The following is a 50,922-nucleotide window of genomic DNA, read 5'->3' on the forward strand; positions in this document are numbered from 1 at the left end:
ACCCCCTCCGGTCGTCGAGCGAGGCCGCGCAGCGGCCGAGACGAAACGCCGCTCGGAACCGCGTTTCGACTCGCCTACGGCTCGCTCAACGACCGGGAAGCGACGGCTCGCTCAACGACCGGGGAAGGGAAAGCTCGCTCAACGACCGGGAAGGGAGGGCTCGCTCAACGACCGGGAGCCGGCGGCTCGACCGCCGCGAGGGTCTGACCCCGCGCGACCTGGTCTCCGATCGAGACCCGCAGCGACACGGTGCCGGCGACGGTCGCCCGCACCACATGCTCCATCTTCATCGCCTCGACGACGACCACCGCATCGCCCGGCTCGACCGCAGCGCCGTCCGCGACCGGCACGAGCACGACGGTTCCGGGCATCGGCGAGTCCAGGTGCGGCGCCGCGTCGCCCTGGTCGCCGGTACCGGACTGGACGCGCGCGTACCGCACGGGGAACACAGCACCGTCGTGGGCGATGTCAACTCCGTCTTCGCGCACGAGCACCGGGAACCGCCGGGCCTCCCCGCCCACGGTGACGTCGGCGACGAGCCCGTCGACGGCGATCACCGCACCGGCGACGGGCTCGCCGGCATCCACCCGGACCTCGCCCGCACCGACGGCGACCGTACGCACGGGTCCGCCGTCGACCGTGAGGCGGTGCCGGCTGGGCGCGCGGCCGCCCAGCCGCCACCCCGTCGCCCTCCCCCACACGGTGCCGGGCGCGCGTTCCTCGTCGCGGCGGGTCAGCAGCAGTCCTGCCTCCGCGAAGATGCGGTCCGAGGCATCGGCGAACCGCAGCCCCTCCAGCTCACGCGCGATCAGCCCGGTGTCGAGGTCGCCGGCGACGACCGCCGGCAGCTCGAGCAGCAGCCGCAGGAATTCGACGTTCGTGGTGAAGCCGAAGACCGCCGTCTCGTCGAGCGCGGCGACCAGGCGCCGCCGGGCCTCGTCGCGGTCGGTGCCCGTCGCGATGATCTTCGCGAGCATCGGGTCGTAGTCGATCGACACGTCGAGGCCGTCCTCGAGCGAGGTGTCGACGCGGATGCCATCGCCGGCCGGGTGGTGCACGGCATCCACCCGCCCGCCGGTCGGAAGGAAGCCTGCACGCGGGTCTTCGGCGTACACGCGCGCTTCGATGCTGTGACCGCGCAGCACGATGTCGTCCTGCACGAGGGCGAGCGGCTGGCCCGCCGCGATGCGCAGCTGCTGCTCGACGAGGTCGATGCCGGTGATCTCTTCGGTGACGGGGTGCTCGACCTGCAGCCGCGTGTTCATCTCCATGAAGAAGAACTCGTCGGGCCGGTCGGCGGCCACGATGAACTCGACGGTGCCGGCGCCGCGGTAGGCGACGCTGCGCGCGGTCTCGCACGCCGCCTCCCCGATGCGCGCCCGCGTCTGCTCGTCCAGGAGCGGCGAGGGCGCCTCCTCGATGACCTTCTGGTGCCGACGCTGCAGCGAGCACTCACGCTCGCCCAGATGGATCACGTTCCCGTGCGCATCGGCGAGGATCTGCACCTCGATGTGCCGCGGGTTCTGCACGTACCGCTCGAGGAACAGAGTGTCGTCGCCGAAGCTCGCCGCCGCCTCGCGACGGGCGGCGGATAGCGCCGCGGGAAGATCGGATGCCTCGGCCACCACGTGCATGCCCTTGCCCCCGCCGCCGGCCGATGGCTTGATCAGCAGCGGATACCCGATGCCGGGTGCGGCGGCGATGAGGTCGTCGTCGGTGAGGCCGGCCCGGGCGATGCCGGGGACCGTCGGAACGCCGCGCTCGGCGACGGCGAGCTTGGCGGTGATCTTGTCGCCCATCGTCTCGATGGCGGCGGCGGTCGGACCGAGGAAGACGATGCCGGCCTCCTCGCAGGCACGTGCGAAGGCGGCGTTCTCGGCGAGGAACCCGTAGCCGGGATGGATCGCCTGCGCGCCGGCGGCGCGGGCGGCGGCGAGGACGCGCTCGATGTCGAGGTAGCTCTGCGCGGCGGGGGCGGGGCCGAGCCGCACGGCGGTGTCGGCCAGGCGCACGTGACGGGCGCCGGCATCCGCGTCGCTGTACACCGCGACCGAGCGGATGCCGAGGCGGCGCAGCGTCTGGATGACGCGGCAGGCGATCTCGCCGCGGTTGGCGATGAGGACGGTGTCGAATCCCTCGACGGGTGCAGGAGGCATGCGCATCACATCCGGAAGACGCCGTAGCCGGGCTCGCCGTGCGGCGCCCGCAGCACCACGTCGAGGGCGAGACCGAGCACGTCGCGGGTCTGGGCGGGCTCGATGATGCCGTCGTCCCACAGCCGGGCGGTCGAGTAGTACGGGCTGCCCTGCACCTCGTACTGCTCGCGGATCGGCGCCTCGAAGGCATCCTGCTCCTGGGCCGACCATTCGCCGCCGCGGGCCTCGATCTGGTCGCGGCGCACCGTCGAGAGCACCGACGCGGCCTGCGGGCCGCCCATGACGGACACGCGTGCCCCCGGCCACAGCCACAGGAACCGCGGCGAGTAGGCGCGCCCGCACATCGAGTACGTGCCGGCGCCGAACGAGCCGCCGACCACGACGGTGAGCTTGGGCACCGAGGCGGTCGCGACGGCGTTGACCATCTTGGCGCCGTGCTTGGCGATGCCGCCGGATTCGTACTCCCGGCCGACCATGAAGCCGGCGATGTTCTGCAGGAACACGAGCGGGATGCCGCGCTGGTCGCACAGCTGGATGAAGTGCGCGCCCTTGAGCGCCGACTCGCTGAACAGCACCCCGTTGTTGGCGAGGATGCCCACGCGGTGCCCGTGGATGCGGGCGAAGCCGGTGATCAGGGTGTCGCCGTAGTCGCGCTTGAAGTCGTGGAACGAGCCGCCGTCGACGAGCCGCGCGATGATCTCATGCGCGTCGTACGGCACGTTCAGCTCGACCGGGACGACGTCGGTGAGGGTGGCGGGGTCGGCGACCGGCGCGGAGGCCGGTTCCGGCTCCTCGCGAAAGGTCGCGGGTGCGGGAAGGGTCGCCACGATGTCGCGCACGATCTGCAGGGCGTGCTCGTCGTTCTCGGCGAGGTGGTCGGCGACTCCGGAGACCTGCGTGTGCACGACGCCGCCGCCCAGGTCTTCGGCCGAGACGACCTCGCCGGTCGCGGCTTTGACCAGGGGTGGGCCGCCGAGGAAGATCGTGCCCTGGTTGCGTACGATCACCGTCTCGTCGCTCATGGCCGGGACGTACGCGCCCCCGGCGGTGCTCGAGCCGAGGACGGCGGCGATCTGAGGGATGCCGTCGCGCGACATCCGCGCCTGGTTGTAGAAGATGCGGCCGAAGTGCTCCTTGTCGGGGAAGACCTCGTCCTGCATGGGCAGGAACGCTCCGCCCGAGTCCACGAGATAGATGCACGGCAGCCGGTTCTCGGCGGCGACCTCCTGTGCGCGCAGATGCTTCTTGACGGTGATCGGGTAATACGTGCCGCCCTTCACCGTGGCGTCGTTGGCGACCACCATCACGTGGCGGCCGTGCACGAGGCCGATGCCGGTCACGATGCCCCCCGCCGGGCAGTCGCCGTCGTACATGCCCTCGGCGGCCAGGGGCGAGAGCTCGAGGAACGGGCTGCCGCGGTCGAGCAGGGCGTCGACGCGGTCGCGGGCGAGCATCTTGCCGCGGGCGGTGTGTCGCTCGCGCGAGCGCTCGGGCCCGCCGAGGGCCGCCGCGGCGGTGCGTTCGCGCAGCTCGTCGACGAGCTCGGCGTATGAGGTCGCAGCCATTGGAACGCTCCCGGATCGGTGACCCGTTTAGGTTACTGATCATTAACTGAAATGTCGAGAGTCGCGTGGAGATGCGCCGATGTGCCGGCACCCGCGCGTCTCGGGCCGCGAGGGATCGCCTACCGTGGAGGTATGAGAGTGGTCGCCGCATCCGACTGGCGCGACGGCATCGCGTTCGAGACGCCGTACATCCTCGCCGAGGTGCTTCCGGGCGACCCGGCGCGCTGTGCCGGGTGCGGCCCGGACGCGCAGCCGCTGCCGCGCACCGAGCTGTGGGCGTACAAGCACCGGCATCCGAAGAACCACGACGGGTTCGTGCGCTTCTACTGCGCCGCCCACGTGCCCGCGGCCAAGCGCCCGAGCGCGGCCCCGGCCGCGAAGCCGGTCCGTCACTCTGCGCCGCGCCGCGCCGCGGTGCCGGAGAAGGCGCCGGTGCTGTGCCCGGAGTGCTTCGTCGAGGTCCCCGCCACTGGTGTCTGCGGCATCTGCGGCGCCACGGTCGGCCCGCGGTCCTGAGCGCGCCTCGACACAGCGCTCGCCGTGCGCGCCTGCTGAGGCGGGCCTGGTCCACTCCGCGCCCTCGCGCAAGGGGGTGTACCGCGCCGGAGCCCGCCGCCTAGCGTCATGATCATGGACGAGGTGATGATCTTCGCGCCGGCGCCGACCCTCACCGTCACGGTCGAGGACCACCCGGACGGCAGCGACGTGCACGTGCATGCGGGCGGGCAGGGCGTGTGGCAGGCGCGCATGCTGCGCCGGCTCGGCACGAAGGTCACGATGTGCTCGGTGCTCACCGGCGAGACGGGGCGCATCCTGCTTCACCTGCTGCGGGACGAGGGGCTCGACGTCGTCGCGATCGAGCGGGAGGGCCGCGGATCGGCCTACGTGCACGACCGCCGCGAGGGGCACCGCGTCGCCGTCGTGGAGGAGGAGGGCGACCCGATCGGACGCCACGAGCTCGACGAGCTCTACGGCGCCGCGCTGGATGCGGGTCTCGCCGCACAGCTGGCGATCCTGAGCGGACCCTCCGGCGAGCGTGCGCTGCCCCCCGACACCTACCGGCGCCTCGCGGCCGATCTGCGCGAAGGCGGCGCCCGGGTCGTGGTCGATCTCGCCGGCGATCGGCTCGACGCCGCCCTCGCCGGCGGGCTCGACGTGCTCAAGGTCAGCGACGAGGAGCTGCGCGCCGACGGGCGGGTGGCGGAGGCATCCGTTCCCGCGATCATGAGAGCGATGCGCGAGCTGCACGCGGCCGGCGCGCAGACGGTCATCGTGTCGCGCTCGGCGCGGCCGCTGATCCTCCTCGACGACGAGGGGTTCCTCGAGGTGACGCCGCCCGAGCTTCAGGTGGCCGACACCCGCGGAGCCGGCGATTCGCTGACGGCCGGGGTGGCCGCGGCGATGGCGCGGGGCGAGACGCCGCGGGAGGCGGTGACCCTCGGGGTGGCAGCCGGCGCCCTCAACGTCACGCGGCACGGGCTCGGGACCGGGGATGCCGGCGCGATCGCCCGGCTGCGCGAGGCCGTCGTGGTCCGGCCCCTTTCCGACGCGTTGACCGCCGAGGTCGAGCAGCCGAACACCGGCCGGGTCAGTCCGGACGGTCTCGCGGCGCTCGCCGAGCCGGAGGAGCGCCCCGAGGAGGAGTCATGACCCGTGTGCTCGTCACCAACGACGACGGGATCGCGGCACCCGGGCTGCATGCACTGGCCCGCGCCGCGCTGGAGGCCGGGTTCGAGGTGACCGTCGCCGCGCCCGCGGCGCAGTCCAGCGGCTCGAGCGCTTCGATCATGGCCGAGGAGCAGGACGGCCGCATCGCCGTCGAGCGGCGGCCCCTCGAAGGGCTCGACGGGGTCGCGTCGTTCGCGGTCCACGCCGGCCCCGGGCTCATCGCGCTCATCGCGGCGCACGGCGCGTTCGGCGAGCCCGCCCAGGTGGTGCTCTCCGGCGTGAACCACGGCGCGAACGTGGGCCGCGCGATCCTGCACTCCGGCACGGTGGGTGCGGCCCTCACCGGCGGGCTCAACGGCGCGTGGGGTATCGCGGTGTCACTGGATGTGGGGATGCGCCCCGAGGTGTTCCACTGGGATGCGGCGGCGGCCGCCGCGATCGGGCTGCTCCCGCGCGTCATGGAGCGCCCGGCGGGGACGGTGGTGAACCTGAATGTGCCCAACACCGCGTCCAGCCGCGGCATCCGCGAGGCGACCCTCGCTCCGTTCGGCATCGTGCAGACGACCCTCACCGAGCGCGAGGAGCAGCACATCCGGCTCGCCGTGGAGGACCTGCCGAACACGCCCGAGCCGGGAACCGACGCCTTCTTCCTCGCCGAAGGCTGGACGACCGTCAGCGGCCTCGACCCGGTCTCGCACCTGCCGCTGGGCCTCGCCGACGGTCAGTCGGACTCCTGAGCCGACACCGAGTGCGGCAGTCCCACCGGCTTGGACTCGCTCGAGCCGCGCTGGCGCAGGTAGATCGCGAAGGCGACCATCGCACCCACGGCCAGGAACTCGGACTGCCAGTTCTGCAGCGTCCGGTTCCAGAACTCCGGCGAGGCGACGTACTCGATCCAGCTGAGCTGCGGCATCCCGTGCTGGGCGTTCTGCTCGTTGGCGACGACCATTCCGCCCAGCGACTGGGCGAGCCAGGAGAAGAAGAAGATCGCGCCCATGACGATCAGGAGCGAGTTGGAGTAGACCCAGAGCCGGATGCCGCGGGCCCGCGCCCAGGCCGGCGAATCGTCGCGCGCGTGAGCGCCGACCAGCTGCTCCTCGTCGGTGCCGACGCCCTGGTCGCCGGGGATCTTCGACTCGGGCGACCCGCGCTGGATCAGCCAGATGGTCGCGAGGATGAAGAGGAAGAACTGCAGGAACTCGGACTGCCAGTTCTCGGCGACATCGACCAGGAACTCCGAGGATGTCACGAAGTCGCCCCACCCGATCGGGGCCTGCCCGTGCATCTGGAGCTCTTCGTTGTTGTTCGCCCAGCCGGCGAAGGACTGGCCGACGATGGCGACGACGAAGATCGCGAAGAACCCCAGGCTCAGCGCGTTGTCGTGGATGAGCCGGCGCATGTCAGCGCCCTGCGAGCGGCAGGACGATCATCACCGCCAGCCCGACGACGATGATCGTCGTCCACATCCAGAACACGACCCGCATCCCGATCTGGTCGTCCGTGCGTTCATTGCTCATGGCCCCGACGCTAGGCGGGCGGCTGAACCTCCGGCAGAGGCTTGACGCGGGGCGTGCTTTGGGCAAGGCGCCGCACGGACGAGGGCCCGCGCAGCGCGACCAGGGCGGCGAGGATCGTGGCGAGGTCGACGAGCTCCTGCGTGAGGGCGCCCGCCACGGCGGGGATCGCCCCCGTCATGGCGATCAGCATGAGCCCGATGCTCAGGGCGATGCCGATCCAGATCGCCACGAGCGCGACGCGCCGCGTGAAGCGCGCGATCGCGATGCCGTCGACCAGCGGGCGCAGCGAGTCCTTGAGGATCACGGCGTCGGCCGCTTCGCCGGCCGCGGTGGCGCCGCGGGCGCCCATAGCGACGCCGACGTCGGCCGCCGCGAGCACCGGGGCGTCGTTGACTCCGTCGCCGACCATCATCACCGGCCGCGGCTGCATGTCGCGGGCGATCGCGACCTTCTCGGCCGGCAGCAGTTCGGCGTGCACCTCGTCGATGCCGACCGCCGCGGCGATCGGCTCTGCGGTCGCGGCGACGTCGCCGGTGAGGATCGCGATGCGCTGGGCGCCCTCGGCGCGCAGCAGACGCACGACCTCGGCCGACTCGTCGCGCGGATCGTCGGCGAGCACGATCGTTCCCGCGAAGCGCCCGTCGACGGCGACGTAGGCGGCGGCCTGCCCGGCCGCCAGCGGGGTGCGCGCGACATCGCCGGCGATGGCGGCCACGAAGGCGGGCTTGCCGACCACGACGGTGTGCCCGTCGGCATCCGCCCGCACGCCGCTGGTCGCGATCTCCTCACCGCCGGCGATCGGTGCCAGCACGAGGTCGCGCTCGGCCGCGGCCGCGCGGATGCCGGCGGCCAGCACATGCGTCGAGGACTGCTCCGCCGACGCCGCCAGCCGCAGCAGCTCGTCGGCGTCGAACCCGCCTGCAGGGCGCACCTCGACGACGCTCGGCCGCCCCGCGGTGAGCGTGCCGGTCTTGTCGAAGGCGATCGAGCGCACCCGGGCGAGCTGCTCGATGACCGCGCCGCCCTTGACGATGACGCCCGACTTCGCCGAGCGCGACAGGCCGCCGAGGAACGCGACAGGCGCGGCGATCAGCAGCGGGCACGGCGTGGCCAGCACCAGCACCTCGGCGAAGCGCACCGGATCTCCGGAGGCGATCCATGCGATCGCCGCCAGGGCGAGCGAGACGATGGTGAACGGCACGGCGAAGCGGTCGGCGAGGCGCACGATCGGGGCGCGCGACTCCTGCGCCTGCCGCACGAGGGCGACGATCTGCTGGTACTGGCTGCGGTCGGCGGGCCGCAGGGCGCGGATGCGCACGGCATGCGTGCCGTTCACCGAACCGGACAGCACCTCGTCGCCCGCCAGCAGCGGCACCGGCAGGCTCTCGCCGGTGAGCGAGGACTGGTCGAAGGATGCCGCGGGGGTGAGCAGCTCGCCGTCCACCGGGACGATCTCGGCGGGCCGGACGAGCAGGATGTCGCCGACGGCGACCTCGGTCACGTCGATGTCGGTCGCGTTCTCGCCCTGCGCGCCCGGCTCGGCCAGCACGTGCGCCTGCTGCGGAGTGCGCTCGAGCAGGGCGGTCAGCTCGTGCTTGGCGCGGCGCGACGCGTAGTCTTCGAGCGCCTCGCCGCCCGAGAGCATCAGCACGATGATGAGCGCCGCCAGGTACTCGCCGACCAGCAGGGTCGCCACCATCGCGACGACCGCGAGGATGTCGAGCCCGAAGTGCCCGCGCAGCAGCGACCGGATCATGTCGATCGCGGTCCACAGGATCACTGCGGCGACATATGCCGTCGCCAGAATCTGTCCGGCCGGTTGCAGTCCGGCCAGATCGAGCGCGATGACCACGACGCCCACGACCAGCGTGGCGACGATGATCGGGTAGCGGCGCGTCAGGCGGAGCACGACGTCAGTGTCTCATCGCACGACAGCGGTCACGGTGGCCAGCCGCTGCAGCACCTCGTGGCTGATCGAGCCGAGGAGGAACCGGCGCACCGCGCCCCGCCCGCGCGACCCGACGACGGCCAGACGGGCCTCCGAGGCCAGATGGTTGATGATCGTCGACGGGTACCCCTCGGCGACGCGCTCATCGATCTCGAGGTTCGGGTACTGCTCGCGCACGCTCTCCAGCGCGACGGCGAGCGTCTCGCGCGAGAGCTCGTTCATGCTCGCGCGGTACTGCTCGGGGAAGACCATGGGCGAGTGGCGCGGTGAGGCGACAGGGGTCCAGACGCACACCGCGATCAGCGGCTCACCCAGGCGATCGGCCTCCGCCGCGGCGAACGCGATCGCCGCGTCCGAGACCGGCGATCCATCGACGCCCACGACCACGCTGTGGCGGTCGCCGAGATCCATGTCGGGCACGACCGCGACCGGGCACGACGACGCGGCGACGATGCGGATGCCGTGGCTTCCGCGCGCGGGACCCGACCCCTCGCCGCGGTAGTCGCTGCCGAGCACGAGCAGCGCGGCATCCTTGGATGCGCCGATCAGCGCGGCCACGGGGTCGCCGACGGCCACCCGGGTGGAGATCGAGACACCGGAGCCGGCGTGGCGGGCGGCCTCGGCATCCAGGAGCTCCTGGGTCGCCGCCATCGCGGACTCGATGATCGGCCCCTCACCGACGGCGCCGATGGCTCCGCCGACGACGCCGAGCAGCTGCACCGACTGACCTGTCACGACGGCGCGGGCCACCGCCCAGTCGGCGGCACGACTGGTCGCCGATCCACCCGTCACTCCGACCACGATGGTGCTGCTCACGTCGCTTCCTCTCCGACGGCCGATGCGGATCCCCAGGCATGAGTCCTGTCTCGAGCCTACCCACCGCGCCCCGCCGGAAGCACTCGTGCGACCAGTAGCCTGGCGCTCATGGGCTGGCGTTTCGACCCGCGGCTGCTCGCGACCCTCGAGGCCGTCGTGAGGCTCGGATCGCCGGAGGCGGCAGCGGCCGAGCTGGGCGTGGCGCCGACCGACATCGCGCAGGACCTCGGCGAGCTGGAACGCCGCGCGGGCACCCGCGTCGTGACCCGCGAGCCGGTGCGCGCCACCCAGGCGGGACGCGCCCTGCTGGATGCCGAAGCGGCGGTCACCGCCGCGATGAGCCGAGCGGGCGCCGAACTCGCCGCACTCTCGGAGGGGACCGGCGGCGCATTGCGCGTGGGCGCGTTCGCCGCCGCGGCGGCATCGATCGTGCCGCGATCGCTCGGCCACGTGCACGCCGTCCATCCGGACGTCGAGCTGGTGCTGCGGGTGCTCCCGCCCGCGCAGTGCCACGCGGGGCTGCTGCGCGGGGAGCTCGACCTCGCGGTCACCTTCGGGGCGGGTGACCGTCACGACACGGTGCCGGCCGGCATCCTGCGTCTGCATCTGACCGCCGACCCTGTGATGGCCGCGCTGCCCGCCGCGCACCCGCTGGCGCGGGAAGAGGCGGTCGATGGCGGCGAGCTGCGCGACCGGGTCGAGGCGCCCGACGGCGACGACGCCGCGGCGCTGTCTCTCGTCCGCTCCGGACTCGGCGTCGCGCTGCTGCGCCGCATCGCCCTGCTCGATCCGCCGCCCGGCGTCGTCGTCCGGCCGCTGCGTGACCCCGAGCCGCCCCGGCACCTCTACACGTGCCGGCTGCTCACCACGACGACGCTCGCAGCCGTGCGCACCCTCACCGACCGTCTCGCCGACGCGGTGGCCGAACTCGAGCCGCCTCAGCGGGCCAGCGGCGAGTAGAACACGAGCCCGTTGCCCTGGCTGTCATAGCCGACGGCGCGACGCTCGTGCGCGTCGTTGTAGGCCGCGCGCGCGATCGCGCCGCCGCTCGCGTCGACCGCGGCGGCATCGGCATCCACGTCTGCGGTCTTGATCCCGACGACGACCTGCCCGGGGATGGGGTGGTCGAGCGGGGTCGCCAGCGCGAGCGTGATGGTGCCGCCGTCCAGGGCGGCGAAGTGGTCGCCGTCACGGAACTTCAGCGGGAAGCCGAGAGTCTCGGTGTAGAACCGGATCGACTCGTCGAGGTCGTCGGTGGACAGCACGATCATCTTCACTTCGCGGGTGCTCATCGCTCTTCCTCCCGGGTGGTGTCCGGCCTGCGGGCCGTCGAGCGGCGCACCAGCACCACGCTGTCGTCGACCTGCGCCGGTGCCCCGTCGGGCCCCATGGTCTCGCGCTCGCGGCGCTCGCAGGCGAGGACCTCCCAGTCATCGAGGTCGAGGTCGAGCGCTGCGAGGTCGGACTCCGGCGTCGGAAACGTGTAGCCGTGGTTCAGGTGCTGCTCCGCCCAGGGCGGCGGAGCGGCGTGCGCCGTGATCAGCAGCGCGCCGCCGTGGTCGACGAAACCCGCCGCGCGGCGCAGGATCGCTTCGCGCGGGATCTCGATCGGCCAGGAGTGCAGGTATGAGCAGGTCACAAGGTCGAAGCGCTCGTCGGTGTCCCAGGCCGCGAGGTCGGCAGCCACCAGGTGCAGGCGGTCCCCGTCGATCCCCCGCGCTGCGGCCGCCGCCCGGGCGCGATCGATCGCCGTCGGCGACAGGTCCACCGCCGTGACATCCCAGCCCTGCGTCGCGAGCCACACGGCATCGCCGCCCTCGCCGCAGCCGAGGTCGAGCGCGCGTGCCGGTTCGAGCGTGGACGCGACGTCGGCGAGCACGCCGTTGACCCGTCCCGACCACACCCGGTCGGAGTCGGCGTAGCGTGCCTCCCAGAATTCGGCGGCGGAGGTTTCGTCGTCCATGGTGCCGAGAGTAACAGAACTGAACATGTTCAGAACTGCGCTACGGTCGACTCATGGACAGCGATCGGTGGCCGGTGGCGGTGATCGGCGGCGCCGGCGGGTTCGTCGGATCGACCGTCGCCGAGACCCTGACGGCCGAGGGCTGGAGTGTGCGCCGGATCGGTCGCACCGGCGCCGTCCGGTGGGGTGACACTGCCGCCATCGCGCAGGCGGTGGACGGCGCAGACCTCATCGTCAACTTCGCCGGCAGGTCGGTGAACTGCCGCTACACCGACAGCAACCGCCGCGAGATCCTCGCCTCACGGGTGACGACGACACGCGCGCTGCGCGAGGCCGTCGCCCGCGCCGCGCGACCGCCCCGGGTCTGGCTGAACGCCTCCACGGCGACCATCTATCAGCACTCCATGGACCAGCCGAACACGGAGTCGGGCGGGCGGATCGGATCCGGCTTCTCGGTGGACGTCGCGACATCCTGGGAGCGCGAGCTGTTCGCCGGTGACCTTCCGGGCACCCGGCGCGTGGCCCTGCGGATGGCGATCGTGATCGGCGACGGTCCCGCCACCCGCACCCTGCTGCGGCTGGCGCGCAGCGGGCTGGGCGGCACCCAGTTCGACGGCTGGGGCCCGCCGCACCGCCGCTACCGCGGGATCGGCGAGCAGCCGACCGGGCCCGAACGCGCGCCCTGGCATCGCACGGGTGGCCGGCAGCGGTTCAGCTGGGTGCACATCGACGACGTCGTCGCGGCGATCCGGTTCCTCCGCGACGACGACCGGCTCTCGGGCCCGGTCAACATTGCGTCGCCTGAGGCATCCGACAATCGCACGCTCATGCGGGCCTTGCGCCAGGCGGTCGGGGCGCGGGTGGGACTGCCTGCGCAGCGGTGGATGCTCGAGCTCGGCATGTGGGCGCTGCGCACCGAGCCCGAGCTGGTGCTCAAGAGCCGATGGGTCGTGCCCGAGAAGCTCACCGAGGCGGGGTTCAGGTTCACGCACACGGATCTGCGAACCGTGCTGGCCGATGTCGCCGCAGTGAGGAGGACGAGTCATGCGCACTGACGAGCCCACCGCGAAGGGAGATCGCACGCGGCAGCGCATCCGCGCCGCCGCGTTGCGATCGTTCCGCGAGAACGGGTACGACGCGACGACGATCCGCAAGGTCGCGGCAGAGGTCGGCGTGTCGGTCGGGGTCACGAACTATCACTTCCCATCCAAGAACCACCTTGTGCAGGAGCTGTACCTCGACGTGCAGGAAGCGCATCGCGCAGCAGCCGCGCCGCTGCTCGCAGCCGAGAGGGGACTGGTCGACCGGCTGAGGGTCGTGTTCACCACCGGGCTCGACCAGCTCGAGCCGTATCACCCGCACGCGGGCGAGTTCCTCTCGGCGGCGGTCTCACCGCGCTCCCCCGTCAACCCGCTCGCTCCCGAATCGGCCGACTCCCTCGCGATCGTGCAGGGGCTGTTCGGCCAGGCGCTGGACGGCGCGTCGGCGAGCGCGGTCTCCGACGACATCCGAGCACTGCTCCCCCGCGCCCTCGTCCTCGCGCACCTGCTGCTCGCGCTGTTCTGGGTGTACGACACGTCCGAAGGCAGGCGCCGCACGCGCCGGCTGGTCGACCGAGGGCTGAAGGTCCTCGCAACGGCCCTGCCCCTGACCCGCGTTCCCGGCATCCGCCGCGGTGTCAAGGACCTGCTCGCACTGGCGACCGAAGTGCGTCCGCGGTGACCGGGTAGGTGCCTGGAGGGACTCGAAGCGCGAAGGACACCGTCTCTCCCGCGCCACCGGTCGCCGCGCTGACGAGGCCTGGGAACTCGCCCCGAACCAGGGCCGCGACCGGTGGGCCGAGGGTACACTGAGCCCACGGATGTCCCGCCCCCCGACATCCCAGGTCTGCGATCTTCGCGACCGGATCGGGGGACCGAGACATGACCGACCGACTGGCGGCGAGGCCGCGGCAGACCGCGCGGCGCGACCGCGGGACCAAGGATTACACCGAGCTGTCGCGCATCATCACGGCGAGCGGCCTGATGCGGCGCCGGTACGGCTACTACTGGTCGAAGCTGGTGGGAGCCGCGGTCGTGCTCGGCGGGGCAATCACCGTCTTCGTGATCATCGGCGACAGCTGGTGGCAGATCTTCATGGGGGCGGCGCTGGCGATCGTCTTCGCCCAGATCGCGATGCTCGGCCACGACGCGGCCCATCGCCAGATCTTCGCGTCAGGACGGTGGAACGACTGGACCTCTCTCGTGCTCGGCAACCTGCTGGTGGGAATGAGTTACGGGTGGTGGCAGCACAAGCACACCCGGCACCACGCGAATCCGAACAAGATCGGGGCCGACCCCGACATCGAGCTGCCGGTCATCGCGTTCACCGCGGAACAGGTCGACGAGCGTGCGCGACACCGCAGTGGCGCGGTCGCGTGGCTGATGGCCCATCAGGGCATCCTCTTCTTCCCGATCCTGCTGCTGGAGGGGCTCTCGCTGCACGCGTCCAGCGTGCGCCGCGTGGTCTCGCCCGCACCCCTTCGTCACCGCACAGTTGAGATCGCCTTCCTTGCGATCCGCATCGGCGGGTACCTGGCGCTTGTGTTCCTGGTGCTCTCGCCAGGCATCGCCGCGGTGTTCCTGGCGGTGCAGCTCGGCCTGTTCGGCCTGTATCTGGGCATGACCTTCGCCCCGAATCACAAGGGGATGCCGCTGGTCCCCGCCGATGCGAAGCTCGACTTCCTGCGGCGACAGGTGCTGATGAGCCGGAACGTCCGCGGAAGCCGCCTGCTCGATGTCGCCATGGGCGGGCTGAACTACCAGATCGAGCATCACCTGTTCCCCTCGATGCCGCGCCCGCACCTGCGTCAGGCGTCCCGCACGATCCGGGCGTACTGCGAGCGGCTCGGGGTCCGCTACACCGAGACGTCGCTGTGGGCCTCGTACGGCATCGTCTCCCGCTACATCAACCGCGTCGGCCTCGGCGAGCGCGACCCGTTCGAGTGCCCGCTGCTGCAGCAGCGACAGACAGTCTGATCGCCCCTCCGGCTCACTCCACCGCTGTCCGGGCGCGCCGCCTCATTCGCCCCAGATGCGTGTGGGCGAAGCTCTCCAGCTTGAGTCCGTACCCGAGTGCGCGGTCGACCGCGACGTGGAAGGCCCAGCACGCTGCGAGCAGGGCGATCCAGACGACCGGATGTCCGGCGATGAGCAGGACGAGGTAGATCGACACGGCGATCGCCGGCCCCGTGTAGTTGTGGACCGCGTTGTAGACCACGGCACCGAGGCCGGGACCGCGCAGATAACCGGCGGCAGAGAGGTCGAAGAACAGGAACGCCACCAGCAGCAGCCACCACGGCTGCGCGAACGCGATCATCGCGAGAACGATCGCTGCGGCGATCGCAGCGTTCTCGATTCGCTGGATCACTGTGGTCATCTCAGGGCCCATCTCCTGGCCTCTCCTTCTTCCGATCGATCACGGATGCGTACGCGTCCAGGAGAACACCTGTTCCTGGAACATGGTCAAGAGGGAATCGGCGGCGGGGTCAGGGAAGGGGAAGTTCCCGGAGCTGCCGGCGGGAGTTGATGCCGAGCTTGCGGAAGATGCTGCGCAGGTGGGCTTCGATCGTGCGCGGGCTGAGGTAGAGCCGCGCGCCGACCTCGCGCGAAGTCGCCCCGGTGGCGACCAATCGTGCGATGTGCAGTTCATGGGACGTGAGCTGATCGGTCGGCTGGGCGGTGCGCTTGCGCGGGTGCTCACCGGTGGCGCCGAGTTCGCGTGCGGCGCGCGCGGCGAACGCCGCGGCGCCCATGTCGGTCAGCATTCCATACGCGGTGCGCAGCTGGTCCCGGGCCTGCTGCCGCCTCCCCTCGCGGCGCAGCCACTCGCCGTAGACGAGGTGAGCACGGGCTGTCTCACCGGCGATGCGCGTCTTCTCGAGTCGCGCGATCGCCTCCAGATAGTGGTCTTCGGCCGCCGGCCCTGCGATCGTCAGCGCTCGCGAGCGTGCTTCAAGACCGAGCGCCCACGCGGTGCCGCTGGCACGCGCACGTGTGCTCAGACGTTCGAGCGCGAGCGCCGCCGTCTCGGAGTCGCCGGCGCGGACGGATGCCTCGATGAGCTCGGGCAGCGCAACGGCACTCAGCGACAGCTCGATCGAGTCGCACGCCCGCTGCGCGGGCTGCTGCGCCGCGGAGTACTCCCCTCGTCCGTTGAGCAGCACCGCGAGTGCATACTGACCCAGCGCGGCCTCCGTGCTCTTCTCGGGGTAGTGGTCGTCCCGCCGCGTGGAGTCGTTGAGCTCGGTCACGGCGGCTCTGTCGCCCTGCCACGCCGCGAGGATCACGCGGGCATGACGAATCGGAGCGTTGCCGGTCGAGTCGGTGATCGCCGTCGCCTCTGCCGTCAGTTCACGTGCGCGGGAGAGCTCACCGCTGATGATCAGAACGTTCGCGCGAAGGCTGAGCGCCAGGGGAAGCAGCGCCAGCGAGCCATCGGCCCGGGACAGGTCGATGTTGCAGGCGGTGAGAGCATGCGCGAGGTCGTCCTCGAAGATGCCCACCGCCATGCGCCCCGCCAGCCAGAGCCACGGCTGGTTCTCGTTGGCGTACGGCCCGCCCCCGGCGGCGGCGTCACGCAGCGCCGCCAAGGCCGCACGAAGCAGCGGAACGCCTTCCTCGTCGCCTCGGACGAGGATCGCGGCGATCCCGTCCACGAGCTGATCCACCTCTCGCAGACCCTTCGCCGGAGCCGGAGCCGCCAGCACCGCCTCGGCGATCCGCGCCGCATCGGTGGCGTCCCCGCTGACGAGCACTGCATCCAGCGCGTGGAAGTAGATCTCATGAGCGAGCGCGAAGTCGAGGGTCTCGAGCGCCGTGGCCGCTTCGAGGAGCATCCGGGGCACCCCTTCACCGCGTGTCAGGTGGAAGGCGATCTGCGCGTGCAGGAGCGCCGCACGCGCGCGCTGCATCGGATCGAGCGCCCCGGATTCCGCGATTCCGAGCAGTTCCAGGGCGACCTTCGACGCACCGGCCTCGTGCTTCGCGTGAGCGGCTTCCAGCGCCCGCCGTGTCCGGTCGGCGGGTTCGGGAGTCAGCTCCGTCGATCGCTGCAGGAACGCGCCCGCCGCGGCGAACCCGCCGCGGGCTCGCGTCCTCTCGGCCGACCGCTCCAGCTCTGCAGCGATCTCCTCGTCGAAACCCAGCACGGAATGCGCACGGTGCCACGTCCTTCGATCCTGGTCGCGCATCGGGTCGATGACGGTTGCCAATGCGCCGTGCGCCCGGCGGCGTTCCGACATCGGCGCCGCCTGGTACACCGCGGACCGCGCGAGCGGATGGCGAAACCGCACCCGACTGTCGACATCGACAAGACCCGCCGCTTCGGCCGGCGCGATGGCGTCACGAGCGATTCCGAGCTGTGCGGCCGCCCGCCAGAAGGTCGCGACATCGCCCGTCGGCTCGGCGGCCGCGACCAACAGCAGCTGCTGCGACTCCGTCGGCAGGGTGCCGGAGCGGCGTCGAAAGCTGTCCTCCACCCGGAACGGCACGTCGCCCGCCTCGGGCAGCCCGAATCCGCCGGCACGATGTTCCGGCTGCCAGCTCAGCGGCAGCTCCAGCAGGGCGAGGGGATTGCCGCGAGCCTCCGCGACGATGCGATCGCGCACCTGGTCATCCAGGGGTGTGTGCAGCGCGGAGGTGAGCAGGGTTCGAGCATCGCTCTCGCCGAGTCCGGCCAGTCGCAGCTCCGGCAGACCGGCGAACGCGCGCGTTCCGCCACCCGTCTGGTCGCGCATGGCGAGCACCAGCGCGATCCGCTCGGCGACGAGGCGCCGGGCGACGAACGCCATCACCTGCGCGGACGCCTCGTCCAGCCAGTGCGCATCCTCGATGAGGCAGAGCAATGGGGCCTCCTCTGCCGCTTCGGCGAGCAGATTGAGGGTGGCAAGGCCCACGAGGAAACGGTCGGGGGCGGAGCCGTCGCGTTGGCCGAACGCCACATCGAGGGCTGCTCGCTGTGGGTCAGGAAGGCCCTCTGCGCGCTCCAGCAGTGGTTGGCACAGCTGGTGCAGGCCAGCGAACGCGAAGTGCATCTCGGCTTCCATGCCGGTCGCGGATTCGATCCGATACCCCTGAGCGGATGCTTCCTCCCGTGCGAAGCCGAGCAGCGCCGTTTTGCCGATCCCGGCTTCACCCCGCACCACGAACGCCCCGCTTCGCCCTGCCCTCGCCCGGGAGAGGAGCGTTCCCACTGCGTCGCGCTCGGTGCGCCGGCCCAACAGATCCGCCAGTGTCGCCTCCTCGTCGGAGCGCGTCGGCACTCGTTACTAGGCAATTCTGACCGATGCGAACCGCCGGTGCCAGGTGTACTCGGCCGTCGTGCGCAGACGGGCAGTGGTGTGTTCTACCGACGCGGTGCGGGCGACGCGTGCCTGAGCCTGAAGGGGCGGCACAAGCCGCGGCATCCCAGGAAGGGGACGAGAACATGGGATTCATCACGGTCGGCACCGAGAACAGCACCCCCGTCGAGCTCTACTACGAGGATCAGGGCGCAGGTCAGCCCGTCGTCCTCATCCACGGCTATCCGTTGAACGGTCACAGCTGGGAGCGTCAGACGAGCGAGTTGCTCGCGGACGGATACCGGGTCATCACCTATGACCGCCGAGGCTTCGGTCGGTCGTCGAAGACAGGGGCCGGGTACCGGTACGACACGTTCGCCGCCGACCTGGAAGCCGTGCTGGAAGCGCTCGATCTGCGCGATGTCATCCTCGTGGGGTTCTCCATGGGAACCGGCGAGCTCGCCCGCTACGTCGCGCGGTACGGCCACGAGCGGATCGCGAAGCTCGCCTTCCTCGCCTCGTTGGAGCCGTTCCTCGTCGCCCGCGACGACAACCCGGAAGGACTGCCGCAGGAGGTGTTCGACCGAATCGAAGCCACCGCGATGCAAGACCGCTACGCCTGGTACACGCAGTTCTTCTCCGACTTCTTCAACCTGGACGAGACCCTCGACATCCGCATCAGCCCCGAGGTCGTGACGGCGAGCTGGAACGTCGCCGTCTCGAGCGCTCCCGTCGCCGCCCACGCGGTGGTCTCCTCGTGGATCGAGGACTTCCGCAGCGACGTCGAGGCGGTGCGGTCAAGCGGAAAGCCGACCCTGATCCTGCACGGCACAGCCGACAGGATCCTCCCCATCGACGCGACCGCCCGCCGCTTCCGCCGCGCGCTGCCCGAGGCGCACTACATCGAGATCGAGGGTGCGCCGCACGGCCTGCTCTGGACGCACGCCGATGAGGTCACTGCCGCGCTGCGGTCATTCCTCGATGCGACGGGCGCTGAGCTTCCCGCGATCCCCGACGAGGTCGAGGTCGCCGGCGTCGCCGGATGACCGGGCTCACCGAAGGAGACGACCATGAACGAGCAGACAGCCGTCCCGGGCACACCGACGGTCATCGACCGCGAGCTCTCGCCGAACGGTCCCACAGCAACGCCGGACGGCCGGCGCTCGGAACAGGTGGGTGCTGTGAGTCTTGCCGCCGCGATCGGGGGCATGCTGCTGGGTGTGAACGGGCCGCGACTGCGGTGACCGCGCGTCATCCAGAACCCTTGCGTGAGACCGATCATGGCCTGGAGCACCCGAGAACTCGCAGAACTTGCGGGGACCACCGTGAACACCGTCCGGCACTATCACCGGCTCGGGCTGCTCGATGAGCCTGTGCGCAGGCACAACGGATACAAGCAGTACGAGGTACGGCATCTTGTGCGTCTGCTGCGGATCCGCAGACTCGCAGACCTGGGTGTGTCGCTCTCGCAGATCGGCGCGGACAGCGCGGGGATGCCTGATGCCCTGCGCGAGCTGGATGCGGAGCTGGCCGCGAGCATCGAGCGCATCCGCCGGGCGCGTGCCGAGATCGCCGAGATCCTGCGCGACGACGCACCCGCCGACGCACCCGCGGGGTTCGCGTCCGTCGCGGCGCATCTGTCGGAGTCCGACAGCTCGATCATCCACATCTACACCCGGCTGTACGACGAGTCTGCGCTGGCCGATCTGAGGCGCATGGTCGAAGTGGATGCCGAGACGGGCGCGGTCGGGCAGGAGATCAGCGATCTTCCTCCGGACGCGGACGAGGCGACCCGGCAGCGGCTTGCGGAGCGACTGGCCCCGACCCTTGCGCAGAACCTCATCGACTATCCGTGGCTGGCCGATCCCGCGGGGCGCTTGGCCAAGAGCGCACGGGTGACACAGCAGACGTTCATCGATGCGGTGCGCGAGCTGTACAACCCCGCGCAGATCGATGTCTTCTCACGCGCCGGCCTCCTCGCTCACGAGCAGCTGCACGAGGCCGATGCCACCGATGGCGAAGCCTTGTGACGGCTTCCGCCTGCACGACTTGACCTGGTTCTGACAACACAGTGTCGACTGCCAATCAGGGATCGCCGGACTCGGCGCTCCCCTAAAGCCCAAGGAGGCTCCGCCATGAATCCCATCCAAGAACTCATCACCAACTTCCAGGCCCTCGTCGCCCAGGTGCCCGAGATCGTGCAGCCGTTCATCGTCATGCTGGCCGGCGCGATTCCGTTCATCGAGGGCGAGGGTGCCGCCGTCATCGGCATCGCCGGCGGCATCCCACTCATCATCGTCGCCATCGCCGCGGCGGCCGGAAACTTCCTCTCCGTGCTGCTCGTGGTGATCTTCACATCGCGCGCGCGCTCCGCCGTCGTCAACCACACACGCGCCCGGCGCGAGGCGCTCGTCGGCGCCGGAGGTGTGGGCGTGATGAGCGACGACGGGCGACTCGAGGGCACGGATCTGGCGCCCGTCAAGCCCGAGTCGAAGGGCCGTCTGCGATTCAAGCGGTGGCTCGTCCGCTTCGGCGTCCCGGGAGCCAGCATCCTCGGACCCCTTGCGATCCCGACCCAGTTCACGTCGGCGTTCCTCGTCGCCAGTGGCACACCTCGCAGGTGGGTGCTTCTCTGGCAGGCCGTGGCGATCGCGCTCTGGACGACCGTCGCCACCGTCTCGGCGTGGGCGGCTCTGACGTTCCTCGTGGGGGTGTGATCACGTGATGGCTCAGCAGCCTGAAGGCCCCCGCGCCGAGCGCGGCGCGGAGACGCACGTCGGGACTCGCTCCCTCGATGCTCCCACCCTGGCCGAAGACCTCCTACTCCTCCTGTTCCAGCCCGATTCGGGCACGATCGCCGGCGAGAACACCCTCTCCTACGTGCTGGCCGGAGCGGTGCTGGCCGACCTCGCCGCGGGCGAGCACATCTCAGCCGCACCGTCACGGATGGGGTTCCTGAATGTCGAGGCGGTCGAGCGGCGGGCACCGACGGACCGGATCCTCCGCTCGGCCTGGGATTACGTCGCAGCCCGACCCCGTGGCGTTCAGACGGTGCTCGCCGCCATCGGCCCCACGCTCCGCGAGCCCCTGCTGGAACGCCTCCTCACGCGTCGCGACCTCCGCCAGGAGAGCCGCACCACGCTCGGACTGTTCAAGACGACCGTGATCGTCGAAGGGGGCAACGGGCGGAGGGCGCGGATCCTCTCCGACGTGCGAGAAGTGCTCGCAGGCGGAGCGGAGCCGACCCCCCGATCGGCGGCGCTCTCTGCCCTGCTGTGGGGAAGCGGCACACTCCCCCAGTTCGATCCCACTATCCCCTGGACTTCGGAGGTCATCGCCCGCGCCCAGGAGCTCGAACGCGGGAACTGGGGCGCCGGGGCCGCTGCGGAAGCCGTCACCCGCACCATGACGGCGATCATCGCCGGCAGCGTCCTCGTCGCTGCCGCGGCGCGTCCCCAGGGATAGGCCCCGGCGAGCTGCGAAGGGGGTGTTGCTCTGTGGCCACGGAATGCGGCGCCCTGGCGCCTATGACCGCAGGTGGCGAGGTGGAGTGGACCGTCGAGCGGCACCTGACTGGTCAGCCCGCGTTCGCTATCTACCTTTACCGGCAGTTCATCGCCGCGGTCGAGACCATCGGACCCTTCACCTACCCGGTGAGCAAGACCACGATCACTCGGAAAGGCGAACGCCGCGGGTTCGCGGGCGCACGACCGTTCCGGCAGGGCGTTCGCTGCTATCTCGACCTGCAGCACGAGACGGGACCAGACGGCGCTTCGCTACTGGAGTTGCCGAGCGCCTCGCACATCGGCGACGCGCCGCCTGCGGAGTGGACGGCCCAGTGACGGCTCTCATCCCTCAGCAGCCGCTGCGCCCACGCGAACTCACAGAGCACCGGTAGATCCCGAGACGACGGACGAGATGTGGACGAGCCATACTTCACGGATCGGGGTAAGGAGGCCGCACTCGGCGCATATGGGGAACCGTAAGGCGACCATGCGCGTTCTCGCTCATCCCTATTCGAGCCTCGCGCGAAGAAGGAGGTTGGGGGTACGGGCGCTTCGGCGTGCGTTAGGCGCCCCGTCCGCAAACGCTGCGAGTCGCCGTCACCTCGCGTGGGCTGAGTTGCCGACCGGTTCAAGAGTCGATTGGGCTCTCTTCACTCGTTGACGCCGCCGACGCGCGCTGGCACCGTCGCTCCGCTCGAACAGAACGAGGAGGATCACCAGAAGCGTGTGAACCACCGCGTTGACGTATCGGTGCTCGTCCACCTTTCGGATCCAGACTCGACCCTCGTCGCTCGTCATCATCACGTACCGAGCGATGGCGTTGCGGGGCACGCCTTGGACAACGTGCTGAGTCTCGGTGCCGGGCGCAAGCATGGCCGGCCGGCCGTTGGCGCTGATGATCTCCGACCCATAGCCTCCGCGCGCGTCGGGGTAGAAGAGTAGTGGCGCGTACACCGCCCTCGATCCCCGGTTGCAGACGTGGACGGTGGTCTCTAGGCGCACGCCCTGCTCACGGTCCGGAACGTCGCGCCACGAAAGCCATGTGATTAGGTCATCGACGCTCTTTCGGCGGCCGATCGATCTCTCGCGAGCAAACAGGCCGATGCCGAGCAAGAGCGCACCCACGGTACCAATCGCCGCGACCCACTCAGCCACGCTTCCCCAGTCCATGCTCGAAACGTACTTCAGGGCAGCGACATCGCGGCAAAGCAAAACCGCAAGTTGCGTCCCCGCAGAAGCGATCCACATTCGGGCCTGGCGCGGTACGGTAAAGGATCCGTCGTCTGGCGGACACGCGAGCTCTCACCCGCAGCCAGCTACATGAACTGGGCCAGGTAGCAGGCATGATCACGACCAACGAGGAACCCGAAAAGTTCGCCAAGGCCTGTTTGAGCCTCACCCGGTGGCGGCCGATCGCACGGCGATGGCCGTGTCGAGGAACGAGGCAATCTGAGTAGCGGCGGCGGTGTGGTTCAAGAAGGTAGACCACTTACCGGTGGCCTTAGCCTCGATCCACCGATGAACCTTGGGTGGGCCGGGGCTGCGTGATCGCCGCGTGGTGACGTGTCGAGGGCAGGGGCGAGGTCCGGGCGTCGCATCCCGGTCGTCCACGTGGGTCCTCGGTCGTGCCGCGGGTGCGGCGGTGGTCAGCTGGTGGCTGGTGACGGTGGTGGGTGCGTGTTCGCGAAGAGCCGTGTGAACGCGTTCTGCCAGGGCCAGGTCTCGGGCAGGTGCAGCGTGACACGGCGCGCGGAGCGCGCCAGCCGCGCCGGGACGTGAATCAGGGTGCGGCGGATCGTCGCGGTCGTCGCTCTCGCCAATCGTCCGGCCCTGTCGGCGATGAGACCGGCTGTGCGGGTGAGGTTGAACGCGATGACGGCGAGCACGAGCCAGGCGCTGTTCGCGGTGAATATCCCGGAGGGCAGGTGCGCGAGCGGCCCGTGTTTGAGATCGGCGTGGACTTGCTCGATGATCGCGTGGCCGCGATGGGTCTTGTCCGCGACGACGGTGCCCATCGCGTTCTTGTCGGTGGTGGTGAAGAACGCGTGGTGCCGGAAGGTGTCGAACAGTGTCGGCTGCTCCACCTGTCTCGGGTTCAGGTCGGGGATGCGGCGCACCACCAGCCGCCCTTCGACGCGTTCCGCCTTCTTCCTCGAACGGAACGCGGTGAACGGGACCTCGGCGACCTCGGCTTTCGAGATCCACTGCCCGGTGGTCTCGTCGCGGATCGCGTCGGTGTACTCGATCATCTCCCACGCATCATCCGGGATGGTGGCGATCGCGGTCTTCACGGCGGGGTCCATCCGGACGGTGACGGACACGTCGGCGCCGGCGGTGATCGCGGTGCCGATGGTGGCGTGGCCGTAGAACGCGGAGTCGGCTCGCAGCAACGGTCGAACACCGGTCGCGGCGCTGGTGCGGCGCAGGACGGCGAGGGCGTCGCCGACGATCCGGGCGGCGCCCTTCGGAGACCCGGTCTTGCCCTGCCGCAACCGCTGAGCGAGGATCACCGGCGCCGACGTCGACGTCGATGCGGTGGCCAGTAGCGCGTTCAGCCCGCGGACGCCGGAGTATCCGAACCCGGCGCCCTGCTTCTGATACCCGTGGACCTCGATGATGGTGTCATCCAGATCCACCATCACCGGCTCACCCGGCTGGGCCTGCAGCAGCGGCGCCCGCGAGGTGAGGTTCGCAAACAGCCGGGATGCGACGGCGTCCAGTTGCCGGACGTGCCCGAAACGGAACTCGCGCAGGAACGATCCCAGCGTCGACGGCGCGTATGTCCGGTCGAACAGCCGCCCCATGCCGCCGTGGCGGAGCAGGTTCATGTCGTCGATCGAGTCCGCCCCGGCGAGCATCCCCGCCACCAGCGCCATCACCTTCGCGCCGGCGTTCGCGCCCTTGTCCGTCGGGACGCTCAACCGGGACCGTGTCAGCTCGTCGAGCCCCACGGAGCGCGCGAGCCGGAGCATCGGGACCAGACCCGCAGTCGACACGAGATTCGGATCATCGAACACTGCCGACACCGCGGCAGGAGCGTGCTTGAATTGCATCTACGAGATGCCTCTCGGGCAGGGTGAATAGGACCTTAGACAAGCTCTATTCTTCCCGGTCAGAGAGGCATTTCTGCGTCACAACGCCCACTCAGCACCCAGCCCAATCGGTGGATCGAGGCTAAGCCCGGAGGTTCTCTCCTTTCACAAGACCCGAACCGGAACCAACCTCATGGCCGGGTACACCTAGGCTCAAGCGTCCGCGCGAGGCCACCTCACGCGATGGCGGGCTGCCGTCAGCACACGACAATCGACAGAAGGAGTTCACGAGTTCAGGCACCGCGAAGGTGCCCGCATCATTCCCTCCGATCGGCTTCCGCAGTTCGAGCGGAGACCGGATAGTCATGGCATCGTCGCTCTGCAGAAACGGCCATTTGGCTTCGAATCCCGAGCAATCTGCTCAAACCGCCCCAGAAGGCCGCTGATCCCCGACCAGGTCTCCCTGCGGCGGCACCGATTGACTGCTCAGCGTCCCATTGACGGGCCACCGGGCTGAGCCGGCCCCTGGTGGGGCGCCGTGGGGTCGTAGGCCCCGCCCGGGTTGTAGGGGTCGACAGCCGGCGCGCGCCGCGGCTCCTGGATGCGGACTTCGGGGGCCAGACCGGAGTCGCGTGCGCGACTCATGAGGCGGGTCGCGGTGCTCTGGCTGATCTGGAGAGTGTCGGCGATGAGCTTCAGCGGCGGATAGCTGATCGCTGTCGCGACGCGATACACGGAGATCGCGGCGTGGAGGGACTCCATGGGCTCGCGCTCCTCCTGCGCCCGCACGCGAATGAGGAAATCGCGCACCGGTATGCGGTCGACCTGGTCGCCACCCTCAGTGCGGACGTCGACGGTGACGACATCGAGAGCTGACCTCGTCATGATCCAGTGCGTTCGCACCTCGCGGAGCACTTGGCTCGTGATATCGACGCCCTGCGCTTCGCGCTCGAGGGCAGCGAAGACGACAGCCGTGCGTCCGAGTGTGTCATCCCACTCCACGCGAACGGTGATCGTGCCGGGCACGTCTTGCTCACCCGACACACACGCGTGCCACGACTTCGGCAGTGTCACCCCGCTGCCGAGATCAATGCGTGCGTCGCTGAAGTCATACGCCTCGACGTCTGCCATGAAGCCCACTATTCCAGGTCATCGAGGATCCGCGAAGAAGAGTGTCGATCTTGGCTCAGACGTGTGGTACTTTGCGACGAAGGGAGACTGACAATGCTGGCTCACGGAAGGACGGGACCATGAATCGATCACAAGATGTCTGGCACTGACAATGAAGGATGCCGCGAAGCTCGTCGGCGTCGACTACCGCACGATCAAGCTCGGCATTGAAGCCGGGACCATCCCCACGGTCCAGCTCGGCCCGCGTCGGATGATCCCCCGCGTGCCACTGCTGCGCGCCTTCGGCGTCGACGCCTGATAGTCACCTACGCGTGCACTATTCGCAGCCGCCCGACATCGACACCGCCGAATCGCCGCCAGCCGGAAGGGCCCTGACGTTCGGCCGGGACCCTTTCGGGAGGTCACTCGTCGTGCGGACGTGCGGTCTCGATAAAGCGCTCGCGCGGCGGCTTACCGCCGGTACCGAGAATCGTTTCCTGCCCCTCCGTCGCGCGTTCGAATGCCGCATCGTCCGTTTCCGGCTTGGGCGGCCAGGAGGCATCGCTATTGTTCGCCATGTCACCTCCTCTCACAGCCCACGTGAGATAGCGACGGCCGCAAGGATGAGGCTGACGCCCAGCAGGCCAAGGCCCGCCTTGACCAGCCGCATGCGCAGTGAGATCCACGCTTCTCGTCGTTCGATTAGTGACAAGTACTGGTCAACTAGGTAGAGGCTGGCCGAGTCGACGTCCGTCTCGAGCAGTCGCTGCCGAACTCTCCCTGGCTTCAGCTCCTCGATCGACTTCGGGAAGATTGTGGCGATACCGAATCCCGCCGCCGCGATGTTCACCACAAGCGCCACGAGCACTTCGTAGGACATCGGCGTTGCTACCAAGAGCCCGGCGAACACCGCTGACGAGGCGATGAGCACGCCGGAGCGAGATTCCGTGTTCGCCATCCTTCGGTCCTGGCTCGCGAGACGCCGCTCGAGTTCGCCGAGCAACAACGCGAACTGTCCAGCGTGGTCAGCGTTCGGCTTGGACACCGGGACGTGACCCGCCTCTGGAGCGGCTTGACCACCGCTCCTGCGCAGGCGCGACCACAAAGTCATCCCCACAGCATTCCAGAACGCGCTGGAACTGCGCATGTCGGGCAAGGGGTCCCTCTACGGGTGGACGAACGTCCAACGTCGCGATCCCCAACCGGGCGATGCACGTGGGTGGCGCCTTCGCGCGGTGCCAATGCGATGTCGCTCCTACGCCATGCTGCTCTGGCGCGACGCGAATGTCGGAAGTCCGGTACAGGATTCGCTCGGGAGGTCACGATGACAGACGTCGTATCCGCAGCGGGATCCCTCTCGGCTGCGCTCGTTTCAGGAAGGATGACGGAGTCGCAGCTTCGATGGAGCCGCCGCCATGCCAGCGGGACGGCGCTCATCCATGCGCTACTGCCGATCAATCGGCTGCTGCAGCAGTGGGACATCGCCACGGACACCGCGACGTGGGCGACGGCCGTCATCAATTGCATGACGACCGTGCAGGTTGAGCGCTCCGCAATGCCGCGGCAGTGGGCGCACCTAGAAAGCAGCTTGCGGGCCGCGCTTGGCGAAGCTAATGGTCTCGGCCATGCTGACAGAATCTCGGTCTATGACTGTCGCGAGTTCTTCAATCCCGACCGCCTTTGGATTGACTTCGCCACCGACTATCTCAGCCTCGTACTCGCCGGTGTCGGCTATTGGCGCGAAGAGTCGTCTACGCGACGCGCGGGCAGAGTTCGGATCCCCAGTTTCGACCGGTGGCTGCAGGAGACCGGCCGACACTTCCCGGGGCTAGGAACGTGGCCATCCGATGAGGCGCTGAGGAAGCACCGCGTGGGGCGATCCATCCTTCCCTGATCAACTGATCAACCGTGGCTCGAGGGCCGGCCCGGCGGCATCCTCATGCGGGCAGTGCACGCTGGCGGGGCGTCACGGGCGGATGGGGTTGGTTCGTTGGGTCATCGTGGTCGTGCGGGCCTAGGAAGTTGCCCGCGCGCGTGTAGTCCGCGGGGCGCACCTCGAGAACCTGCGCGTCTCCCGAAGAGCTGCCGTACTGTTCCACTCGGCTTCCGCGAGGCCGACGATCTCGGCGAGTGACCCGTCGGCATCGATCGTGAACGCGAAGTCCTTCAGCATGCGGCGCAGCTCGTTCTCGATGTCGATGACGAACCTGGAAGGGCCCCGGACGGACGACGCGCCTGAATGACTTGTTCCGGCGCGATGGAATGTCTTCCTCGCGCATCCCAGCGGTCTTGAGCGTCTCAGCGATAGAGCGGTTGATCCGCTCCTCAATCGGGAGCATGACGTCGTTGCGCTGCGCGACCTGTTCGCGGACCTCCTTCAAGAACTCGCGCTCCGCAATGAGGCTGTCCATCACATAGGACGTGTAGCGACTTCCATCTCCCGGATCACCGAGGAGGTACATCACGGTCGAAACCGAGTCGATGAACTCGCGACTAACGGCGATCTGCTGATCCCCGCCGTGCCCATCGGCAATCTGGCGGATCAAGGTCTCCATGAGCTTGATCATGCGGGCGTAGTGACCTATGACGATCGCGTGGTTGCGCGGGAGCCCGTCGGCCTGGCCCTCCGTTCCGCCGGATCGAACGGGCTCGTACCTCGTGCGCATTCAGGACTCATCGGCATACCCCAGTAGCTCGTCGTGCGGAGACGAGTCCTCACGCCAGCGGATGCTCGCGCCGTCAGGCATCGTGCGGTGACGAGCCGTGGTGAGGACGAGCTCGTCTTTTGCTCGCGAGATTGCGACGAAGAACTCCGACTTCACGTCGTTGTCGTTGCCCCAGAAGAACTGGGGTTCCACTCCAAAGACGACAACCTTCTCGAACTCGAGCCCCTTGCACTTATGCACCGTCAGGATCCGGATGGCGTCCTCCTCCGATAGTCGGTCGAGTGCCGCAATCGGATCGCCATCGATCGCCAGCTCACGCTTGAAGGCGCCAGCCGCCTCCTTGATCACGTCGTTCAGCCGGGTCCCTTGTTGATACGAAGGTGACAGCGCGTTGAGCGACGGACGCGTCACGAACTTCAAGAACGAATTGATAAGTGGGCTCCACGACGCGTACTCGGCGGCGTCGAAGTCTGCCGCGCGCACGGTCAGGCGAGCGTCGCGAAGCAGCGTCCGTAGCTTGCTGTCCAGAACACCGTCGACCTCCTCAGTCCCACCGCGGGTCACGATGCGCACCAACTCGGTGTAGGCCGACGGTCGCCCTTCATCTGCAACGACGCGGAGGTAGTTGAAAATCAGCGCGGCAGCCGGCTCCGTCGAAAGGTCTTGAGACTGCTGCTCGTTGCGATACGGGATGCCAGCGGCGGTGAGATGCTCGCCAAGGACGCTCGTAATGAGGTGGGGTTGCTGCCGCGCCAGCACCGTGATCTCCCGAGGCGGCACGCCGGCGTCAAGCCACTCCTGGATCATCGAAGTCACTGCTGCTGCTTCTTCCTCGTCCGTCTCGAAGCGCAGGACCTGGAGCACTCCCTCGTCACCGACGAGATCAGCCTCGGGACTTGCCGCACCCGGATCCATCTCGAGGATCATGCGGTTCTGCATCCGTCGCAGGCGCGGCTTGGATCGAAAGTTTTGGTAGAGCTGCAGATCGGTTGCGCTGAAGTCGGCCGCGAACGTCGCCATGATGCCGTCGAGCGCGCCCGCGAAGCGCATGATGCGCTGCTTGGTGTCACCGACGCCGATGAGCTGCACACCAGTGCCGCCAAAGGCCTCCTTCAGGAAGGCATACTGCGCGGTCGTGGCGTCCTGGAACTCGTCCATAAAGACGTGGCTGTAAGTCTGCCGAAGTGCCCCTCGCGCATATTCGTTCTTCTCCAGGATCTCCAGGGCGAGCGGCACGAGGTCGTCGAAGGTGATCTGCTCGTTCTGAATCCGGGTGCGCGCGTCGAGACGGTAGTCCGGATTGAGGGCGCTCTGACCAGTCAGCGCCGGACGGAAGTTGTCGACAAGTCGCTTCGCGAAGGCGTGGAAGGTGAAGCTGTCGAACCGAGCGGCATACTGCGATCCGGAGCGCAGTCGAACGCGGGACTGAAGGTTTCGGGCCGCATCGACCTTGAAGGAGATCGCCAGGATCCGCTTGGGATACAAACTCGCGCCAGTTCGAAAGAGGAAGTCTGCACGCTGCGCCAGTAGCTCGGTCTTGCCCGCACCGGGCCCGGCGGTGACGACGACATTCGCTGTGGTTTCGCGAACGGCCTTCAGTGCGTTCGGTTCGAGGTCCAGTCCGCCGACCGGATGCCAGTCATCGGGACGGATCACTCGGGAAGCGCCCCAAGCTTCGCGCGCACGTCCGCTACGAGCCGCTCGAGTACCTCGGGAAGTGCTTCGAGTAGCTCCTCGTCGGTCAGCGCCGCCATCGCCCGAAGGTGCGACGCGGGCTTGCTCTTCAGATCGAACAGCCGGTGATAGTCATCGAAAAGCTCGAGGACGCCGCTCGGGAGGCGACTCTCGTTTGCGTGCGACTTGCCAAGCACCGCAGCAATGGTCTTGTCGTCGGGCGTAGCGACCGACTCCACTCCGTAGGCGCCCGAGAACGCCTCGAGCATCATGAGGTCGAGATCGACGGGGTGCGAGAAGTAGACGCCCTTCGCCTCGAGAGCGTTGACAGGACCCACGCCGCCAGCGATGCGCGGATCTACGAGTTCCGGGAAGTCGACGGCGTCGTTCCACTTCGGAAGCCCTTCGATCAGCGCATCCGCGTAGGTGCCTGGATTCAGCTTGTTGTACTGATTCAGCGCGTTCCGAACGCGACCCCAACCGCCCTGGTGCCGTCCGGAATCCAGGTCGAGGAGCGTGACGTGCGGGATCTCTAGCTCGTTGAGCAGTCGCCAGAAGTGATTGACGTGACGTCCGCCGAGCGGCACGACCGAAACCGAGGCATCGTCTTCCGCGATACCGGCCGCAGCAAGGACGCGAGGCAACACGATCTGCTCGCTGTCACCCTCGCCCAGTACGACCAATCGCGAGAAGTAGAGCTCCGGGAATGCCAGCACGGCTTCCCTCACGTACTTCGCGGCATCGTCCTTCGCCGTCGTCGGCAGCACGATCCGTCGCACCTGAGACTGGCGGTCGCCATCGAGGCGCAGGAAGCAGATCGACTCAGGATCGACTCGGCGAAGTAGGGCAGGCGAGTGTGTCGCGATGAGAGACTGCGAGTCGCCATGCTCCGCAGCCTCGCGAAGCTGTCGGATGATGCGGCCGAGGTACCGCGGAGCCAGGCTATTCTCCGGCTCCTCGAGCGCGATGACCGTGTGCACCGGAGGGCGCAGGCGGTGCTGATCGAACGAGGTCTCGGTGCCACCCAGCACTTCCCGCGCGAGAGATTGCCAGGCGAGGACCAAAGAGATGTAGAGCAGCGATTTCTGCCCGTCACTGAGTCGATCGAACGGAAGCGAGGAGCCAGCCGGGGACGGCGCGAACGAGACAGTGAGCTGGCGGAGCACGCTCTCGAGATCCCCACTGCCGAACGCGATTGAGGGGTCGGTGAAGAAGGCGCCCGAGTGGAGTCCCTTCCACTCCCCCGCGAGCTGGACACCGATGCTCTTGACGGCGTCGTTGTCGGCAAGCGCGTCGGTGAGGCTCTTCGAAAGTGTGTCGAGCGTCGTACGCTCAGCCGTCCAGTCCGCGGCGCGAAGCGCCCGCCCGACGAGCGATGCGGTCGTGTAGGCAATGTGCTCGGCCGGATCGCGGCGCGCCGGGAGGTAGTGCACCTCGATATTGGCGCGGTCGAAGCGCGACATGTCAGCTCGCTGCAGCGGCTCTCCGTCCGCATCCGCTTCGAGGATGTACTCGAGCTTCTCCTCGATCACGTTGTCGGCAGCGATGGTGGCGGTGAGGCGGACCCGGATACGCGGGACACCGTCCTCCGTGGCGATGCGCATGTGCGCAAAGTTGGGCGGCACCGAAGCGTGGTCGCCTGGAGCACCCGACTCGGGAACCTCGATATCCACCTCGATCCACAACACGGGACCAGTGGCGTGCACCTCGGCTGCCGTCTGCCCGTTCGGGATGTGGAAGTCCGAGTGGCGAACCTTGCGCTGCGCCGACAGCGGGCTGAAGAGTCGCGAGAGCGCCTCGAGCACGGCCGTCTTGCCGGCGCCGTTGGGGCCCAGCACGTAGGTGACGTCCCGCAGCGCAATCTCCGTCACGTCAGGGCCGAACGATTGGAATCCGGACATTCGAAGGTGGGTGATCTGCATCAGGCGTCCTCGTCTCGATGCGCGCGCGAAGGAGCTCGTCGGGACGAGCGAGCGGGTCGGGTTAGCTGGGAATGCTTCATCGGGTGGTCAATTCGAGCGCGTAGTTCGTGTTTCGCTCATTCTCCTTTGCGCCCCTAGTTATGAGGCAACGAACGCGCCGTGGCAATAGCCCAGATGTTGTGACTTGAGCAACGTAAGCCGTCCGAAATGGAAGAGCGGCGACCACGAGCGACGAGACTGTCGCTGCTCAAGTGGTCGCGTTTCTCAGCTGGCGGAGAGCACGCGCGGACGGATCCGGAGCGGGACGCATGGTCGAGCGGAGCGCGTCAGCAACATGCACCAAACGGCAGCCTCGAACACGGTGCCGAACTGCGCCCGCGGCTCTCGCCAGAGACGGCCAGCGAGTGAGGCGCCGAGACGCCCGGGAGAGCACCCGTGGTGCTCGATCCCGGACGGCTGGCGCGGGTCAGGCCGGAGCCTGCTTGGTGGTGCGACTGCCACGCGGGGGAGCCCTCCGAAGATGGCCTCGATCGCGCTCTGGTTGGTCTTGGCCTCGCGTTCGATCTCGGCCCGCACCGTCTCGGCCCGTGGAGCACCTTCGGGTCGGACTTGCTGGTCTCGACCCAGGCCTCCAGCGCCAGACGGATCTCCTCGGTGACGCTCCGGTCGTTGAGCTGCGCGATCACTTCGATCTGCGCTCGCAGACCGTCGGTGATGCGCACGCTCAGCGGGCGGATGGGTCCGAGAGCCGTGGCCGGCACCTCGGGCGGTTCGTTCTCGCTCATGCGAGCTTCCTCATCGAATGCGGCCGACGAACCGCGGATGGGTTCCTCTCGGTTAAGCCGCGTCCCGGCGAGGAGGACTGCTGAGTATGACGGCTCGCGTTCGGACGTCAATGCGCCGGTCGGCAGCGTTGCGAAAAGCACAACGCAATGGCTGTTCTCGCGAGCGTCTAGTTCGGTCATAGTCATAGACAGACATGACGAAACCCCACCCGACACTGAACTACTCCCGAGGCACCCGATGATGATCGACTACAACGTCCGCGACGACTGGCCGGAGAACACTCCGGCCTGGCTGAAGTCCCTGGTCTCTTCCCTCGACCGTCGTCACACCTTCTCGACCGTGCTGCCACTCACGGTTGTCGCAGAAGAGATTGTGCAGTGGATCGAGCTGGCGAGCGGTGTCGATGCATGGAAGAAGGGCGCCAACCGCGACTCGCTTGACCGAGATATAGCGCAGTCGATCGCGAGCGCGGGGGCGCATCTCAGTACCCACGTCGCTTCCGAACTGGCAGCATTCCGTGCCGCGTTCGTCGCGCTGTCCACGAGTGGCAACGCGGTCTTGTCCGAGCCTCCAGGGGCAACCCGAATTGCTCCTCAATGGCATGTGCTCCTCACGGCGACCAAAGACCTTCTCACGGCGCTCGAGTCGGACGATGCCGTACGCGCGAGCTGGGACGATCTGGTCGACGTCGCTCAGGACCGGACGCTCAATCATCGCGAGTATGCGCCCATCGCCGACTTACTGTTCGAGCAAGTACGCCGCAGAGGCCTTGAACCTGACTCGGCGTTTCGTGAGCTCGTGTCGATCATGGCGTTCGGCCGCGACGCGGACGACATCATAATTGGCGAGGCCACAATCACGCTCGCCGATCGGGTCGACGCGACGCGCACGTTCATCGCGACGCCAGCGACGCTCGAACCGGTCGCAGTCTGGCTCGGGTACAAGGGGCGCGCGCACGTTCAGCTCACCGCCGGCCGCGTGTCGTTCTACGAGCCGCTCTGGGCGGTGCCGAACGCCGAACCGGGTCGGCAGGACTTCGCGCACAAGGAAGAGCTCTGGGAGATCGTGAAGGGCGGCTTCACCTTCCGCGTTCCGGAAAAGATGGACGAGAAGCGCGACGTCGAGACACTCATCCGCGTCGACCTCGGCAACACCACTGCGGCCGGCGCCGTCGAACGAGCCGTAGCCATCGTCGATGTGATCTTCAACGTGGCGCTGCACCGATCAGGTGGGATCCGTCCGCAACTTGCGGAGCATGTCGTTGTTCTCTCCGGAGTCCCTGCCGGCTCCGGCCTTCGCGCGGTCTCGAATCACACGGGATTCCCCGACGACACCTATGGCGCAGGCATGACGTCGGAGGCGATCGAGGAGCACGGCCCTCGGATCGCTGATGCGCTGGCGCGCGAGGAGCTTCCGCGATTCTTGGCGGCAGCGATTGAAGTGCAGACCACGCTGGATCACCCGTTCAGCCGTGACATGGCGCTTCGAAAGCCGTCCGAGGCGGACATCAGCAGCGTCATCCCGCTCTCCGACCGGGTCGTTCAGCATGTCGCCGCCCATGCCGCGATCGATCCGAATGCGCTCTTCCCGCTGCTCGGCAAGCGGTGGACACACGCGCGGTGGCTCGGCGACCTCCGGCGCGCGGCGGGGATGTGCCTGCTCGGGGGCGGCGAACACCGCGACCTGCAGCACGAGCTAACCGTGGAGTGGTTCTCGAGCAATCCGAAGCAGCCCGGGATCCTTCTCCTGGCGGATCGGGCGAGTGACTTCATCTCGCTCTGCCGACTCGAGCACGAGCGAGCCTGGATCGAGCGCGTGTTTGCGAGCATCAGCGATCACGCGACCTACAGCGCCCTGATCGCCGAGTACGAGGCGGAAGGGGAAGTGCTTGAGGCCCGGCGCCGACGAATCCGCAATGCACTCGTCCACGGCAACCCGGCCACGTTCGCCGTGGTGCAATCGGCGCGCGAATACGCCGAGTTCCTCGGAGGCACGGCGCTCTACATCGCGTTGGAATCGTTCGTCGACGTGACCGATCCGCAGACGGCACTCGCCGAGCGAACGGGTGAGTTCGTCGCGATGCAAGGCGGCACCGACGCGGCTACGTACTGGCGCGATCGCATCCAGAAGGAGGGCTGGCCGCTCCCGGCCTAGTTGCCAGAACGCGCAGTCCTCGCAACGAAGAATCGGGGTCGGCTGCAAATGACCGACCCCGACAAGTTGCCGAGCTGACTGCAGTGAACTATTCGATGCTCTTGATGGAGACGCCAGTCCTACGCTCGGCGGTCTCCCACAGGCGAGCAGCGACCCCTTCGTCCGGAGCGCGCTTAAAGAGCTTCGCCGGTGCCGGTGCGCCGGTCATGCCCTTCTCGGGCCCGTAGTAGCCGCCCTGGGCGACGTCCGTCGGTCGCTTCGAAGCGACGAAGCAGCAGCTCGCTTCGTTTGAATCAGGAGCGGTGCGGGCAGAGCTGGTCTAGCGCCCAGCGTCCCCACGCGACCGAATGTCTGCGACGGGAGCAAGCGACGCATCACGCAGCCGTCCTGTGCTCGGCGTGCGCTGAACGCCCTCGCCCTGGAGGGCAAACGTCACGATGCCGAGCATCAGGTCTTGAACGTCTTGGGCTCGAACGCTCAGCACCTTCGCGATGTCAGCGAAGCCCTCACCCCGTGCACGCATGTCGCTCATGACCTGCGTTAGCAGGCTGGAACTCTCCGCCCGCAGATCTGATCCCGGCTCCCCGCGCCGGAAGCCAGCCATCGAGAGCTGCTTGGCGAGCGTGCCGTACGTCCACTCCGAGATAACGCCGAGCCGGTGGGCCCGGAGGTTGAGCGCCATTGCACTGACGCGCCAGCGGCGCTTGAGCACCATGATGTCCTCGAGCATCAGGTTGCCGCGAATAGCCCCAAGCACATCGGCGCGCGGCATCAGGAACGAACTTGCGAAGTCGTTGGCAGCCTGTTCTTTCTCCTTGCCCGGCTCGACGTTCAGCGACCCACCATGCATGACAAGGTGGCCGAGTTCGTGAGCCAGGTCGAAGCGGAGACGCTCGGCGGACTTATGGATGTTCAAGAAGATGACTGGTGTCGCCCCATGGCGGAACGAAAAAGCGTCGATGGCCTGAAGTGGCCCTCCTGCGGAGTAGACCTTCGCGCCCTTGGACTCCAAGAGCTGGAGAAGGTTCATAATCGGCGCCACCCCGAGCCCCCACGCCCCACGCAGCGCCTCGGCGGCTTGCTCAGGGGCGAGCTCGTCGTCGGAGTCGATCAGATCCTGAAGCTCCGGCACCGCGGGTTCGGGAGCACGATAGGTCGCCTCAATCCAGTCCGACAGCTCGATGGCGAGGGTCGAGAGGCTCCGTGCCGTCGCCTCGTCCTTCTTGGCGAGCCGAGAGCTGGCGCGGAAATGGAAGGCGTCAGACGGCGGCAGGCTCGCGACTGGGCGATAGAAGAAGTCGAGCGGGAAGTTGAGGACGCGGGCGAACTCGCGGATCAGCTCCGGGCTCGGCGTCTTCTTCATATTCTCGGCCTGAGACACCCAGGGCGGCGTCGTGCCGGCCGCGGCGGCGAGATCCGTCGCGGTCATCTGTCGAATGGCGCGCGCCATCTCAAGGCGCGCAGGAATGAAGGTGGCGCTCATCGTGGAACCTCGTCACCTTAGCGACGGGCGACGGTGAAGCCGTAGCCCTCGTCCTCTTCCGTCTCTTCCTCGAACGAGAAGGAGCCGAGCGCGAGATCGAACGCCGGGAAGATGATGCGTTCGTCCCAGGTGTCGATCTTCTTGCCCGACATGGACATCGGGTGCGAGAGCTCGAGAAAGACCATGCCGTCCCGCTCGTTGTACAGGAGGATCCACAGGTCATCGACCTGGAACTCGCCGCCATCGCCCGTGGGCTGGCCAAAGAGCGTCGCCTGGCCGTTGAGGTCCACGCGTCGGGCGAAGGCCACACCCTTGTCGTTCTTGGTGCTCGGGTTGCCCCAGCTGACGCCGGTGAACTTTCCGCCGCTGCTCACGACCAAGCCGAGCCGTAGGTCCGGCTGCGAGAAGTACGGGAGGTTGTCTGGGTCGTCGCGACGCCATCCGGTCTGAAGCAGCATCAGTCCTTCGTGCAGCGCCTCGATCGTGCGCATCCATCGCGTGTACTCCGGGCCGGACTTCGGAGCCGCAGGCGAGACAGTGCGCTTTTCAGCCGCACCGACCGCGACGGCGCGCTCGAACGGCGTGGCCTCGAGCCGCATTGGGGAGAGCAGGCGAGCGAGATCCTCGCGCGTCTTGGGGGTGTGGATCGCCATGTGCGCTTCCTCTCGCTGCCAGGTTGGTGACCCAATGGTAGCGGCGCCAGTGAAAGATTTGCTACATCGAGTTAGGTGCGGCGTGTCGCGTCAGTTCGGGAACGGCGGCTCGTCGCCGAGGATCGCTGCCGGGACGGCGGGCACGACAGCGAGACCGACGCGCGGCGCAGCGATCGTTGGGCTGGCGATCCGGCCCGAGTCCACAGTGCGGTAGACGACCCGGTCGCCATCGATGGTGCCGGCGTACTGACCTGACGTGTCGAAGACGTACCGACCTTGGATGGTGCCCAGGTAGACACCTGAGCCCGAGTGCAGTTGGTTGCCGCTGCGCTGCAGTGGGCGACCGTTCTTTGTATAGAGCTGAGACATGCTGACATTTTGCCGGTGGCCACCGACATCAGCTCCGCCGACTACGGCTGCGGATCGTCGAAGAGGTAGACCGGGATCTCATGGCTGGTCGGGTAGGGAGGCCGCCGGGTGTCCGGATCCCACTCCGAGATCAGCCGCGGCACCAGTTGCGGCTGTCGCCCCTCGTGCCAGAGGTCGATGCCTTGCGGCTTATCAATCGACGCGATGACAGCGGTGCGCGCTACCTCGATCTCCGCCTTCAGTAGCACCTAAAGCTCGGAGACCGGCGTCTGGAAGCGGTTCACAAACGTGTGCGGCGCCGGCGACGCGGTGGTGACGACGAGGGTGCGGTCTACGGTGACCGACCCGGCGTCCGAGGTCAGATCTGCCATGACGTACGTGCTCTCGTTCTCGCCCTCCGAGTGGGCGATGGTCTGGTTGCGGAACTTCATGACCTGCTCGTGCGTGGGCACGAGGTTTGACGGCACAGTCACGTACGACCAGAGCGCCTTGTGCGCTCCCTGTCGTAGCGCGCACGGAAGACGGTCCTTCATCAAGACGGGCGAGGAGATGTCGCGAGCGCCCTTTCATCACGCATCCGACCTCGCCCGAATAGCCCGCCCGAGACTCTCCTCACTGAGCGTCCGACCAACGAGCACCTCTACATCCCTATCCCGCGCCCCGAACTCGGCGCATTGCCCACTGGCCCCGCCACCATCGCCACCCCATGGTTCCTCGCCGCACGCCGCACCTCGGCCTCTGCCGCGCGCACCGCATCGTGCATCGTCAGCTCCGGTGTGCCGCGCTGCATCGACTCGGCGAGGCACTCGCGGGCTGCGGCATCCGTCCGCGCGGCGACGATCGCGACGTTGTGCAACCGCCCGCGCGTGAGGCCCACGTAGAGTCCTGCGGCATCCACATCCGGCCCGACCACCGACGCATCGGCGGTGTCGCCCTGCACACCGTGCACGGTGGACGCGTGGGCGAACTGCAGGTGCTCGCGCGCGTACTCGGTGGACACGCGCGCCACCTCGCCGCTGTCGCTCACGGAGACGAGAACCAGGTACTCGTCGCGGATGCCGCGCACGATCCACTGCGCGCGATTCTCGACGCCCGTGAGCCGGTCGTTGCGACGGGTCTGGACGGTGTCGCCGACAAGGATCCGCTGCTCGCCCATTCCCCACGCGGCGACGCGGACGTCGAGCTCGCCCTGATCGACGCGCCGCTGCTGGATGGCGTCGTTGATCGCGTCCGCCTCAGCATTCGTGCCAGATACCAGCGTGACCCGCTTGCCGCATGCGTGCCAGTCGAAGTACGCGTCGATCATCCGCTCACGCGCCGCGTCGTGGTGAGCGACCCGGTCGACGTGACCGTGTTCGGCAAGCTCGCCCGCAACCGCCAGTGCACGCTCGCGATCACCCGCATCCCGGAGCCGGAGTGTGAGCGCCGCGTAGTCGGGATCGCGGAACCGGTGCACCGTGTCGAGCTCGATCGCCGCGTTCGCGTGCCGGATCGCAGAACCCATCGCACCCGCATGTCCGACCGGCAGCGCCTGGTGTGTGTCACCCACGAACACCAGCCCGACGCCCTGCTCGATCGCGAGCTCGACGAGGACGTTCGCCGTCTGCAGGTCGACCATGCCGGCTTCGTCGACGACGAACCGATCGCGAGAACGCAACCCGTACTTGGTTGGTCCGCCGTATACGGCGCCCGTGCTGGGATCGACTTCTCCCACCCGAAGCCTGGTCCACACCTTCGCGCCGACCTCGTCGGCGCCCCATCGGTAGCCATGGTCCGGTGTCAGGCAAGTACGGCCGGACGCGCGGGGAGCTTCAAGGAGCGTCGGGCGCAAGTAATCATGGACGTGCTGCCTCGAGGCTCTCTAGCGTGACGTGGGCTAAGTAGCGTGGCCCATCCCAGGCCCGCTACCAGTCGAACCCGTTCGCAGTACACAATCATCGCTCAGCCCGTCAGCATCCTCCTGATACTCGGCGTGACGGCGCTCGGGCGCGACGGAGTGCCGTGACTATCGGATGCCGGATTGAGCGCAGCGAGAGATCTCGTGCCGTGAGGTCCGACCGCCCAGAGCCATGCGGACACAAACCGCACGGCAGTGACGTGCCTTCGTTCGCCCTCACTATGCTGACCCAGACAGGGCTAGAGGGCTCGCGCTGACCCTTTCTGACCGAAGACAGAGGATTGATGGCAACACAGAAGCAACTCACTGTGGTCGGTGCTGTGATCGTGCGCGAAGGAATGGTGCTGTGCGCGAAGCGAGGACCGGCTGGCCCCCTCGCATCACGGTGGGAGTTTCCCGGAGGCAAGGTAGAGCGGGGGGAAGCGGCACGCGACGCGCTGGCGCGCGAGATATCAGAAGAGCTCAAGTGCGCGGTTGATGTGGGCAGTGAGCTAACGACGACGACCTACCACTACGACTTCGCCGCTGTGACCCTAACGACGTTCTGGTGCGAGCTGACTTCTGGTGTCCCCCAACTGACCGAGCACGCCGAGGTGCGTTGGCTAAGGCCTTCAGAACTTGAGTCGCTCGACTGGGCGCCAGCAGACATTCCGGCGGTGCGCTTGATCGTCGCCAGCGGCGTTGCTGCCTAGTGAGGACGGAGCAGTTCGAACGAGTCACCGTCGCGCGAAGCGAGTGTGATTCCGAGATCAGCGGACAACTCCGCAAGATCCGCTTCTGCGCGACCCGGCAGGAGGATCATCGGCGTCACGTGCGTGTCGAGCCCACGCGCGTTGTGCGTGTAGTCCAGAACCTGCCCAATCGCCATACGAACGTACTCGCGACCAGTGGACTTCTTCGCCTCGACGACCCAGCCTTCGGCCTCGACGAACATATCGGGCTCGATGATCGCGCCCCCGACCGGCAGCCGCAGCCGGCTCGGCGGGGTGCCTCGGTCAATGAGCCATTGTCCGAAATCCGCCTGGAGTTGGAACTCGACTCGAGACACGACCCGATCCCCAGGGGGAAGCTGGGTCGCGTCAGCGATCACATTGACATCGGATGCGTCGGGCGGACTCCACTGGGCAAGCTGAGGCTTGAGCACCCGCAGCTGACCTGGGTTCGGCGCCAACAGCCAGGGCCGGGCATCGACGGGAACAAGGTTGAAGAGGATCGCGCGTCGCAATTGACCGTCCTCACCGGGCAGCTCATGAAACGAGCAAACCGGATCGCCGGTCGTGAAGGCACCGACGTAAGTCGCGTAGGGAGGAGCTGCGGTGAAGACGCGGATAATCCGTCCTTCATCGGCGGCATTCAGCAAGGCCTTGTTGCCCCGCGTGAACTCCTGGTCTCCTGACGTGCCCTCGCCCGTATAGGCGAATGAACCGTCTGGCTGTAGCCCTTCGAGTAGGTCGTACCCGTACCGCGAGCCGCGCGAGGGGTTGGTGAACACGAAGATGTCGGAGGTGCGACTGGATGTTGAGATTCCGTTCTGTTGCCCACCGCCATATTGCCGATGGAGCAAACGACGACGAACTGTGTCGCCAATCTCCAGCGACCACTCTGCCTCCGAGCCCTGGACATTTCGGAGCCTTTGCCGGACCTCATCAGCCTGAAACGCTTCGAGTGCCCAACGAGTTGTGTCCTGCGGCAGGGTTCCGTAGATGTCGCGAAGAATGTCTCGAACCCGCCTCTGGCTCACGCCTGCTTCCAGCGCGAGCATCGCTGGCGTGACAGGGTCCATGGCGTGAGCGTATCGGTTCGGGGACCCACTCGTGCCACGAGGGCCCATCCGACAATCGGCTGATCAAGCCGATTGTCGGATGGGCGCGGTGGTAGTCGTCGAACGGCTGCCGGAAGGGAAACCCTGGTCAGAGGCAAAAAGAGACTGTGCCCCTGGAGGGACTCGAACCCCCAACCGTTTGCTTAGGACGCAACTGCTCTTCCATTGAGCTACAGAGGCTGGCGGCATCCAGTCTATCTGCGCGCCATCCGGCCACGACGCGAGCGAACGGGCTCACGACGAGGTGCCAGACGTTCGACGGGAGTGCCTGGGCGGCACCAGCAGGCCGATGGCGATCAGGAGGTAGCCGAAGACCGCGATCGTCGGGAAGAACAGGCCCACCACGATGACGACGAGGTAGAAGGCGACGCCCGGGCGTCAGTCGCCTCGTCAGCAGGCGGATCTCGGCCGACCCTCGGTCGCTGCGGATCAAGCCGTCCTTCAACGCATATCGCCAGAGCGCCGACAGGACCAGGGCGATGATCCACAGGACGGCTCCGTAGACGGTGACCGCGACGCGCTCGTTGTCGGTCGACGTCAGGTTCTCCGCCAGCAGACGCGTCGGGAAGGGCAGAAGGGCGACGAACAGCAGCAGCACCAGATTCAGCCGCAGGAACCCCGGTGAGACCGCCGCGAGGTACTCCGCCATGGTGACGTGGCCGATCCAGATCGCGCCGATCGTGGCGAAGCTGACCAAGTACGCCAGGTACGACGGCCACCTCTCCAGGATCGCCGGAAGCAGCTGGGCATCGCCCACGAGCGGCACGGCGAGTTCGAGTACGAGCAGCGTGATGGCGATGGCGAACACACCATCGCTGAAAGCCTCCATCCGCCCGGCCTTCAGACGCAGACGCTGCGCCCTTGCCGAGTCATCCCGGCCCATGCCCCGATGCTAGCCACCGGCCGGCGCAGCCGGTACCCGTCGGCGTCCACGCACAGCAGGTTGCGCCGGCTCGCAGAGAGGGTGGGCGGGGCCCCTATCCGGAGGTCTGCGGGCTCGCGGACGCGACCGCTGCCAGCACCTTGTGCAGGAACGACCCCACGGTGCGCGCCTCCAAGTCCGTCAGTTCCGCGGCGAGGGAGCGCAGGCGCGTGGTGAGCGGGTCGAGCTTGTCTGGATCCATGTTCCGGTCGAACGGACGCACCAGCTTCTTCCGGCGATCGCGGGCATGCGGCTCGATGTCGATCAGACCGCGGCTGACGAGGCGATCGAGGAGCGCGGTCCCGGCAGCGGGACTCAGATGCAGAGCACGGGCGATCATCGTCGGCGTGACCTCCTGCGTGTCGACCCGCTCGAGCAGGTATCGCATCGCCGAGCGCTCCGTGTCGGTCAACCCCGACTCCAGCTGGCGCTTGCGAGCGAGCTTCGCCTCGGCGAGCCTCAGCTGCTCGAGTATCTCGGCGACATCCGGGACCTCACTGCCGGTCACCTCGGATGATCCTCGGGAGTGTCCCATCCCTGCCTCCTGTCGACCAGTCGTCCACGCACAGTCTGCCCGACCTGACTCGATTATTCAACATCGAATATTTCAGTGGCGAATTGTTCGATGATGAAGTAAAGTGGGGAGTCAGTACTACAGATCGGATTCGCAAGACAATGGCCTATCTCTATTACGGGGCCGACAATGCCCCGATCGAAATCCCCGAGGCCCTCCTCGCTCACATCAAAGTGGTCGTCACGGCGAAGCTTCGCCGCCGGGAGAGCTTCCTGATGTCGTGGCGCCACGAAGACGGCACGGGCCGCTCGTCGATCTGGCTGCAGCCCGCCATCCCGCTGCGCTTCGTGTTCGAGAACCCGGAGCCCGCCGAGCTCGACCGCGAGCTGCTCACGAGCCTCGCGGAGTCGGCGCACTCGAACGGCGGACTCACCTTCACGCTTCCGTCGCCCTCCACTGTCGACGCCGCTCCCTCAGCTGCCGATGCCGCGAGCGATGCTCCCGAAGAGCGGGCACTCGAGTTCGCCATGGCGGGACCCGCACGCTGACCAGCCTCGGCGTCAGCGCGAACATGGGAATCCCCTCCGAGTGATGGCCGCGCGGTTGCGTCGGCCTCGGATTCTCGGAATCGTGGCCGGTCGGTCACGAAAGGAGAGCATCATGCTCACGATGACGGAGAACGCGGCCACCGCCGTGAAGGGAATTCTCGCGCAGAACCCCGGGAACGACGATGCGGGTCTGCGGATCTTCGGTGCGGACGACCCCGGTGCCGGGTTCGCCCTCACCGTCGCCACCGCCGAGGAGACGGACGAGGTCGTCGAGACCTCGGGTGCCCGTGTGTTCCTCGACCCGGCGGCATCCGCCGCCCTCACCGACCGCGTCCTCGACGCCAAGGTCGACGACCAGGGCGGTGTGCGGTTCGAACTGGCCGAGCAGGCCTGACAGCTCCCCCGCGAGGGGTCTGCAAGGGTCCCGGTGCTTCTGGCACCGGGACCCTTTTTCGCGCCCGCACGCGTCGCTACGCTCGGGAGCACGTCGATCGACGGAGGTGCGCGGGTGAGCTGGGAGCTCGGCGTCGTCATCGTGCTGCTCGTCGCGGCGATCGCGATGTTCGCGGTGGGCAGGCCGCGGATGGACGTGGTCGCGGTGCTCATGATCGTCCTGCTGCCGCTCACCGGCATCCTGACCGTCCCCGAGACGCTGGCCGGCTTCGCCGATCCCAACGTCGTCCTGATCGCCGCGCTGTTCGTCGTCGGCGCCGGCCTCGCCCGCACCGGCGTCACCTACCGGCTCGGTGATTGGCTCTCGCGCCGGGCGGGCACCAGCGCCGCGCGTCTGATCGCGCTGCTGATGCTGTCGGTCGCGCTGCTGGGGGCGGTGATGAGCTCGACGGGCGTGGTGGCCATCTTCATCCCGGTCGCCCTCAGCATCGCCGCACGCACCGGGATCTCACCGCGGCAGCTGCTCATGCCGCTGAGCTTCGCCGGACTCATCAGCGGCATGATGACCCTCATCGCGACCACGCCGAACCTCATCGTCGACGGCGAACTGGCCCGCAGCGGCTACGGCGGCTTCGGGTTCTTCAGCTTCACGCCGTTCGGCCTCGTGATCCTCGCCCTCGGCATCGGCTACCTGCTGTTCGCGCGCCGCTGGCTGGGCGACGACGACCCCACCGCGGCGCGAGCACGGAACACCTTCCAGAGCCTGCTCGCCGACTACGGCGTCGACGGACGGGCGCACCGCTATCGCGTGGAGGCGCGGTCACCGCTCATCGACGCCGCCTTGGCCGGTCTCGACCTGGGCGACGGGCACTCCCGGGTGCTGGCGCTGGAGCGCCGGCGTCTGCTCGGGCGCACGGTGCGGGTGACCTCCGACGACGCGACGGTCAAGCGTGGCGACGTCCTGTTCGCGGTGGGAACGCTGCCGGAGGGCGAGGCGGAGCGGCTCCGGCTCGAGCCGCTCGGGACGACAGACGAGTTCTTCGACGCCAACGCGCGCCAGATCGGCATCGCCGAGATCCTGATCGGGCCGGGGTCCGCGGCGATCGGCAAGAGCCTGAGCGAACTGCGGTTCCACGCGGCGACCGGCCTCGTCGTGCTCGGCGTGCGGCACGCGGGTCACATGGTCGGCGACCGGTACGGCCAGGAGCGCCTCGCGATCGGCGACACGCTGCTGGCATCGGGGGCGTGGGACGCCTTCGAGAAGATCGGCGCGTCGGAGTCGGGCTACATCGTGCTCGACCTGCCCGCCGAGGTCGACGAGGTCGCTCCCGCCGCGAACCAGGCGCCCTTCGCCATCGCCAGCGTGCTGATCATGGTCGTGCTCATGGTGACCGGGATCGTGCCGAACGTGATCGCCGCGCTGATCGCCTGCCTGCTCATGGGCGTCTTCCGGTGCATCGACATGGCCGGCGCGTACCGGTCGATCCACTGGCCGACGCTGCTGCTGATCGTGGGCATGCTGCCGTTCGCGCAGGCGCTCGAGGTCACCGGCGGCGTCGACCTCATCGTCGACGCGCTGCTGGGCGCCATCGGCGGCCTCGGACCCCACGTGCTGCTGGGCGGGATCTTCGTCCTCACCGCGGTGATCGGGCTGTTCGTCTCCAACACGGCGACGGCGGTGCTGATGGCGCCGATCGCGATCTCGGTGGCGGTGGAGGCGGGCCTGTCGCCGTATCCGTTCGCGATGATGGTGGCGCTGGCGGCATCCTCTGCCTTCATGACCCCCGTCTCGTCACCGGTCAACACGCTCGTGGTCGAGCCGGGCCGCTACCGGTTCGGCGACTTCGTGCGGGTGGGGGCGCCGTTCGCGGTCGTGGTGCTGCTGGTCAGCGTCGTGCTCGTTCCGCTGCTGCTGCCGTTCTGAGTCTCACTGGAAGTCGCGCGAGCGGTGCCGCACCCCGATGCGCAGATCTTCGAAGCCGTCGGCGAGCACGTTGGTCACACCCTCGGGCGAGCGCTCCAGCATGCCCCGCACGATGAGCGCGGGCGCGTCGCGCACGAGCCGCCGGTGCCGGTTCCACAGGCCGATCGAGCAGATCACGTTGACGAGGCCGTGCTCGTCTTCGAGGTTGAGGAAGGTGACCCCGGATGCCGTGGCCGGCCGCTGCCGGTGGGTGACCAGTCCCGCGACCTCGATGCGGCGCCCGGTCTCGTGGCTGCGCAGCTCACGCGAGGTCAGCACGCCGCGGGCGTCGAGGCCTGAGCGGTAGTGGGTCATCGGGTGATCGTCGGTGGAGACGCCCGTCGCCCACAGATCGGCGGCGAGCCGCTCGTAGCTGCTCGGATCGGTGAACAGGGGCGGCTGCACTGCGATCATCGAATCGGGCAGGTACACGCTGCGGTCCTGCGCGGCCGACCCCGCGAGCCAGATCGCCTCGCGCCGGGTCAGCCCGAAGCACTCGAAGGCCCCCGCGGTGGCGAGGGATTCGAGCTGGGTCTGGGTGACATCGGTGCGCCGCACCAGATCGCGCATGTCGCGGAACGGGCCGTCGGCCTCGCGCGCCTCGACGATGCGCTGCGCGGCCGCCTCGCCGACGCCCTTGACCGCGGCGAGGCCGAGCCGCACGGCGAAGGCGCCGTCGCGGCGGTGCGCGGCGGACTCGTCCGGCGCGTCGGGGTCGAAGTCTCCGACCGGAGGCTGGTGCGGATCGAGGCAGGCATCCATGCCGGTCGGCCCCTCGACAGGCTCGGGGGCCGGATAGCCCACCTCGGGGGCCGGATGGTTCACCTCGGGGAGCGGATAGCCCACCTCGGGGACGGGATGATCCGCCTCGGGGGCCGGATGGTCGACACCGATGCCGCGAGGACGGAGCGGGATGCCGCCGGCCGAGGCTGGCACGGGTCTGGCGGGCGACGGCCGCAGGTCGTCGCGGGACGCCTCGGCCGGCGGCATCCCGCGCAGTCCGTCCAGCAGATCCTCACCCCGCGGCATCCCACGCAGTCCTTCCAGCAGCGCCTCGGCGCCGGAGAGCTGGATGTCGGGCCGACGCACCTCCACGCCGTGCCGGCGGGCATCGGACACGAGCGTCGACGGCGAGTAGAACCCCATCGGCTGCGCGCGCAGCAGCCCCGCGAGGAACGCCGCCGGGTAGTGCAGCTTCAGCCACGACGACGCATACACGAGCAGCGCGAACGACAGCGAGTGGCTCTCGGCGAAGCCGAAGTTCGCGAACGCCTGGATCTTCTCGTAGATCGCGTCGGCGGCATCGCCGACCAGCCCGTTGCGCGCCATGCCGGCGTACAGCTTCTCGCGCAGCGACTCGATGCGCTCGACCCCGCGCTTGGACCCCATCGCGCGGCGCAGGAGGTCGGCATCCTCTCCGGTCAGGTCGCCCACCGCCATGCCCATCTGCATGAGCTGCTCCTGGAAGACGGGGATGCCGAGGGTCCGCTCGAGCACGGGCTCGAGCTTCGGGTGCGGATAGGTCACCTTCTCCTGGCCGAGCTTGCGCCGCACGAACGGGTGCACCGCCCCGCCCTGGATCGGCCCCGGCCGGATGAGCGCGATCTCGATCACGAGATCGTAGAACCGCCGCGGCTGCAGACGCGGCAGCAGGCCCATCTGCGCCCGCGACTCGACCTGGAACACCCCGATCGAATCCGCCCGGCACAGCATGTCGTAGACCGCCCGCTCCTCTTTCGGGATCGTCGCGAGCTCCCACCGCTCCCCCGTCGCCGCGGCGATCAGGTCGAAGCAGTACTGCAGCGCCGCCAGCATCCCCAGCCCCAGCAGGTCGAACTTCACCAGGCCCATCCAGGCCGCGTCGTCCTTGTCCCACTGGATCACCGTGCGGTTCTCCATGCGCGCGTGCTCGATGGGCACCACCTCGCCGACCGGCCGATCGGTCAGCACCATCCCGCCGGAGTGGATGCCGAGATGCCGCGGCGCCTTCAGCAGCTCGGTCGCGTAGTCGAGCACCCGGGGCGGGATGTCATGGTCCGGCGCCGACGACAGCGAAGCGCCCCACCGCTCGACCTGCTTCGACCAGGCGTCCTGCTGGCCGGGCGAGTGCCCCAGCGCCTTCGCCATGTCGCGCACGGCGTTCTTGGGCCGGTACTGGATGACGTTCGCCACCTGCGCCGCCCGCTCCCGGCCGTACTTCCCGTACACCCACTGGATGATCTCCTCGCGGCGGTCGGAGTCGAAGTCCACGTCGATGTCGGGCTCTTCGTCGCGCAGGCTGGACAGGAAGCGCTCGAAGGGCAGGTCGTAGGCGATCGCGTCGACCGCGGTGATGTTCAGCAGGTAGCAGACGGCGCTGTTGGCAGCCGAGCCGCGCCCCTGGCAGAGGATGCCGCGACGGCGCGCCTCGGCGACGATGTCGTGCACGATGAGGAAGTAGCCGGGGAAGTCCTTCTGCTCGATGACGGCCAGCTCGCGCTCGACGCGGACGCGATGGCTCTGCGGGGCGCCGGGATACCGCACGTCGAACGCCTGCCACACGAGGTGGCGCAGATACGACATGGGCGTGTGCCCGTCGGGCACCTCCTGCTTGGGCAGCGCCGGCTTCGCGCTGCGCAGCGGGAACGCCAACTCGTCGGCGAGTGCCACCGTGCGTGCGACGGCGCCGGGGTACCGGGCGAAGCGCGCGGTCATCTCGGCGCCCGAGCGCAGGAACGCCCCGCCGTGGGCGGGCAGCCAGCCGTCCAGCTCGTCGAGGCTGCGGTTGGCGCGCACGGCGGCGATGGCGGCGGCGAGGTGCTCGCGCTCGGGCGTGGCGTAGTGCACGTTGTTGGTCGCGAGCACGGGCAGCCGCCGGGGGGCGGCGAGGGAGGCGAGGATGTCGTTGGCCGCCGTGTCGAGCGGATCGCCGTGGTCGGTGAGCTCGACGTGCACGCTGTCGCGGCCGAAGAGCTCGACGAGCCGGTCGAGCTCGACGCCGGCGGCATCCTCCGCATCGGCGGCGAGGCCACCGCCGGGGTCGTACAGCGCGCGACGCACAGCTCCCTTGCGGCATCCCGTCAGCACCGCCCAGTGACCCCCGGCCCGGGCGGCCAGGTCGTCGAGGTCGTAGAGCGGGCGCCCCTTCTCTCCCCCGGCCAGCTGGGCGTGCGTGATCGCGGCGGCGAGCCGGTGGTAGCCCTCCTCCCCCCGTGCGAGCACGAGCAGGTGCTCGCCGGCGGGATCGGGGGCTCCCCCGCGGGCCGGGCTCGGGGATCGGGGCGGGCTCGGGGAGCGGTCGCCCAGGGACAGCTCGGCACCGAACACCGTCTTCACCTGCAGCTTCTCGGCCGCCTCGGCGAAGCGCACGATGCCGTAGAACCCGTCGTGGTCGGTGATGGCCAGCGCGTGCAGGCCGAGCCGCTCCGCCTCCTCGGCGAGATCTTCGGGCGAGGACGCCCCGTCGAGGAACGAATACGACGAGTGCGCGTGCAGCTCGGCGTACGGCACCGCGTCGGCGGGCCGCTCGATCGGCGGCGCCACGTACGGGGCGCGCTTGTGCGACCACGCCGGGCTGTCACCGCCGTCGGCGCCGCCCGGCCGGTCGGAGGGCCGCCGCCGGTCGCTGAGCGCGCGCTCGAGCTCGGACCACGGGACGGGAGGGTTGTGCCAGCCCATGGGTCACTCTTCCGTCTCACAGACATCGCAGATTCGCGCGAAGTCCGCAGATATGGGCCGGAACGGTGCGGAGTTGGCGCGAATCTGCGAACTCTGAGAGCCCCGCGAGGCCACAGCGGCCGGAAGCTCAGTCATACCGGCCCTCCAGCGTCCACTCCCCCTGCTCGTGCACCACGAGCCAGGCGTTCTGGTCGGCGTCGACGAGCTGGAAGCGATGCGCGCGGCGGGCGCGCGCGGCATCCCATCCCCGCTCCGACACCGGCCACGGCCCCGCCCACGCCTCGATCGCGCACCCCTTCCCCGGCTCCCGAGCCTGCCCCGGTTCCCGAGCCTGCCGAGGGACCCGACCCTGCCGAGGTTCCCGAGCCTGCCGAGGGGCCCGAGCCTGTCGAGGGACGAGCACGGCGGGCGCGGCACTGAGCCTGCCGCGGTCGTCGATCGTGACCGGGGAGCCGGCGGCATCCCTCACCTCCGCCGGACGCGGCGGCTCGAACACCGTCCCCGGCAGAGGAGCTGTGAGGCTGCCCGGCCAGGGGCGCCCGCGTTCGGCGGCCACCACGACCCGATCGCCCCAGGGCACGAGCACCTGCCGCTCGGCGAGCCACCGGCCGCCGCCCACCGCCGGGGTGAGCACGCCGCCGTGCCCCAGCATCGCCTGCACGCGGGAGAGGGTGTGATGCACCCGCTCGTCGGCGCCGGCGCCGAAGAGCGCGGGCTGGTGATGGGATGCCGCGTCCACCGCCTCGGGAAGGATCCGCACCCGGACGATGCCGCCGATCGCATCGGCGTCGCCCTCGGCCGGCTCGGGGAGGGCAGGGCCGGGGCGCGCGGAGCTGAGGGCCTGCACCTGCCAGCGCACCCGGTCGACGACCCCGGCCGCGTCGAACGATCCCGGATGCAGCCACACCCGCGCCGAGCCGGGACCGCGCTCGAGCTCCAGCTCGATGCGCAGCTCTGTGCACACGAGCCCTGCGGCGCCGAGGCCGGCGATGAACTCGTCTGCGGCGATGCGCACCCCGAAGCCCACCTGCTCGACGATCTCGAGCGGCGGCTCGAACGCGACCTCGCGGGCCAGCTCGGGCGGCGGTGTGCGCGGCTGCACAGGCCGCGAGTCCCCCCCGCCCGCCAGGGCGTGCAGCCGCGCACCTTGCGGTCCGAAGCGGTCGAGCACGCGGCCCGGATCCAGCGCCGCGAACGCCCCGAGGGTGTGCACGCCGAGCCGTGCGAGCAGCTCGGCGAGCTCGGGAGCGCCCAGGGCCGTGACCGGCAGCGGCGCGAGGAACGCCGCCGCCGCCCCCGGCGGGATCGAGCGCACATCCCCCGCGGGAGCGGTGCGCGCCGCCTGCTCGGCCGTGAAGGGACCGTCGGCGACGCCGGCGCGCGCATCGGCCAGACCGAGGTCGGCGAGCGCCGCCAGCAGCACGTGGGCGGCGGGCTCCTCTCCGCCGTAGTAGCGGGCCGGTCCGCGCGCCCGCAGCGCACACAACCCCGGACGGATCGGCTGGACTCCGGGCGCCGCCTCTTCGATGCGGGTCACGACCGGCTCGAACAGACGCTGGTCGCGCCCGGGGTCGGATGCCGCGATCCGCAGCTGCGGACAGCGCGCCTGGGCGTCGCGGCGCCGCTGCCCGCGCCGCACGCCGGCCGCGCGCGCGGCCGCGGAGCATGCGGTCACCGTGTTCGCCTCGACGACGGCGACCGGCTCTGCCTCACCGACGCCCGCCGCCGGATCGCGGGTCAGCGCGACGACGGGCCAGTCCGGGATCCACAGCACGAGGCTGCGCACGGGCGCGGCCTCCATCAGCCGGCTCTCTTCCCCTCGATGCGCTCGGGCACCGCGTCCGGCGCGGGCACCGCGTCCGGCTCAGGCGCCGCGTCCGGTGCGGGCACCGCGTACAG

The 50,922-nt window shown here is 68.9% G+C and carries 47 protein-coding genes, 1 tRNA gene and 1 pseudogene; 20 read left to right on the forward strand and 29 right to left on the reverse strand.

The genetic code is table 11. The features are described 5' to 3' along the window. Positions 1 to 164: 164 nt before the first annotated feature. Together ACIWQI_RS02660 and ACIWQI_RS02665 are read right to left on the reverse strand one after the other, a co-directional pair. Positions 165 to 2,156 carry a biotin carboxylase N-terminal domain-containing protein gene (locus ACIWQI_RS02660; RefSeq protein ID WP_396655532.1) on the reverse strand — a complete coding sequence of 664 codons (1,992 nt, stop codon included), beginning with the start codon at positions 2,154 to 2,156 and terminating at the stop codon, positions 165 to 167. A 5-nt stretch (positions 2,157 to 2,161) separates the two neighbouring features. Then, entirely contained in the window at positions 2,162 to 3,721 is a 1,560-nt protein-coding gene (locus tag ACIWQI_RS02665) for a carboxyl transferase domain-containing protein (protein WP_396655533.1), read from the reverse strand. Between the two features lie 132 nt (positions 3,722 to 3,853). Here ACIWQI_RS02665 and ACIWQI_RS02670 point away from each other — a divergent pair, with 132 nt between their 5' ends. The 3 genes from ACIWQI_RS02670 to surE all read left to right on the forward strand — a co-directional run bounded on the left by ACIWQI_RS02670 (position 3,854) and on the right by surE (position 6,126). Further along, entirely contained in the window at positions 3,854 to 4,237 is a 384-nt protein-coding gene (locus tag ACIWQI_RS02670; RefSeq protein ID WP_396655534.1) for a glucose-6-phosphate dehydrogenase, read from the forward strand. A gap of 114 nt (positions 4,238 to 4,351) precedes the next feature. After that, the gene (locus ACIWQI_RS02675; RefSeq protein WP_396655535.1) at positions 4,352 to 5,371 is read left to right on the forward strand and encodes a 1-phosphofructokinase family hexose kinase; all 1,020 of its coding nucleotides are present in this window, start codon (positions 4,352 to 4,354) and stop codon (positions 5,369 to 5,371) included. Further along, positions 5,368 to 6,126, forward strand: coding sequence for a 5'/3'-nucleotidase SurE (surE, locus tag ACIWQI_RS02680; RefSeq protein ID WP_396655536.1), 759 nt, complete (start codon positions 5,368 to 5,370; stop codon positions 6,124 to 6,126). Before ACIWQI_RS02675 ends, surE begins: the two co-directional genes overlap by 4 nt. On the opposite strand, the gene ACIWQI_RS02685 is transcribed toward surE, so the two are convergent. The 3 genes from ACIWQI_RS02685 to ACIWQI_RS02695 form a co-directional block, all read right to left on the reverse strand. Beyond that, positions 6,111 to 6,788, reverse strand: coding sequence for a DUF6766 family protein (locus ACIWQI_RS02685; RefSeq protein ID WP_396655537.1), 678 nt, complete (start codon positions 6,786 to 6,788; stop codon positions 6,111 to 6,113). The genes surE and ACIWQI_RS02685 overlap by 16 nt on opposite strands. Before the next feature lie 128 nt (positions 6,789 to 6,916). Then, a complete protein-coding gene (locus ACIWQI_RS02690; protein ID WP_396655538.1) occupies positions 6,917 to 8,815 on the reverse strand; it encodes a heavy metal translocating P-type ATPase in 1,899 nt (632 codons plus the stop codon). 12 nt (positions 8,816 to 8,827) lie between these two features. After that, complete coding sequence (locus tag ACIWQI_RS02695) at positions 8,828 to 9,670, reverse strand: universal stress protein (RefSeq protein ID WP_396655539.1); 843 nt, start codon at positions 9,668 to 9,670, stop codon at positions 8,828 to 8,830. A gap of 108 nt (positions 9,671 to 9,778) precedes the next feature. Here ACIWQI_RS02695 and ACIWQI_RS02700 point away from each other — a divergent pair, with 108 nt between their 5' ends. Continuing rightward, positions 9,779 to 10,630: a LysR family transcriptional regulator gene (locus ACIWQI_RS02700; RefSeq protein ID WP_396655540.1), complete on the forward strand. Its 852-nt coding sequence runs from the start codon at positions 9,779 to 9,781 to the stop codon at positions 10,628 to 10,630. Here the strand turns inward: ACIWQI_RS02700 and ACIWQI_RS02705 are convergent. Together ACIWQI_RS02705 and ACIWQI_RS02710 are read right to left on the reverse strand one after the other, a co-directional pair. Next, on the reverse strand, positions 10,609 to 10,962 hold the full coding sequence (locus ACIWQI_RS02705; RefSeq protein ID WP_396655541.1) for a VOC family protein: 354 nt from the start codon (positions 10,960 to 10,962) through the stop codon (positions 10,609 to 10,611). The genes ACIWQI_RS02700 and ACIWQI_RS02705 overlap by 22 nt on opposite strands. Then, entirely contained in the window at positions 10,959 to 11,633 is a 675-nt protein-coding gene (locus tag ACIWQI_RS02710) for a class I SAM-dependent methyltransferase (protein WP_396655542.1), read from the reverse strand. The genes ACIWQI_RS02705 and ACIWQI_RS02710 overlap by 4 nt, the downstream gene beginning before the upstream one ends. Positions 11,634 to 11,686: 53 nt before the next feature. Here ACIWQI_RS02710 and ACIWQI_RS02715 point away from each other — a divergent pair, with 53 nt between their 5' ends. The 3 genes from ACIWQI_RS02715 to ACIWQI_RS02725 all read left to right on the forward strand — a co-directional run bounded on the left by ACIWQI_RS02715 (position 11,687) and on the right by ACIWQI_RS02725 (position 14,650). Then, positions 11,687 to 12,688, forward strand: coding sequence for an epimerase (locus ACIWQI_RS02715; protein WP_396655543.1), 1,002 nt, complete (start codon positions 11,687 to 11,689; stop codon positions 12,686 to 12,688). Beyond that, positions 12,678 to 13,355 carry a TetR family transcriptional regulator gene (locus tag ACIWQI_RS02720; RefSeq protein ID WP_396655545.1) on the forward strand — a complete coding sequence of 226 codons (678 nt, stop codon included), beginning with the start codon at positions 12,678 to 12,680 and terminating at the stop codon, positions 13,353 to 13,355. Before ACIWQI_RS02715 ends, ACIWQI_RS02720 begins: the two co-directional genes overlap by 11 nt. Positions 13,356 to 13,555: 200 nt before the next feature. Beyond that, positions 13,556 to 14,650 carry a fatty acid desaturase family protein gene (locus ACIWQI_RS02725; RefSeq protein ID WP_396655546.1) on the forward strand — a complete coding sequence of 365 codons (1,095 nt, stop codon included), beginning with the start codon at positions 13,556 to 13,558 and terminating at the stop codon, positions 14,648 to 14,650. Between the two features lie 13 nt (positions 14,651 to 14,663). On the opposite strand, the gene ACIWQI_RS02730 is transcribed toward ACIWQI_RS02725, so the two are convergent. Together ACIWQI_RS02730 and ACIWQI_RS02735 are read right to left on the reverse strand one after the other, a co-directional pair. Beyond that, positions 14,664 to 15,050, reverse strand: coding sequence for a DUF4260 family protein (locus ACIWQI_RS02730; protein ID WP_396655547.1), 387 nt, complete (start codon positions 15,048 to 15,050; stop codon positions 14,664 to 14,666). 109 nt (positions 15,051 to 15,159) lie between these two features. Further along, a complete protein-coding gene (locus ACIWQI_RS02735) occupies positions 15,160 to 17,934 on the reverse strand; it encodes an ATP-binding protein (RefSeq protein WP_396655548.1) in 2,775 nt (924 codons plus the stop codon). A 164-nt stretch (positions 17,935 to 18,098) separates the two neighbouring features. On the opposite strand from ACIWQI_RS02735, the gene ACIWQI_RS02740 reads away from it, so the two are divergent. The 6 genes from ACIWQI_RS02740 to ACIWQI_RS02765 all read left to right on the forward strand — a co-directional run bounded on the left by ACIWQI_RS02740 (position 18,099) and on the right by ACIWQI_RS02765 (position 21,794). Continuing rightward, positions 18,099 to 18,998, forward strand: coding sequence for an alpha/beta fold hydrolase (locus ACIWQI_RS02740; RefSeq protein ID WP_396655549.1), 900 nt, complete (start codon positions 18,099 to 18,101; stop codon positions 18,996 to 18,998). Between the two features lie 24 nt (positions 18,999 to 19,022). Next, a complete protein-coding gene (locus ACIWQI_RS02745; RefSeq protein ID WP_396655550.1) occupies positions 19,023 to 19,196 on the forward strand; it encodes a hypothetical protein in 174 nt (57 codons plus the stop codon). Positions 19,197 to 19,232: 36 nt separating this feature from the next. Beyond that, positions 19,233 to 19,982, forward strand: coding sequence for a MerR family transcriptional regulator (locus ACIWQI_RS02750; protein ID WP_396655551.1), 750 nt, complete (start codon positions 19,233 to 19,235; stop codon positions 19,980 to 19,982). Positions 19,983 to 20,087: 105 nt separating this feature from the next. Next, positions 20,088 to 20,669, forward strand: coding sequence for a small multidrug efflux protein (locus ACIWQI_RS02755; RefSeq protein WP_396655552.1), 582 nt, complete (start codon positions 20,088 to 20,090; stop codon positions 20,667 to 20,669). Between the two features lie 7 nt (positions 20,670 to 20,676). Beyond that, complete coding sequence (locus tag ACIWQI_RS02760; RefSeq protein WP_396655553.1) at positions 20,677 to 21,417, forward strand: GPP34 family phosphoprotein; 741 nt, start codon at positions 20,677 to 20,679, stop codon at positions 21,415 to 21,417. Positions 21,418 to 21,497: 80 nt separating this feature from the next. Next, positions 21,498 to 21,794, forward strand: coding sequence for a hypothetical protein (locus ACIWQI_RS02765; protein WP_396655554.1), 297 nt, complete (start codon positions 21,498 to 21,500; stop codon positions 21,792 to 21,794). A 261-nt stretch (positions 21,795 to 22,055) separates the two neighbouring features. Here ACIWQI_RS02765 and ACIWQI_RS02770 read toward each other — a convergent pair whose 3' ends face one another. From ACIWQI_RS02770 to ACIWQI_RS02780, 3 genes are all read right to left on the reverse strand, one after another. Beyond that, positions 22,056 to 22,628 (reverse strand): hypothetical protein, encoded by a 573-nt coding sequence (locus ACIWQI_RS02770; RefSeq protein WP_396655555.1) that lies wholly within the window; start codon positions 22,626 to 22,628, stop codon positions 22,056 to 22,058. Between the two features lie 476 nt (positions 22,629 to 23,104). Continuing rightward, positions 23,105 to 24,511: an IS1380 family transposase gene (locus ACIWQI_RS02775; protein ID WP_396655557.1), complete on the reverse strand. Its 1,407-nt coding sequence runs from the start codon at positions 24,509 to 24,511 to the stop codon at positions 23,105 to 23,107. Between the two features lie 465 nt (positions 24,512 to 24,976). Beyond that, positions 24,977 to 25,621, reverse strand: a complete 645-nt coding sequence (locus ACIWQI_RS02780) for a hypothetical protein (protein ID WP_396655558.1) — start codon at positions 25,619 to 25,621, stop codon at positions 24,977 to 24,979. Positions 25,622 to 25,772: 151 nt separating this feature from the next. Here ACIWQI_RS02780 and ACIWQI_RS02785 point away from each other — a divergent pair, with 151 nt between their 5' ends. Continuing rightward, positions 25,773 to 25,919 (forward strand): DNA-binding protein, encoded by a 147-nt coding sequence (locus ACIWQI_RS02785; RefSeq protein WP_396655559.1) that lies wholly within the window; start codon positions 25,773 to 25,775, stop codon positions 25,917 to 25,919. A gap of 103 nt (positions 25,920 to 26,022) precedes the next feature. On the opposite strand, the gene ACIWQI_RS02790 is transcribed toward ACIWQI_RS02785, so the two are convergent. Continuing rightward, positions 26,023 to 26,178 (reverse strand): hypothetical protein, encoded by a 156-nt coding sequence (locus tag ACIWQI_RS02790; protein WP_396655560.1) that lies wholly within the window; start codon positions 26,176 to 26,178, stop codon positions 26,023 to 26,025. Between the two features lie 11 nt (positions 26,179 to 26,189). Continuing rightward, on the reverse strand, positions 26,190 to 26,756 hold the full coding sequence (locus tag ACIWQI_RS02795; protein WP_396655561.1) for a hypothetical protein: 567 nt from the start codon (positions 26,754 to 26,756) through the stop codon (positions 26,190 to 26,192). Between the two features lie 225 nt (positions 26,757 to 26,981). Between ACIWQI_RS02795 and ACIWQI_RS02800 the strand changes: the two genes are divergently transcribed. Then, complete coding sequence (locus ACIWQI_RS02800; RefSeq protein ID WP_396655562.1) at positions 26,982 to 27,494, forward strand: hypothetical protein; 513 nt, start codon at positions 26,982 to 26,984, stop codon at positions 27,492 to 27,494. Between the two features lie 43 nt (positions 27,495 to 27,537). Here ACIWQI_RS02800 and ACIWQI_RS02805 read toward each other — a convergent pair whose 3' ends face one another. The 3 genes from ACIWQI_RS02805 to ACIWQI_RS02815 are packed head-to-tail and all read right to left on the reverse strand — an operon-like array spanning position 27,538 to position 31,862. Beyond that, positions 27,538 to 28,266, reverse strand: a complete 729-nt coding sequence (locus ACIWQI_RS02805; protein WP_396655563.1) for a hypothetical protein — start codon at positions 28,264 to 28,266, stop codon at positions 27,538 to 27,540. Beyond that, positions 28,267 to 29,922 carry a UvrD-helicase domain-containing protein gene (locus tag ACIWQI_RS02810; RefSeq protein WP_396655564.1) on the reverse strand — a complete coding sequence of 552 codons (1,656 nt, stop codon included), beginning with the start codon at positions 29,920 to 29,922 and terminating at the stop codon, positions 28,267 to 28,269. Continuing rightward, entirely contained in the window at positions 29,919 to 31,862 is a 1,944-nt protein-coding gene (locus ACIWQI_RS02815; RefSeq protein ID WP_396655565.1) for an ATP-dependent nuclease, read from the reverse strand. The genes ACIWQI_RS02810 and ACIWQI_RS02815 overlap by 4 nt, the downstream gene beginning before the upstream one ends. Positions 31,863 to 32,888: 1,026 nt before the next feature. On the opposite strand from ACIWQI_RS02815, the gene ACIWQI_RS02820 reads away from it, so the two are divergent. Then, positions 32,889 to 34,802, forward strand: coding sequence for a hypothetical protein (locus tag ACIWQI_RS02820; protein WP_396655566.1), 1,914 nt, complete (start codon positions 32,889 to 32,891; stop codon positions 34,800 to 34,802). Between the two features lie 319 nt (positions 34,803 to 35,121). Here the strand turns inward: ACIWQI_RS02820 and ACIWQI_RS02825 are convergent, their stop codons facing one another. The 6 genes from ACIWQI_RS02825 to ACIWQI_RS02850 form a co-directional block, all read right to left on the reverse strand. Beyond that, positions 35,122 to 36,285 (reverse strand): helix-turn-helix domain-containing protein, encoded by a 1,164-nt coding sequence (locus tag ACIWQI_RS02825; RefSeq protein WP_396655567.1) that lies wholly within the window; start codon positions 36,283 to 36,285, stop codon positions 35,122 to 35,124. Between the two features lie 17 nt (positions 36,286 to 36,302). Further along, positions 36,303 to 36,938, reverse strand: coding sequence for a hypothetical protein (locus ACIWQI_RS02830; protein WP_396655568.1), 636 nt, complete (start codon positions 36,936 to 36,938; stop codon positions 36,303 to 36,305). 90 nt (positions 36,939 to 37,028) lie between these two features. Continuing rightward, positions 37,029 to 37,307 carry a hypothetical protein gene (locus ACIWQI_RS02835; RefSeq protein ID WP_396655569.1) on the reverse strand — a complete coding sequence of 93 codons (279 nt, stop codon included), beginning with the start codon at positions 37,305 to 37,307 and terminating at the stop codon, positions 37,029 to 37,031. Positions 37,308 to 37,348: 41 nt separating this feature from the next. Beyond that, complete coding sequence (locus ACIWQI_RS02840) at positions 37,349 to 37,555, reverse strand: hypothetical protein (RefSeq protein ID WP_396655570.1); 207 nt, start codon at positions 37,553 to 37,555, stop codon at positions 37,349 to 37,351. Next, on the reverse strand, positions 37,556 to 37,780 hold the full coding sequence (locus tag ACIWQI_RS02845) for a hypothetical protein (protein WP_396655571.1): 225 nt from the start codon (positions 37,778 to 37,780) through the stop codon (positions 37,556 to 37,558). Between the two features lie 167 nt (positions 37,781 to 37,947). Continuing rightward, positions 37,948 to 38,964 carry an ATP-dependent RecD-like DNA helicase gene (locus ACIWQI_RS02850; protein ID WP_396655573.1) on the reverse strand — a complete coding sequence of 339 codons (1,017 nt, stop codon included), beginning with the start codon at positions 38,962 to 38,964 and terminating at the stop codon, positions 37,948 to 37,950. 524 nt (positions 38,965 to 39,488) lie between these two features. On the opposite strand from ACIWQI_RS02850, the gene ACIWQI_RS02855 reads away from it, so the two are divergent. Further along, positions 39,489 to 39,896: a (deoxy)nucleoside triphosphate pyrophosphohydrolase gene (locus ACIWQI_RS02855; RefSeq protein WP_396655574.1), complete on the forward strand. Its 408-nt coding sequence runs from the start codon at positions 39,489 to 39,491 to the stop codon at positions 39,894 to 39,896. Here the strand turns inward: ACIWQI_RS02855 and ACIWQI_RS02860 are convergent. From ACIWQI_RS02860 to ACIWQI_RS02875, 4 genes and pseudogenes are all read right to left on the reverse strand, one after another. Continuing rightward, positions 39,893 to 40,987 (reverse strand): hypothetical protein, encoded by a 1,095-nt coding sequence (locus ACIWQI_RS02860; RefSeq protein WP_396655575.1) that lies wholly within the window; start codon positions 40,985 to 40,987, stop codon positions 39,893 to 39,895. The genes ACIWQI_RS02855 and ACIWQI_RS02860 overlap by 4 nt on opposite strands. Positions 40,988 to 41,134: 147 nt before the next feature. Further along, a tRNA-Arg gene (locus tag ACIWQI_RS02865) sits at positions 41,135 to 41,206 on the reverse strand. 400 nt (positions 41,207 to 41,606) lie between these two features. Next, positions 41,607 to 41,909: pseudogene (locus ACIWQI_RS02870) on the reverse strand (TMEM175 family protein); the annotation flags it as partial. A gap of 94 nt (positions 41,910 to 42,003) precedes the next feature. After that, the gene (locus tag ACIWQI_RS02875) at positions 42,004 to 42,456 is read right to left on the reverse strand and encodes a MarR family winged helix-turn-helix transcriptional regulator (RefSeq protein ID WP_396655576.1); all 453 of its coding nucleotides are present in this window, start codon (positions 42,454 to 42,456) and stop codon (positions 42,004 to 42,006) included. Between the two features lie 167 nt (positions 42,457 to 42,623). Here ACIWQI_RS02875 and ACIWQI_RS02880 point away from each other — a divergent pair, with 167 nt between their 5' ends. The 3 genes from ACIWQI_RS02880 to ACIWQI_RS02890 all read left to right on the forward strand — a co-directional run bounded on the left by ACIWQI_RS02880 (position 42,624) and on the right by ACIWQI_RS02890 (position 45,327). Beyond that, positions 42,624 to 43,010, forward strand: a complete 387-nt coding sequence (locus tag ACIWQI_RS02880; protein ID WP_396655577.1) for a hypothetical protein — start codon at positions 42,624 to 42,626, stop codon at positions 43,008 to 43,010. A 112-nt stretch (positions 43,011 to 43,122) separates the two neighbouring features. Then, the gene (locus ACIWQI_RS02885) at positions 43,123 to 43,404 is read left to right on the forward strand and encodes a Fe-S cluster assembly protein HesB (RefSeq protein WP_396655578.1); all 282 of its coding nucleotides are present in this window, start codon (positions 43,123 to 43,125) and stop codon (positions 43,402 to 43,404) included. A gap of 114 nt (positions 43,405 to 43,518) precedes the next feature. After that, the gene (locus tag ACIWQI_RS02890) at positions 43,519 to 45,327 is read left to right on the forward strand and encodes an SLC13 family permease (protein ID WP_396655579.1); all 1,809 of its coding nucleotides are present in this window, start codon (positions 43,519 to 43,521) and stop codon (positions 45,325 to 45,327) included. Between the two features lie 3 nt (positions 45,328 to 45,330). On the opposite strand, the gene ACIWQI_RS02895 is transcribed toward ACIWQI_RS02890, so the two are convergent. Then, positions 45,331 to 49,023: an error-prone DNA polymerase gene (locus ACIWQI_RS02895; protein ID WP_396655580.1), complete on the reverse strand. Its 3,693-nt coding sequence runs from the start codon at positions 49,021 to 49,023 to the stop codon at positions 45,331 to 45,333. A gap of 127 nt (positions 49,024 to 49,150) precedes the next feature. Beyond that, a complete protein-coding gene (locus ACIWQI_RS02900) occupies positions 49,151 to 50,824 on the reverse strand; it encodes a DNA polymerase Y family protein (RefSeq protein WP_396655582.1) in 1,674 nt (557 codons plus the stop codon). Positions 50,825 to 50,922: the final 98 nt, after the last annotated feature.

It is taken from the genome of Microbacterium sp., assembly GCF_044508325.1.
GTDB lineage: Bacteria > Actinomycetota > Actinomycetes > Actinomycetales > Microbacteriaceae > Microbacterium.

Bases quoted from the DNA above. Each gene is read 5' to 3' on its own strand.
- ACIWQI_RS02660 (WP_396655532.1), bottom strand. From the start codon at position 2,156: ATGCCTCCTGCACCCGTCGAGGGATTCGACACCGTCCTCATCGCCAAC.
- ACIWQI_RS02665 (WP_396655533.1), bottom strand. From the start codon at position 3,721: ATGGCTGCGACCTCATACGCCGAGCTCGTCGACGAGCTGCGCGAACGC.
- ACIWQI_RS02670 (WP_396655534.1), top strand. From the start codon at position 3,854: ATGAGAGTGGTCGCCGCATCCGACTGGCGCGACGGCATCGCGTTCGAG.
- ACIWQI_RS02675 (WP_396655535.1), top strand. From the start codon at position 4,352: ATGGACGAGGTGATGATCTTCGCGCCGGCGCCGACCCTCACCGTCACG.
- surE (WP_396655536.1), top strand. From the start codon at position 5,368: ATGACCCGTGTGCTCGTCACCAACGACGACGGGATCGCGGCACCCGGG.
- ACIWQI_RS02685 (WP_396655537.1), bottom strand. From the start codon at position 6,788: ATGCGCCGGCTCATCCACGACAACGCGCTGAGCCTGGGGTTCTTCGCG.
- ACIWQI_RS02700 (WP_396655540.1), top strand. From the start codon at position 9,779: ATGGGCTGGCGTTTCGACCCGCGGCTGCTCGCGACCCTCGAGGCCGTC.
- ACIWQI_RS02705 (WP_396655541.1), bottom strand. From the start codon at position 10,962: ATGAGCACCCGCGAAGTGAAGATGATCGTGCTGTCCACCGACGACCTC.
- ACIWQI_RS02710 (WP_396655542.1), bottom strand. From the start codon at position 11,633: ATGGACGACGAAACCTCCGCCGCCGAATTCTGGGAGGCACGCTACGCC.
- ACIWQI_RS02715 (WP_396655543.1), top strand. From the start codon at position 11,687: ATGGACAGCGATCGGTGGCCGGTGGCGGTGATCGGCGGCGCCGGCGGG.
- ACIWQI_RS02720 (WP_396655545.1), top strand. From the start codon at position 12,678: ATGCGCACTGACGAGCCCACCGCGAAGGGAGATCGCACGCGGCAGCGC.
- ACIWQI_RS02725 (WP_396655546.1), top strand. From the start codon at position 13,556: ATGACCGACCGACTGGCGGCGAGGCCGCGGCAGACCGCGCGGCGCGAC.
- ACIWQI_RS02730 (WP_396655547.1), bottom strand. From the start codon at position 15,050: ATGACCACAGTGATCCAGCGAATCGAGAACGCTGCGATCGCCGCAGCG.
- ACIWQI_RS02740 (WP_396655549.1), top strand. From the start codon at position 18,099: ATGGGATTCATCACGGTCGGCACCGAGAACAGCACCCCCGTCGAGCTC.
- ACIWQI_RS02745 (WP_396655550.1), top strand. From the start codon at position 19,023: ATGAACGAGCAGACAGCCGTCCCGGGCACACCGACGGTCATCGACCGC.
- ACIWQI_RS02750 (WP_396655551.1), top strand. From the start codon at position 19,233: ATGGCCTGGAGCACCCGAGAACTCGCAGAACTTGCGGGGACCACCGTG.
- ACIWQI_RS02755 (WP_396655552.1), top strand. From the start codon at position 20,088: ATGAATCCCATCCAAGAACTCATCACCAACTTCCAGGCCCTCGTCGCC.
- ACIWQI_RS02760 (WP_396655553.1), top strand. From the start codon at position 20,677: ATGGCTCAGCAGCCTGAAGGCCCCCGCGCCGAGCGCGGCGCGGAGACG.
- ACIWQI_RS02770 (WP_396655555.1), bottom strand. From the start codon at position 22,628: ATGGACTGGGGAAGCGTGGCTGAGTGGGTCGCGGCGATTGGTACCGTG.
- ACIWQI_RS02775 (WP_396655557.1), bottom strand. From the start codon at position 24,511: ATGCAATTCAAGCACGCTCCTGCCGCGGTGTCGGCAGTGTTCGATGAT.
- ACIWQI_RS02780 (WP_396655558.1), bottom strand. From the start codon at position 25,621: ATGGCAGACGTCGAGGCGTATGACTTCAGCGACGCACGCATTGATCTC.
- ACIWQI_RS02785 (WP_396655559.1), top strand. From the start codon at position 25,773: ATGAAGGATGCCGCGAAGCTCGTCGGCGTCGACTACCGCACGATCAAG.
- ACIWQI_RS02790 (WP_396655560.1), bottom strand. From the start codon at position 26,178: ATGGCGAACAATAGCGATGCCTCCTGGCCGCCCAAGCCGGAAACGGAC.
- ACIWQI_RS02800 (WP_396655562.1), top strand. From the start codon at position 26,982: ATGACGGAGTCGCAGCTTCGATGGAGCCGCCGCCATGCCAGCGGGACG.
- ACIWQI_RS02805 (WP_396655563.1), bottom strand. From the start codon at position 28,266: ATGCGCACGAGGTACGAGCCCGTTCGATCCGGCGGAACGGAGGGCCAG.
- ACIWQI_RS02815 (WP_396655565.1), bottom strand. From the start codon at position 31,862: ATGCAGATCACCCACCTTCGAATGTCCGGATTCCAATCGTTCGGCCCT.
- ACIWQI_RS02820 (WP_396655566.1), top strand. From the start codon at position 32,889: ATGATCGACTACAACGTCCGCGACGACTGGCCGGAGAACACTCCGGCC.
- ACIWQI_RS02825 (WP_396655567.1), bottom strand. From the start codon at position 36,285: ATGAGCGCCACCTTCATTCCTGCGCGCCTTGAGATGGCGCGCGCCATT.
- ACIWQI_RS02830 (WP_396655568.1), bottom strand. From the start codon at position 36,938: ATGGCGATCCACACCCCCAAGACGCGCGAGGATCTCGCTCGCCTGCTC.
- ACIWQI_RS02835 (WP_396655569.1), bottom strand. From the start codon at position 37,307: ATGTCTCAGCTCTATACAAAGAACGGTCGCCCACTGCAGCGCAGCGGC.
- ACIWQI_RS02855 (WP_396655574.1), top strand. From the start codon at position 39,489: ATGGCAACACAGAAGCAACTCACTGTGGTCGGTGCTGTGATCGTGCGC.
- ACIWQI_RS02860 (WP_396655575.1), bottom strand. From the start codon at position 40,987: ATGGACCCTGTCACGCCAGCGATGCTCGCGCTGGAAGCAGGCGTGAGC.
- ACIWQI_RS02880 (WP_396655577.1), top strand. From the start codon at position 42,624: ATGGCCTATCTCTATTACGGGGCCGACAATGCCCCGATCGAAATCCCC.
- ACIWQI_RS02885 (WP_396655578.1), top strand. From the start codon at position 43,123: ATGCTCACGATGACGGAGAACGCGGCCACCGCCGTGAAGGGAATTCTC.
- ACIWQI_RS02895 (WP_396655580.1), bottom strand. From the start codon at position 49,023: ATGGGCTGGCACAACCCTCCCGTCCCGTGGTCCGAGCTCGAGCGCGCG.
- ACIWQI_RS02900 (WP_396655582.1), bottom strand. From the start codon at position 50,824: ATGGAGGCCGCGCCCGTGCGCAGCCTCGTGCTGTGGATCCCGGACTGG.